The sequence below is a fragment of the Bacillus sp. JZ34 genome, from assembly GCF_053903205.1.
Genome location: NZ_CP096403.1, coordinates 1,498,709 through 1,555,941, shown reverse-complemented (window position 1 = coordinate 1,555,941; position 57,233 = coordinate 1,498,709). Strand labels below are relative to the sequence as shown.

Sequence of the window (57,233 nt, the reverse complement as noted above, 5' to 3'; positions counted from 1 at the left end):
CGATTAAGTAATCCAGTCAATTCAACGATTACCTTTTGTTTTTGATCGAAATGCGTTATGACCCGATTACCGCATACAAAATACAAACGAAATTTTTTTCTCTGTCTTTCCCAATTCAATACTTTAATTGCTCCGACTTCCCCTGTAGCGCTAGGGTGTGTTCCGCCGCATCCGTTGTAATCAAATTCATCAATCATGACAAGACGAATATTTTCTTTTACAGATGGGAGTTTACGAATCGGATAATTTACTAAGTCATCATATTCTACCCACTTTGCGACGATGGACCTATTTTCCGTTATGATCTCGTTTGCAAGCTTCTCTGCTTTGCCTGCCATTTCCTCTGTTAATTCTGATACATCAAGGTCAATGGTAACCGTATCATTTCCAAGATGGAATCCAACTGTATGAATATCGTATAACTGCGCGAATGCCGCCGACAAAATATGCTGCCCGGTGTGCTGTTGCATGTGATCAAAACGCCGTTCCCAATCAATAACCCCAACAACCTGATCATCTAAATTCGGTAAAGTCCTTTCTACATAATGACGAATTTCTCCATCGACCTCTTCAACGTTTAAAACCTTGACACCGTTCAATGTTCCTATATCATGGGGCTGGCCCCCGCCTGTTGGATAAAAGGCTGTTTCCTCTAGGGTAATATAAAAATCACCTTTTTTGTCCTGTTGCTGTTTCAAGATTTTCGTTTCGAACGTTTTAAGATAGGGATCTTTGTAAAAAAGTTTGTGATGATTCGGATTCATGCCATCTCCCCTTATTTTTTAAATTATTGAAGTCTTCCTCTAGCTTCAATATTTAATTCATCTACAACCTCTCCATTATCGACTAGATAGGCTTTATCGTGCAAGTTGCATACTGGGCAGATATGATTTGGAATAATTCGCACCTTATCTCCAATGCTTACTTTTTTGTTGAATTCTTCATGATAAATAATAGCATGTTCGTCGAATACGCCATGAATATAAACGTCCTCGTATTCTTTGATACGGCCAAGCCCTTTGGTTGCAGTAAGCCCTTCGCTTCGTGTTTGGGCGGTAATTCCCTTGGCCCCTACGTCTGTAATGACTCGTTCTTTTGTTGGTTTACTAATCACGGTTGTGAGTACAGAAGCAGCACAGCGATCATACGTACCAATTACATTTGCTTGTGAGGCGTCCATAAAAATGTAAGTGCCAGGTCTAATTTCTGTCACCCCTTCTGGAATATCAAACTTAAACATGAAGGGAGGAGTAGAGCCAATACTAACCACTTTTGTCTTTAGATCCATTTCTTCCGCAATTCGGGCAAAATGTAATGTTCGTTCTACACTTTCTTTATAGAGTTCTTTACAATGTGCTACACTTTTCGCTTTATAAGAATGTCCGTCATGTGAGAAGATTCCTTTTAGCTCGACATTTTGACACGTTTTGATTAATTCTAATAAAGTACAAAAATCATCTTCTTCAATAATTCCGGAGCGTTGTTCTCCTACTTCAATTTCCACTAACACTTGGGCTTTCTTTGAAGCTCCTTCAAATACTTCTTCAATTTCACGTACTTGATACGCACTATCGATTCCAAAAGAGATATCAATCGTTTCAGATAGTTTTCTAATACGTTCAAGCTTTGATTTCCCAACAATTTCATTTGCGATAAAGATATCTTTTAAGCCATTTCTCGCCATCACTTCAGCTTCTCCTACTTTCGCTACAGCGATTCCTGTAGCTCCCATTTCTTCTTGTAGCTTAGCTAATTTAGGCATTTTATGTGTTTTTGTATGAGGTCGTAAGTTTACTTTCTGTTCATTAGCGTAATTTTGCATATCCTTCATATTGCTTAACATCACGTCTTTATCGATTAAAAGAGCTGGTGTATCTAATTGTAAATCATTCATTGTACCTCCTCCTTTATCGCTGCAATGGCTTCAACTTCAACAAGACACCCGGCATATAAATGATTTGATGGAACAACTACTCTTGCCGGTTTATGATTGCCGAAGAAATGAGCATAGACCTCATTGATATCCGGCCAATACTTTACATCTGGGGTATAAAGTCTGCATAATATCACATCTTCGTTGGCTAATCCCCGTTCCTTGAGGACCAGCTCCATATTTGCCAACGCCTGTTTTGCTTCTTCTTTGATGCCCCCAGCCGGAATTTTCCCCGTTTCCGGATTCATCGACAACTGCCCTGAAATATAGATAACACCATTATGTTCCATTGCTGGCACGTAATGGCCTCCATCACGTGTTGAATATTTCGTGTGTACAGGCTTCAAAATAATTTCCCCCTATTATTCCTAATATTTAAAGCTAGCCTCATCAATCTTCTGTCCAGCAGCCAGCAAAACAGCGAGTTTGATTCTTGCTTTCTTACTGTCATAGCAGCCGCCTAGTATGATTCCGGCATCTGCATATGTTGAAGCACTTCCTTTGAATCCATATACTCCCTTAACTTCACCTTCATCAGCACTTGTTGTCAGAACGACAGGAATCCCTTTCTCTACGGCTTTCTTTGCACTTTCTAATATTGCTGGAGCCGTATGCCCTCTTCCCGGCGCCTCAATAATGATTCCTGCACTTCCGCACTTAACTGCATAATCTATAAACTTTCCGTCTGATCCAAGTGAACACTTAATAAGTTCTACATTTGGCAATGCTTGAATTAGTTGATACGTCTCACGCTTGATTAATCTTTGATGAATTGCGATCTCATCTTGATCAGCCGTTCCCAAATAACCGAATCCCGGAGAGAAAAAACCATCCACATTTGACGCATGCTGTTTTTTCACATATCGAGCAGCAAAGACCCTCTCATTAAACAACACTGTTACCCCTAAGCCTCGCGCATCAGGATGTGCCGCTAATAAGAAAGCTTGTCTTAGGTTCACAAATGCATCTGTACCTTCAAGTGTCGGTCCTCTTTGTGACCCCGTTAACACGACCGGCCTTTCATCAGATATAACCAGATCAAGGAAATACGAAGTCTCTTCAAGGGTATCTGTTCCATGCGATATCACAATTCCGGCAACATCCTCATTCCGGAAGAAACTCTCTATATTTTGCTTCAGAATGTCAAGGTGATGAAAAGTCATATGACTGCTTGACATTTGAAAGACTGACTTGATTTCAATCTCTATATGAGAAGGCAGTCGACACATTTCAGAAAGCTCTTCACCTGTCATAGCACCTGCTTCTAATAGACCTGTTTCAGGATCAGGCTTACTTGCAATTGTACCGCCGGTACTCAGCAAAATGATTTTCTTGTTTTCCATGCTAACTCCCCATTTTCATATTAAATGTTTCTCTCTTCGTTCCTAATTAGATTTAATCCCAGCCCCGCATAATGGAATCACGATTTTTTCATCAGAAGAATGATCGTATTTTAAATATCCTGCATAGTTAGCCGCTGTTGTTGGCTCAACATAAAAGCCTTTACTTGCTAATGCTGTACGAGCTTTTAGAATCTCTTCCTCTTTGGTTGTAATGATGTGTCCTTTTGTAGCACGGATGGCTTCTAATATTTGAGCAGATCTTGCCGGTTTGGCAATCGAAATGCCCTCTGCAAGTGTTCCGCTGCTTTTGACGGATTCAGCAGCTTGTTGATTGTTGATAAATGCCTTTGCCAACGGCGCACAATTCTCTGCCTGTATCGCAACAAGCCTTGGCATTTTGTCTATACATTTGCTCTCTAGTAATTCTTTAAATCCATAGTAAACTCCAAGTAATAACGTACCATTGCCAACTGGAATAATAAGCGTATCCGGCGCTCCATTCATTTGTTCCCAAATCTCAAAGGCATACGTTTTTGTTCCTTCATAGAAATATGGATTAAAAACGTGACTGGCATAGAATTTTTTCTCTATATTCACAGCCTTTTGCGCTGCTTCAGCCACATCTTCTCTTGTTCCTTCAATTTCGCGAACGTTGGCTCCATGCGCTTTCACCTGCGCGATTTTCTTAGGCGATGTACCCTTCCGAAGAAAGATGTCACATGCGATGTCAGCCCGCTTGGCGTAAGCTGCAATAGATGTCCCCGCATTTCCGCTGCTGTCAGCTATTACATGCTTCACTCCCAGCTCCTTTGCCTTAGCTATTAATACAGCAGCACCGCGATCTTTAAAAGACAAAGTAGGCATCATATAGTCCACTTTCACAAAAGTATTCGGCTCCCCGCTGTCTAACACGATTAAAGGCGTGTATCCCTCCCCCATCGTGATGCCGCTCCATATGGCGGAGTCGCGATCAAATGGCATAGCATCAATATATCTCCACATAGAAGGAATATCTTTGAGCACTTTTGAATCGGACCATTCTACTTTTTCTTTTACAAGGTCTAACACTCCGCCACACTGGCATTTCCACACCTGTTCAGATACATTGTATTTCGTACGGCAGGAATGACATTGATACTGTTCCATTATTTTTAGACCTCCTATTATATATTTTTTTATATGCTTTAGGCAAAAAAATATATTACAGACTGGCGCTTGCTTCAATTTCAACCTGAAAACCGTAATGCAGCTCGTTCGTCGGAACAACTGACCGTGCTGGGCGATAATCGCGAAAAAAATCCTGACAGACATTGTCAACACGGTCTAATAAATTGATATCGTGTAGATATAGGGTCATCTTTACAATTTTGCCTTTATGACTGCCGGCTTTTTTTAAGATATACTCTATATTTGACAATGCCTGTAAAGTCTCTTCTTCAATGGTACCAAATTTCTTTTCCTGCGTGATTGGGTCAATGGCAAATTGCCCTGATACATAGACCGTGTTTTGATGAATTACAGCTAATGCATAATGACCGTTCGATTTTAAATTCCCTGCTTCGAAAATACTCTCCACTCCGCTCACTCCGATTGTCTTTTTTTCACTTCATCCAAATAGCTATAGACGGTTACCTTTGAAATGCCTAGTTGTTCTGCTACTTTATCAATGGCACCTTTCATGAGGAATATTCCCTTTTCATCCATAAATCTGATCAGCTCGATTTTTTCCCGGCGTTTCATCAGGGAATGTTTGCGATTCGCCACAATTTGTTCAATTAACTGGTTCGTGATCTCTTCTACATTCTGAATCGAAGCTTCCTGCTCCGCCGTATTCGAAGTTTGTATTTGATTTTTCTTTTCAACACCGGGCATAAATGCATCTAACATTTCTTTCATTTGAATCATTACATTCATGTCGTAATTGATGCAAAAAGCCCCAATCACCTGCTGCTGGCCATCTCTAATGAGGGTAGTCGATGATTTTATTGTTCTCCCATCATCTGTTTGAATTTCATATCCAGCTAAGTAATCCTCTTTAAATTCATTGGATAAAAGAACCTTTTTCACCAAGTGGTCAAAGGATTGGCCAACCTCTCTTCCCGTCACATGGTTGTTCATTGTAAAAATGACGGAAGACTGGGGGGTTGTCAAATCATGAATGACAACCTCACAATTTGCACCAAACATTTCCCCTATCGTTTTTGCAAATGGTATGTAACTTTTTAAAACCTGTTTTGCTTCAGTCAAAACCTGAACACCTAACTTTCATTTACCTGCATTCATCTACAAGTGATTTAACTCTTGAATTCATTATATAATTTTTTATACAAAAACGGAATAAAAATATATTTTTTTATATAATAGATTGATTATTCATCACACTTATTTGCATCTTTTTTATTTTGGCCACAAAGATGGGCAATATTTTTAACCATAAATAAACCACTGAATAATTGTTTGCGTATATCGAAACCATCCAAATCCAGCTTACAAAAGCAAAAAAATCCCATCGGCAACCTCAGGCGAGAGAAAAAGAATTAATCGTCGCCCGCTCCGGACTTGATTTGAAGAAAGAAAAAACACAGCGGGAAATTGCAAAGGAATTTACCGGAGTAGTGTCCGAACCTGAGAAGCGGGCGCTGATGAAGATGTGAGTTTTACCGGGCGAAGAAGGAGAAGCGGAAGAAGGCGAAGGGGGAAGTGATTGTCAGAGGCTAAGGTTAAAAATCCGCCCCTTTTTTTAGATTGAAATGACCATTTTTTCAATTTATTGACCATAAACTCAGATCCTCTAAATAGAGAGGATCTGATAAAAATGTTTATTCAACTCTTGATCGATTCAAAGTTCAAAATATTTGAAAGCATGTTCAATGCTTAAATCTCTGCTTGATTTTGATAATATCTTACAACCAAAAGAGTCGATCCTTGAGAACTTCAAAGTTGGTTCGAAATAAAAAATGTCCTACACATCAACGTCTAGGGGTTTTAATCCTATTGTTTCAAGATCTAGTCCTTTTTTATTGTAACTAAATATGCAGATGTTGTGCATCATCACAGTCCAAAGGAAGTCCCCCTTTAAAAATGATATGATGTTTCTTCATGTTAGGCGGCACATGGTAATGCAGTTTGTAAGGTCCTTCTGTTTTAACCGGACAATAATCCAATCTAAAAATTGGCTTTCCACTAGATTTAAAACGAACCTGAAATAATTATGCCACCGCCAACAGAACCATCAATCGTATATTTGCTTGGAACTTTCAAACATTTCTTTGTATGCACACTTTTTTCTTTCCCAACTATACCCTCTTACCTATGACTTGATGGTGTTCACTGACATCCCGTGCTTTTCAAGCCCCTTGTATTTCATTCCTTTAACATAATCTCTTGGTGTTTGTATGTGCTTTTAAGTTATCTACATTCACACGCTATCTCTTTCTGAGTTGTGTTACTTTGAACCCGCTTTACAGAGAACATAAAAAGCACTCCGAAAAGTGCTAAACTTTTGAAATAATTTTATTAACTAACTCATCGTAAGAAGCACTACACTCTTTAATGTATCTGTGATGATCTCCAATTATTCCATCTTTACTAGTAAGTTCAAAAATTGGTTTAAGTGCAGTTTGTGCTAAAGGTATCAATGAATTGTAATTTTTCACTTGACCTATTTTTAACTCCTCTTCAACCTTTTCGATGTCTAAGGGCAAATCTTTCTTCGCTAAAGGAGCTCGGGATTTCGCGGAGCAACATGCCCCGGATTGAAAAGCGCGCGTTAATGAAGATATTTCATGGTTTTTTCCGGGCGGAGAAGGAAGAAAGCCTAGAGAAAGTGATCTCGCAGAAGCCGGCCTAACAATCCGGCGTCTATTTCATTAAGCTTTCAATTAAAGCGAAACTTATGCAGCTAAGGTATTGAAACATCTATTTTTCAACAAAAAAAGCCTATGAAGCGATAAGACATTTCATAAGCTTTTTCCATTTTAGAATTATGATATAAACGGTTCTTCATTTTTAAGAATGGCGTCTATGGCATTTAAGACACCTTCCTCGTTATTGGATTGTGTTATATATCGGGAAGCATCTTTAATCATTTTCTGGGCATTCTCCATTGCGATTCCATACTGAACAGTGGAAATCATCTCCAGGTCGTTTCCGCTGTCTCCAAATGCAGCTGACTCATAATTACGAATGCCCCACCGCTTTTGAAGGATTTTAATCCCGCTTGCTTTATGAAGGCCGGGTATAATCAAATCGATGTCGCCGTGTCCGCTTGATACGGGAGTAACGAGAGAACCGATTGACTTTTTCAAGCCGCGTAAAAGTCCTGAAACATCCTTCGTGGAAAAGCTTGTGGCGAACTTGAATATTTTATCATTCAGATTTTCGAAATGAGGCACTTTTTGCAGTTTATGATAATATTTACGAGCATGCTTATATGCATCGTCGCGAACATCTTCATGTATATAAGCACTTTTTTTTCCGCAAACAATTAGATTTGTGTATTCATACTTTTCTATAACATCAATAACTTTTTTTATCGTTTCTTTAGACATTTCGCCTGAGAATATTTCTTTTCCCGAATCTATTACGTAAGCACCGTTCTCAGCAACGAAAGCTATTTCATTTTTAATTGATGGAAAAAAGGATTTAAGCTGATCATATTGATTGCCGCTTGCAACCACAAATTTTATTCCCCGTGCTTTTAATTCATGATATTGTTTCATAAAACGATCATTGTTATATTTCATGTCATCGTCCAAAAATGTTCCATCCATATCAACCGCTATTAGTTTTATGCTCACTTTTTCCTCCTTATCAGCTGAACATAAAGTGAACGCCCAATTTAACCAACTGCTCCCCCCTTATGCTTCTATTTTTTTAAAAAACCTTGGCAAATGCTCTTTATGCGCTTCAAGCATTTCATCTAAAATTGCTTTGCCGATTTTATCAGAAGGGACAAGCGGATTGATCGTCATCGCCAGCAAAGCTGTATCATAGCTTCCTGTTACAGCGGCTTCGGCGCCTACTCGTTCAAATGACTTGATTTGCTGAACGAGTCCCCGGACTGCAACTGGCAGATCACCATGAACGATTGGCCTTGGACCTTCCTTTGTAATCACACAGCTTACTTCAACCGCAGAGTCATCCGGAATACTTGCAATCGCTCCATTGTTGATTGTGTTAACCGGCTGAATATCACGTTTATCGTTATAGATAGACGAAATGAGACGAACGGCTGCGTCGCTGTAATACGCACCGCCGCGCTCCTCTAATTGAGGCGGTTTAACGGCCAGGTCGGGATCTTTGTACAGCTCGAATAATTCCTCTTCAAGCTTCTGAACGACTTCAGCTCTCGTTGTTCCCTTTTTAAAGTTCTCCAATTCTTTTTGCAGCATTTCATCTGTCTTATAATAGTACATATGATATGGACAGGTTAATACATTTAAGGCCCGAATAAATTCCGGCTCCCAGCCTTGCCCTTCGATGTTTTTTACAAAACTGCTGTTCTCCGGATCTGATAACAGCTCCATCACTTTCTCTTTTACACTGACTCCGTCGACGTATACATCCAATCCATATACCATATGATTGAGACCGGCGAAATCAATGCGAACCCGTGAATGATCAACATCCAAAAGCTTGGCGATCCCCATCTCAATTCCGATTGGAACATTGCACAAGCCGACGATTTTCTTATGGTCAGTGTAGCGAAGGACAGCTTCGGTCACCATTCCGGCAGGATTTGTAAAGTTGATTAACCAGGCATCCGGACATAACTCTTTCATATCTTTTACAATATCCAATATAACCGGAATGGTACGCAGTCCCTTAAACAATCCGCCCGGTCCGTTTGTTTCTTGGCCTAAAACCCCGTGACTTAAAGGTATTCTTTCATCCTTTGCACGGGCATCAAGCAGCCCTACGCGAAACTGAGTCGTAACAAAATCGGCATTGTGTAAAGCTGATCTCCTGTCAAGCGTTAAATGAATTTCAATTGGAAGACCGGCTTTTTCAATCATTCTTTTCGCAAGGTTTCCGACGATTTCTAATTTTTCTTTTCCCGCTTCAATATCTACCAGCCATAATTCTCGAACCGGCAATTCATCGTACCGTTTGATAAACCCTTCTACTAATTCAGGAGTATAACTCGATCCCCCGCCTATCGTGACAATTTTAATTCCTTGTGTCATCCTCTTTACACCTCCGGGTAATTTAGCAAAAGTACTTATGGATCAATTGTATCTGCAGATGAGCAAGCCGGTAAATAAGCCGGTAACATGTTGTTTTTAATCACACAAGAAGTCATTTGTTGCACATATGTAACACTATGTTTCTTAGGAAGCAGGTATGCTAAGATGAAGTTAGCAAAAAGGGTCAAGGGAAGGAGAGCCCCGCATACATGTTTACCCATGAGATCATCGCTTCGTTTAATGAACTGGAAACTTCTTTATATAATTACATTTGTCAAAATGGCGAGAAAGTCGTCTATATGCGAATCCGCGAATTGGCAGATGAAACGCACGTATCAACAGCCTCCATTCTGCGTTTCTGTAAAAAACTAAATTGTGAGGGTTTTTCGGAATTTAAAGTAAAGCTTAAAATGCAGTTAGAAAAAGATAAAAAGACGGTATTGAAGAGTTCCCAACATTCAATAGCCGAGTTTTTTGAGAGAACGTTAAAAGGAGACATTGAAGAAAAGATTGCGGAGGCCGCGCTTCTAATTACCAAAGCGGAGAGTGTCATTTTTATCGGCGTAGGAAGCTCAGGTATTCTTGCTGAGTACGGAGCAAGGTACTTCTCATGTTTAGGCAAATTTTCAATGTATATTAAAGATCCTTACTTTCCGACACATTCCCAATTCCGCCGCAATAGCATCACGATTGCTTTATCCGTCTCAGGTGAAGGCCATTCTACAGTCACTCATCTTCATCAGCTCAAGCAAGAAGGAAGTAAAGTGATCAGTATTACAAATCATAAGCACTCCACCATTGCCAGAATATCCGACATTAATATCTCGTATTACGTGACGGAAGAGTGGTTTGAAAATGCTAATATTACTACGCAAATCCCCGTTATGTATATTTTGGAATCAATGGCTCGTGAAATACATAGGCTTAGTAATAAACAATCGAATTGATACCTTTGGCCTGATCTAGTATCTACTTGTGATCGACCTTAAACATTCCTTAAGTTACAGTAGATATTTCATTAGCTTTACCAGGCGGAGAAGCGGAAGAAGGGGAAATGAAGAAGAAGCCGGTCCATAAGTTCCGGCTTCCCTTTTATTTCACCAGGCCCTCAACCTAGCTATTGCAATTGATTTGACTTACACCAATTCAATTTATTTTTATTTATTCTGGGCAGTTCATGAGCTCTTTCAGCAAGAGCTTTGCTGAAACAGAGCCCTTTATACCGTTTGATTTTTTGACGCGCCCAGACCGAATATGAACAGCAGAATGCTGACCATAAGCAACAGTAATATTGGGAGGTTCCATCTTGCCGTGACATCATGGAGCAATCCAAACAAGGTCGGTCCTGTTGCAGCCAGCAAATATCCGACAGATTGGGACATACCAGATAAAGAAGCCGCATCGGTGGCATCTTTCGTCCGCAAGCTTAAAAAGATCATAGCCAAACTGAACGCACATCCCCCAGCAATTCCGAGTAAAATTGTCCATAACAAAATAAGTGCATTATCGCCGAAATAAAGGCCACCTAATGAAACAAAAAACAGGATAGTCATGATGACAACCAGCAAACGCTGGTTCTTCATGCGTCCCGCAACGATTGGTACGATGAATGATACGGGAAGCGAAGCGAATTGAAACAACGATAGCATCCAGCCAGCGCTGTCTTCATTCAAGCCCCGGCTTGTCATGACTTCAGGTAACCAAGCGATCAATACATAGAAAAGCAAAGACTGCAATCCCATAAAAAGTGTAATTATCCATGCCAACGGTGAACGCCACAGACTTCGCCGCGTCGACGCACCGCTAGTTGTTATTCCGGCTGACGCGTGACTCGCCCGCGCTTTAGGAAACCAGAATAGTGCGGCTATCAGAGCGAGCAGACCCCAGATTCCAAGTGCGCCATTCCAGCCAAAACCGAGATTGCGGGCAAGCGGGACGCTTACACCGGAGGCTATCGCCCCGCATAAATTCATCGATACTGAATACAGTCCTGTCATCAAACCGACATTATGAGAAAAATCCCGTTTAACCAGACCTGGAATTAGCACGTTGCACACCGCAATCGCAAGCCCAAGCAAAACAGTGCCTGCAAACAAAGGAACTGTTGCGGACAGAGAGCGGACAGCGATACCTATCATGAGCAGAACCAATGCATAAAGTATGATCCGTTCCATCCCGAAGCGGCGCGCCAAGATAGGTGCGAAGGGGGAAAGAAGCGAGAAAGCAAGCAACGGCAATGTCGTGAGCAAGCCTGCCGCAGTATTTGATAATCCAAGGGACTCGCGAATCGAACCTACCAGTGGGCCTACCGATGTCAGCGGTGACCGCATCGTCAGTGAAATAAGGACAATGCCTATGATGATCGGCAAACTCAATGAGAACGAAAGCTTTGCCTCAGTTGGCTTTGTACCACTTTGTACGCTCATAGCCGCTCCCCCTCTTCACCGGCAATAACATCCTTCGATTCCCCGATATAGCGATGAACTGCTTCCACGGCACGAGCAGCGTTTTGACCAACAATCGCTTCGACCAGTTGACGGTGCATTTCCAAGAAATCCGCATCTACTTCATAACGGGTCAGGCTTGTGATCGAATCTTGTAACGCTTCGGCGATATGGCTGTATATTTCAATCAATATTTCATTATGAGATGCCTTGACAATATTTTGATGCAGATCAATATCGGCCGCTACAAAGCTATCAATGTCACCGAGTTCTGCCGCTGCCTCGCAGCGTTCCAGCAGAAGAAGAAGGTCGCGCGCCTCGTCATCGGTTCTGCGTTGTGCAGCAAGATGAGCTCCCTCTCGTTCGAGTGCATATCGAACTTCTAATGTTTGCAGCGTATCTGATCGCAAAATGCGTTTTTTCAACACGGCTCCCAAGGCACTTGAAGAGCAGACATAAGTTCCGTCACCTTGTTTCGTCTTCAAGAGTCCCGCATGTATCAATGCCCGAATTGCTTCCCTTAATGTATTGCGGCTAACATTCAACTCGTTCATCAACTCCGGCTCGGCAGGAATGCGCATCCCGACACCCCACTTACCAGATTCGATCATACTTTCTATTTGTAGTGCGACTTGCTCAACCAGCGTCTGCCGGTTTGTTTTCTGAAGCATGTGTCTATCCTCCTGTAATGCATTTATCAAACATAGGATGTTTGGTTATTTGGAATTTTATCATGCCTATGAAATTAAGACAACAAAAGCAACTTAATAATAGGATTAATGAAGATGAATTTTAACTTGCAATTTTCCCAAAACAAAAACAGATAGTCTGCAAATGGAAATTTAAATACCTTTTGGAGGGTAAAATGAATTGAACCTTAGAAATATAAAAAGACCGCAAAGCCTTCTTAAAGAGAAGCGTTGCAGTCTTTTGGTCTCTTTTTTGCTTCGTATAAGTCAATGGAGTTCCAGCGGAGGCCGCTGCAGATGCATTCATTGATTGGATTCCTCTACTCTATGCAGAGAAACCTGAATGTTTCAATCAGTTTTGGGATAAAAAACGTGTTGACGCTCCTCTGCTTGACTATTTAATATTCGATAGCTGGCCCCTCCAATATGAAGCGGAACATCCAATTTCTCTAAATTCGGCATACCATTTTTTAAGAAAAGCTCTTGATCTTGATATCTCTGTAAAACTTCCCCCGCAATCCACTCTTGATCTCCCAAAGTGGAAATACTGTGTACTTTACACTCATAAGCGAAATACGCATCAGTTAAAATCGGTATCTCAGCTTTTAGTCCTTCTTCGTATTGAATATGAAATGCTTCAAACTTATTTAAATCTCTGCCGCTATGGGTGCCTAATGCTTGAATGAGTTCCGAATATCTCCCCGGAAGAAAATTCACACCGAAAACGCCGCTTTTCTCAATCAATTTGTAAGTATATGTCTCTTTATTTATCGATATCCCATACATTCCGGGAGAAGATCCAATATAGGTATGCCACCCGGAGGCCATGGCGTTTTTTTCGCCTTTATATTGGGCCGTAACGACAGCTACCATTCCAGGGTAAGCGTACCAAATGGGTTCATCTATCGGTGCTCTCATCTCCATCGCTCCTTTTGTTTTAGATTCATTAAATTTGAGAGGCACACATCTAAGTCGCCAGGTACTTCTTCAGATGAACCATTCGTTTAGAATTTAATAAATGGGCTTCCAGCAGGCTTTTTGGCATGAGTAACTGAAGCGTCTTATTTTCTGCCATTTTTATACATCCTCCCTTTCGAATATTCATCAGAACGATGCATAAATCATAAACCCTATAGCAACTATAGGGTCAAGGGAATTGTTATTTTTTCCGCACTCTAAATTCTGTGAGGAAGTCTTCTTCTTTTAATGAGTTATAGCTGTTTGGAAAAGAAACTTGATATACTTTTCCATCCGTTTGAATACCATGTGATTCAATAAAATGGTACAGTTTTTGATAGTATGAAAAATAATTTGTTGCCGTGCAATCAAATGAAATACATATATATTCGCCGGATGGGATTGTATCTATCCTCATGTTTTGTTCCCCTGTATCTATCTTTACTCCATCATAAATCGTCGTATAAACGCTGTTGCAATAAATGTCACCGGAATCTTTATAAGGCTTTAAATCATAAATCAGTCCATAATAGTTATCAACGATATCTCCTCTTTCTTCAAGAACTTCAGCCAATTTTCGGTAATACAAATCTGATTGGTCATGAGGATTCACTTGAGGTGCCCCTGCTTTTAAAATGGTTTGGCTTCCTATATGTCGAACATAAACCAGACCTTCTTCTTTTTTAGTGCGGATCTCCAATTGTTCATTAAGCTGGTTCTTTCTTCTTTGAAGCAATTGCCTGGATCGTTCGAGTTTTTCCATCTCACGCTCAATCACGCTTTCTTGCTCCTCAAGAAAGGCTTGCATCATTTCGGGGGTACATGTATGTGAAATCATGCGCTTAATTTCTCCCAACGGCGTTTTAATAGATTTGAGATATTTTATAATATCTAAATAAAAGAACTGTTTAACATGGTAATATCGATAGCCGTTATCCCGGTCTGTACATTGAGGCTTGAAAATTCCGATCTTATCATAATAGCGTAATGTTTGAATGGAAATGTTATTTAGACGGGCTGTTTCCCCGATTGAAAAATATTCCTTCATCAATTTCATCCTTTCTTTTTTGCTAGTTCCAAGAATTCTTTCTTCGACTATACTATGACCTTCAACTGAACGATCTTGAGAAAAACCTGTTTAAGACGATCTTCTTTTTTCGTTCTTTGTTCAACATATCCACCAAGAAATGATCTTTCCTGTCTCATAACGATTGCTCGTTAAGCAGGCACAAAAGAGAACAGCCATATCCTAATAAGGATGTGGCTGTTTTCATCGTTGGTGCTGGCTGGTTTAGTTGTATCTTATTAAGTAAGTGATGTATCTAGATGAACGGCTAAAAAAAGGTTAAATTTTTTAAAAATATGTATATTTTCTTGGGATTATCATTTCATGTGGCACAATTGACTCACACAAATAAAAATAAAGGGGGGAAATTTGGCTTTATATTATGTGCTCTATTTCTTTTGTCTAAAAACAGAGTCCCAAAACCAATAAATTAAAGCCAAAAGAAAACTAAAAAGGTATAGTTTATACGAAACAAAAGCAGTCAGAGCGTAATTAGTCAATAAGGCTAAAATTCCACAAACGACAAGAGAGACTATAAAGTAAGTTAGCAAATACCATCCATGATATTTTTTGGGTTTGCGATTTAGAAAGATTTGTATTGGTGTAGCAAAGATTAAATAAGCAACAAACATAAACAAACTTATCGCTCTAAAAGACGAAAAACCAAACCCTTCTAAAAACATCAACGTGTAGACAATTGCCGCTGATACAACCGAAAAGGCAACTGTACATAAATAACGAATAATCCCACCAAAAATCCGCATTAGTTAAAACTCCTTTTCTTTTGTAAACAATTTTTCAAAGATCGGTGGAATTCCCGTCAGAAAGTTTTTTGTTCTACCCTTCTTGTAATTCTGTTTCTTTGTTTACGTTCAATGCCTAGAGGTTATGCGAAAGAGATACCTGATATTGAAACAAAAGTAAAAAATGGACATGTTACATTAAAGGTAAACGAAAACGGAGACGAATACAAGTTTTTCAAAAATGGAGTACCAGTTTATGAAGGTGATTTTAATGAATACAGTGATGATGTGTCAACAATTGGAGATAAATATAAAATAGGGATCTTTCAAAAGGAAGAGTTAAAGAAGGTGGTTACTCTAAACGTCACCAATGGCTTAGGAGAAAAAGCTTTAAATTCATCTGAAGAATCATATGCTGAAGATTTAATGGCTTATCAAATTCAAAACGGTCACTTAAATGTTATAGCTGATGCTGCGTTCAGCTTTCATGGGATGAACTTCCTACAAAGACGGAGTATATGAAGTTTATAAGGTTTGGACTTAATTTCAAAAAAGAAAAACACAAAAAGAAATTGCAAAGGAACTGGGGATCTCACGCAATTATGTTTCCAGGATTGAAAAACGCGATTTAATGAAGATGTTCCATGAGTTTTATCGAGAAGAAAAGGAAAGGGTTAAGAAAGAAAAACAAGCAGAAAAGAATTTAGCCCTTCAATCATGAAGGGCTAATCATCTTAAAAAGTTGTTTTGGCTACATCTTTGCTTGCCATATAATCATTATTCGATGACTCATAGTCATCTTTTTCACCTTCGATAATCCAGCTTTTTTTCTCTTCATCGTATTGTAATGTTACGATTTCTTCATCGAAATTTTCTTCAAGCTCTGAATCCATAAATTCATAAACCTCTCTCGATTTCAGATGAAATTCCACAGGAATATGGATCAACTGTTTTCCCCCGCTGCCGTTTTCGTAAGTCACCTTAGAAAAGTCAATGCGAGTACCCAAAGCTTTTCCTTCATAGTAATTTTCTTTGTCATAATTCTTAATCACATCTATGTAGCTTTTCTTCAAACTGTCTGAAACATCTTTGAGCTTATTTGCATCTTTTTTCACTTTAGCTTCATTTCTATCCTTAGCAAAATCATTGATCTGCGATTTTAATTTTTCTCTCATATCATCGTTGACTATTGGATTAGGTGTAAGGTTATATTCTTCCGTAATGTCTGATTGAACTGTGACTGCCTCGCTTTTTCCTTCTCCCCATGGAAATTCAGCTACTCCTTGGAGCTTAATTCCGTCTTTTACGGGGCCAAACTCCGTATTTTCGGAAATAGACTCTCCTGATTCTTTCCCATCAACAAGTACCTTTGTATTCGGAATGTCAGAGTTTACAGAAACCGTATCACCGCTAAAATTAAGGCTGGCGGTTTTCTCAAATTTATCAGGATCAAAAAGCGTCACTTCCGTTTTATCATCAACCGTTGTATAATCATACTTTTTGCTGCCTTTAATGGTATATACCCCTGGTCCAAAAACACCTAGCTCCTTGGAATCCTTACCTTGCATATCAATTGTTTCACCGTTAAAAGTAACATTAGCTCCTTTAGCTGCATGTACTTCTAATTTATAACCACGGGCCTTTAAAACGTATTTTTCGCCCCCAAAAATCCCTTTCTCCTTTGTGATATAAAAAGGACCAATATTAGATATACTTTCCCCAGGATATTGCTGTGAAATTAAATTATTGGCTTTTCCATCTGACTCATAGTAACTGGCCTGTGCATTCAATAGCATGATTTGATCTTTATAATCAGACTCATCATCTTTTAAATACTTGATTATACTTTCGGCTTCCCTTTCTTCCCACTTCGTTCCATTGTCAACTTTAACAAGTTTCAATAATCCCTTAGCATCTTCTTGTTTAATTTTTTCTTCAAATTCTTTTGCGAGATCTGAAGGTTCAGGGGATCTCCCTAAAATAAATAAAATGATTGCAAGGATTGCCACAATTGGCACTCCAATAAATAAAAATTTCTTTTTCATAAAATCCTCCTTGTTTATGCTATTACATACTATTCTATCATTAAAAAAAGGTAATTTACCCTTTTTTCCTCCAAAAAATCCTTTAATTCTATAAACACAAAGGCCCAGCTTTTTAAGCTGGGCTACACAACATCCTATAAGCTCTTTTTTATTCCACACCTTCTACATTCACGTAAAAACACTCCGTTTTAAAATAAATTTATGATTATTAAAACAAGAACACAAGTCAACAAATATTAATAAAATAAAATAGATGAAAACAATTGTTATTCACCAATAAAAAATAACTCCTTTTTAGGGAGTTGTTTTACTCTCTCTCCTTTAGCTAATATCTTAAGCTTTTGTCTTATCAAAACGATAAAGTACAGGTTGCAAAATATATAAACAAAACACAATCCAAATAAAAAGAGAGAACCACTTTACTATTGAATTCCATCCGCTCCAAAAAGACATAAAATAAAGTATTGGCAAAATAAAAATTAAACCAAAAAGCAATTTTGAAGCTGTTGTTTCCTTTAGTGGACTTTTACATTTGGGGCAAGTTGGCGTTTTTGTTCTAATAAGCTTATATTTTTCTCTAAAAGTAAACGGTTTCCTGCATATCGGACATTTGCTCATTTTCCCGCTCCTTAACAGGGCTTACTTTGTAAAAACCAGCTTGAGCTTTGTTGTTTACTTTGTTTTTTCTTATAGTACCAAGTGGACTTATGCTTATATTTATATTGTTTGTAACACATGCTTCCATCTTTCACAGGCTTCGAAGTTCTATATTGCTTGATTTTTACCTTTATTAATTTATCAAGTGTCTCTCCTAGAGCCAATGAAGTTAGGGTTAAAACTGTTTGTTTTACTCTGCTTGCAGGAACCCTGCTCCATATACTTGTCAAAGAAATTGCCGCTCCAACTAAAGTACCTGCCGGAACGTTATTTGTTACAGTCCCCATGTATACTTCTTTGTATGCTGACAAGCCCATTTCAAATTCTTTCTTTGATTCTAATATTACACCGTTTAATAAGGTCATGCCCGTTGCAGGGTTATATTGAATATGAGTCGTATGTTTATTTTCCGTAACGATGGCTTCAACGATTCCATTTTCATGGTATGTTGTTTCCAGTGTAAAGTGCATCTGCCCAGCTTTTACAATTTCCCTTGTCTTTTTCCCTGAGTAATATAGATCGTCAATGGCAGTTTTATGTTCTACAAACCCTTTAGCCGAGACAAAGTCATATGGAGTCACAAAAGAACCACCTGCAAAAAGGGAGTACTATTGAAACATACATTTTCTTTTTCACACTTCTCCCCCTTGAAAATCCAAATAATTACTTTAGATTTTATAAAAAGGGGTTATTTTGCACAACACTTTTGTCAATACCAATTTCCTAAAGTCGATAAAACGCTTTTTGTATACCAGAGGAATGTATCGACATCTTGGACGGAAAAAAGTCATCGTCGGCCGTTTCGGCCATGATCGGAAGACAGAGAAAACGCGAAGAAGCGGGGCTGTGGAAATGTTTCAAAGATTTGATCGGACGGAGAAGGAAAAGCGGAAATAATATCAGTCAGAGGCCGGGAGTAAGACAATATCGGCCTCTTGACTCTTTATTCCATGCGCTTGAGCAGAAATTTTCTTTCATTAAAATCCGCTGCAAGGGGTTGAAATGGCAAGACCGTCTTTCTGCCATTGGACAATGCCGCCGCTCAAACTCAAAACTTGTTTGAAACCGCCGTTAGCTTGCAGGATGCTGGCCCCTATTGCAGATCGGGCTCCGGAATGGCATTGCACAAGGATCGGACAGTCTTTTCTAATGTCATCCAGACGTTCTTGAAGCGTTCCCAACATGATGTGTTGTGCATTCGGAATATGACCTTCCTGCCATTCAGTCAGATTGCGAACATCAAGCACGTGCACGAATCCGTCATCGACTAATTTTGCGATTTCAGGTGGTGTAATCTCCGCGTACGATTCAAGTGAAAAAGCACCGCTTGCCAGGATTTTGTCCCGATCTATAAACCCTGCCGCATTGTCAATGCCCACAGAGCGCAGCGCTTCCAGGAGTTCGTTCACTTCGGCCGGATTCGTTATGAAGTATACAGGACGAGTGTAGTCGATGAGCCAGCCAGCCCAGTTCGTAAACGCCTTGTTGAATGGAATGTTGATTGTGCCTTTGATATGCCCTTCAGCAAATTCTCGGGAAGAGCGGGTATCCACAATTTGCTCTTTTCCCTGCAAATCTTTCACTTGTTCAATCGAAGTAATCTCTAAAACAGCAGAAAGATCTTTGAGCAATGCAGGACCTTCTTTATTTACTCGTTTCATCACAGCGAAATACTTTGGCGGTTCAGGTTGCCCGTCAAGCAAGGCTTTAACAAATTCTTCTTCATCGGTGTATGCCATTGCCCAGTTAAACATCTTTTCGTAGCCGACAGTCGTAGTTGGAATGGCTCCCAATGCCTTGCCGCAAGCGCTGCCTGCGCCATGAGCCGGCCAAACCTGCAAGTAATCCGGGAGTTGTTTAAACGTTCCGAGGGACTTGAACATCTCTCTTGCTCCCGATTCTGACGTTCCTTTGATTCCCGCCGCTTTTTCGAGCAAATCGGGTCTGCCGATGTCGCCCACAAAGACGAAATCTCCTGTAAAGATGCCGATAGGACGATCCGCATTTCCTCCGCCGTCCGTCAACAGGAAGGAAATGCTTTCCGGGGTATGGCCGGGAGTATGCATAACCTCAAACATCAGGTTTCCGATGGAAAAGCGATCGCCGTCTTTTACAAGTTGATGGTTCAATTCATCGACATATTGGTATTTCCAGTCTGCGTCTCCTTCATCGGAAAGATACAGCTTCGCTTGATGTGTAGCACCGAGTTCGCGAGCGCCGGAAACAAAGTCGGCGTGAATATGGGTTTCTGCGGCCGCTGTGATGTTTAGCCCTTCATCTTCGGCTGCTTGCAAATATGGTTTCAGATTGCGGCCGGGATCAATGACAATTGCCTCCCCTGTTTTTTGGCAGCCAACCAGATAGGATGCATGGGCCAGTTTTTCATCGTAAAAATAGCGCAATAACATGTTGTATTCCCCCTCTTGAAACATTTATCGAAATATATCCTTTTTTGAGTTCGCATCACATCAGTCCTTTTAACATGCCATTCCAATACATGATGGGAAGCAATCTTCTTTTTAACAGGTACATGCTGAATCGTTCCTTGGACTGATCAAATGGAAACGTTTCTTGCGGCACCTTATGATAGTCAAACTCGGCCAGCACGAGTTTGTTGTACCCTGTAACCAAGGGGCACGAGGTATATCCATCGTACTTTGCATCTAATGAAGATCCTTTGATCAAGGACAACAGATTTCGCACCACAACCGGAGCCTGTTTACGAACTGCAGCTCCTGTTTTGGACGTCGGCAGGTTGGCACAGTCACCAATTCCGAAAACATTGGCAAACTTTTTGTGCTGCAGAGTGTACGGATCAACATCGACCCAGCCGCCGGCATCCGCCAATGCGCTTTCTTTGATGAATAGAGGCGCTTTCATCGGCGGCGTCACATGAAGAAGATCATATGCTAATACTTCCTGCTCTCCCGTATCCAAGTTTTCGAACAAGGCTTCTTTTGAATCAGGCCGAATTTCGATTAGATTTCTCTTGTACATCGTTTGGATATCCTTGCGCCGGACGACTTTTTCGAGCGCATTTGCGTATTTGGTGACATCAAAAATGGTTGATTTCGCCGATGCAAAAATCATGTCCGATTGATTGCGAACATTTGACTTGCGAAAATAGTCGTCTGCTAAATACATAATTTTTTGCGGAGCTCCCCCGCATTTCACGGGAGAATCAGGATGAGTGAAAATGGCGGTTCCGCCTTTGAAATTGCGGATATTTTCCCAAGTGCTGTCTACCGTATGATATGAATAGTTGCTGCAAACCCCGTTTTTTCCAACCGCATCTTTCAAGCCTTTGACCCCGTCCCAATCGATTTGCAAACCGGCTGCTGCCACGAGATAATCATAGGAAACGATCGTTCCTTGTTTTGTAAGAAGTGTGTTCTGATTCGGGCGAAACTCTGTTACAGCATCGCCGATCAAGTCTACCCCGGCAGGAATCAGGGAAGCTAAATCGCGCTCGGACTCTTCCTTCTTCGCTGCGCCGCCTCCGACTAATGTCCACAAAGGCTGGTAGTAGTGCTTTGTTTGCGGGTCAATGATGGCAATTTGTCCTTTGAGTTTTTTAGAAGCCCGGACGAGACGGGCGGCGACAGAGATGCCAGCAGTCCCTGCTCCTACAATGACAATGGTATAACGAGCTTGTCTTGCCATAGTCAACCACCTTTTGTTTTAAAAAGTTGCTGTTTGTCTTAAAGATGTGTCTCTCGTTTTTTAAGTTACCATCCATCTTCCTTTTTTTGTATAGGGGAACTCCCCTACTTTTATTTGAGCCCCGTCTTCCCAAGCTGACAAGGTTAAGAGGTAGTATGTTAGAACGTCAGATCGAGATATTTGTTTTTGATCGCATATTGGATTAATTCGTGTTTCGAGTCCAGTTTTAATTTCTGCATCATATTCGTTTTGTGGTTTTCGACGGTTTTGACGCTGATTGAGAGTTTATCGGCAATCTCCTTATTGGCATAACCCAGAACGATGAATCTGAGAATCTCCTTTTCGCGGACAGTTAATACAGAGGGCGGCTTTTTGGACTCTGAATTGAGCCATTGATCAATGATGTCTTGCGATACAGATGTCTTGTAAAAGAGATTGCCCCTGTACACTTCGACAATCGCCTGATAAAGCAACCGATAATGGCTGTTTTTCAAGACGTATCCATGAGCCCCTGCCTCTATCGCTTTTTGGACAAAAATTTCCTCATCATGCATTGTCAAAATCACGATTTTAACAGAAGGATTCAACTTTCGGATTTCACTGCTCGCTGTGAATCCGTCCAACCCGTTCGGCATCGACAAATCCATCAGCACGACATCCGGTTTCAACTGTCCGGTGCTAAGAACGGCTTCGTTGCCATTATTGCTTTCTCCCGCAATCTCAATTCCAGAAAAGCCTTCCAAAAGGACACGGATGCCCTTGCGAATCATCATATGGTCATCGACCAGCAATACCCTGATCACTCTCCCTTCCCCTCCTTGTCCTGTACTTTCACTTTAATCGTCGTGCCTCTCTGAAGTGCAGAGTGAATTCGAAGGCTTCCTTCCATCTGATCGACTCTTTCTTTCATATGTTTGAACCCCAGGCCTTCCTCTGTCAGCCCGCGTTCAAAACCAATGCCATCGTCCTGAATGATCAAAACGAGCTCGCCGTCTTCTTTGTGCAGTATGACTTCAATAAGTGTCGCCTGCGAATATTTCAGGGCATTATGCAGCGCCTCCTGAATAATTCGGTACAAATTGATTTCAAAAATCGGCAGCAAGCGATTGCTGACATTGCTTGAGGCAAACGTAATAGAAACATCCTGATGAGTCTTGTTTAAGCTGGACACAAGGTGCTCGACAGCAGGAATCAGCCCCAGCTGATCGAGACTGTGCGGCCGCAGCTGGAGAGCGTAGAGCTTGACGTCTTGGATCGCCTTTTCCAATTCATCGATGATTTCCTGCATGTACTCTCTAAATGTTTCTTCCTGCTCCATGCGCGATTGAATCGCTTGAATACCTACTGAAACCGAATAAAGCGATTGCCCTACGCCATCGTGCAGTTCCTGGGCCAGCCGCTTGTGTTCGTTTTCCTGAGTTTCTAGCGTTTTTTGCAGAACAAGCTTGGAGATCCGCGCTTCCTCTTCCTTTTTCTTTATCGTTAAATCTTTCAGAACCAAAAGAACTTCCATTTGATCGCCGTTTTCAGAAATGACAGCCGTACTCATCTCCATGTCGACGAATCGTCCTTCATAGGTGGGCATCGAAGAAAGAAAATAAGGAACTTCCCGCTTGGCCAGCAAATAACAACGCGCTTCTCCCGCTTCCAATTTTCTCGTTTGGCAGTAGGAACAATACGGAACCTTGTCCCCTAATTTCCATCCCGTCATCTTCTCTGCGGACGGGTTCATCACCAGAATTCGGCGTTCCTGATCCATCATGATGATTCCATCCTGCAAATGGTCAAAGATCTGCCTTAAATAGCCGCTTTCCATTGACTTTCCTTCTTCTTTAGACCGTTCAAAAAAAGTCGGTTTTTGACACATCATGGCCCCTCCCTCAGCTATCTATTCCTCGTACAACTGATAGACTCTTTTTAGCTTCTGTTCAAGCTGCTCAAAATGAACAAAACGCGCTTCTCTTAGACATTCGGTTCCCTCAATAAACAAAAGAAGCACAGGAACTGTGAAGACTGAAAACCTGCCGGCAACCTCCTCCACTCTATCAGCGTTGATATGCCCTAATTTAATCTTTGGAAAGCGAGTCAACAGTACTCTAAGCTGCGGCAGAACAGCGTGACATACTGTACATTGAGGCCTTGATATATATATAAAACTTAATTTATGACCGGTTATAAACTTCTCAATTGCCACCATTGAAGTCAGCTCTGTAATCTCTTTCATCCAATCCCTCCTTCAAAACGGATCATACAGAAATCCTTAAATACGGAAGATATCAACCCAAATTTTCACTGTTGTAAGCAAAATAACGAATATCAAAATACCTTGAAGAACTTTGACATTCATTTTCTTGCCAATGAAAACACCGATCGGGGATGCAATTAGACTGGCAGCCATTACAATCAAAGCCGGCAAAATGGGCACCTGTCCGAATATAAGCTTTGTGGCTGTTGTTCCAACCGATGAAATAAATGTAACTGCGAGCGATGTTGCGATTGTGATTCGTGTAGGTATTTTTAAAACGACTAACATGAGCGGAACAAGCAGAAAAGCTCCGCCCGCACCGACTATGCCCGAAGTCAAACCGACTGCAAAAGTCATGATTGAGGTTAATATCTTTGGAAAGCGAACGTGATCACTTTGATGAGCTTCTGTTCCTGTCTTTGGAATAAACATCATGATGGCAGCGATAATCGCCAATAATCCGTAAACCAGGTTTATGGCGTCTTCAGAGAAAAAATGTGACCCATAACCACCGATCAGACTGCCGATCAAAATACTTAATCCCATGATGGAGATCAGTTCTTTATTTAAGTAACCGTCTTTCCGGTAAGCCCATACACCGGAAAATGTTGCAACAAAAACCTGGGCTGCGACAATACCTGAAACCTGGTGAGCATTAAAACCTGTAAACCCTAATAACACAGGAATATATAATAATAGAGGGTAATTAATTATTGCCCCGCCGACACCAAGCATTCCGGACATAAAAGAGCCAACAAATCCGATGAAAAATATGAGAAGAATAAAAGAGATGTCCACCGGCTTTCCCCCTTTTCTTCAATAAAAAGGGGAATAGTCCCCCCTTTTATCACCTTAACCTTTTTTAAGCCAAAACTTTAGTACACCATCTTCCTCAGTACCTTGAAGCAACTCATGACCGCCTGACTTCGCCCATGCTGTCAGATCACTTTTTGCCCCTTTATCAGTGGCATGTACTTCTAACACTTCTCCGGATTGCAATTCATCCATCGCTTTTTTTGTTTTCACAATTGGCATCGGGCACGCGAATCCTTTAGCATCTATGACTTTATCTGATTTCATGTTTTATCTCTCCCTATCTTCAAATCTATATTCATCCATGAACCGCACAACGGTTTGGTCCAATTTCCATCTCACTTTGTCTGTCAGCATCCGGCATTATTCTGCCCATGTTGGTTTGCCGAATTTCCCGATAGGCATTTGGCTGTGGCGGCAGGTTTTCTGATACAGCACGTCTGAACTCATTTTCATCCAGATTTAAACCGGCATTCTTTTTATATACATCACTCAGCTTAGCTTGAACCTGCCCTTGATCGCCTAATTCACTGACTGTCGAAAAGTGAGCTGGAAGAACAATCAAGTCACCTGATATTTGTTTGTATTTTTCATGCAACGTGTTACGTAAATCCTCTGCCCAGTCCCCGGCTTTTCCAGCCAAGTCTGGCCGGCCGATTGATTCAACAAATAAAATATCTCCTGTTAACAAATAGTGATTATCAACAATTAAAGATGTGCTTCCGATCGTATGGCCCGGTGAGTAGATAGGCTCCACTTTCATGCTTGTGTTTCCTATCGAAACATCATGACCTTCAATTAACGATTCATGCGAAAATCGCACTTCCTCTGCATCTTTTGGCGGCAGGTAGTATGCGGCTCCTGTACGCTCACGCAGTAAACGTGCGCCAGAAATATGATCCGCATGTAAATGTGTATCGACCACATGTTTAATTGTAACGTTTCTCTCTTTTGCAAAATCTATATATGCGTCTACAGTACGAGCAGGGTCCACTACCATTGCTTCTCCGTCAGTCTCAATAAAATAGGATAAACAGCCTTTCCCCATTCTTACGAATTGATAGATCGAGCCTCCTTCTTTCAAGTTTCCGATTTTTACAGGATGTAAAAATTCGCTCCACGCCTTCATGCCGCCTTCAAGCGCAAAAACTCTTTCAAAACCGGCATCCACTAAATGCTGTGCAACCATCTCTGAAGACCCTTGTTTGGCACAAACCACTAAAACATCTTGATCTTTAGGAACTTGGCCTGCAATCTTATCTACACCATCAATTAAATCAAAATACGGAACATTTAAATGCTCAACCCGGCTGCCCTCGATTTTCCAATCACTAAAGGCATCTTTATTTCGTACGTCTAAAATAAAAAACGATTCTTTTCTTAATAGCTTTTCGGTTACTTCTTTTGGTGAAATGATTGTAAAGTCCACTTCTAAACCTCCTTAGATTGTTAGCATCTCATTGGCATCATGTTGCAATGGTCGCAACTTTTGCAGCCGTTCAATTTATTGATCCTTTTTCAATAGGCCCTGACCACTCCTCCATTCCCCGCACCACATTTTCAACGTCTTTAAAGCCGTTAGCTGCAAGCTGTTTAGCTGCCAGATCGCTTCTATTACCTGTACGGCAAACAACGTACATTTTCCCGTCTCTATTCAGTTCATTTGCTCTTTTTTCAAGTTCACCTAATGGGATTGAAATCGCTCCTGGAATATGGCCGAGACGGTATTCTGCAGGTTCCCGAACATCAACGACTGTTATCCGTTCTCCCGCCTCTACCTTTTTTTGAAGTTCTTCATTTTGAATCACATAAGGAAACGTTTTTTCTTTCTTTATTTCCGAGTGACCTGCTTTACGAAGAAAATGCTTTAATATATCTCCGTCTTCTGTCGTCCCGAGATACTGGTGGCCGCTTCCTTTTGCCCATGCCTGTATATCAGCAAGAGACCCTTTATCAGTAGCATGCACTTCAATTACCTGCCCCGGTTCTAACTCATTAATGGCCTTTTTCGTTTTTACAACGGGCATTGGACAAGCAAGCCCCTTTGCATCTAACACGCGGTCAGATTTGATGTTCATCAATCATCCCTCCATACTCATTTTCTGTATCACGGTTCCATTTGATCGCTCCGGCAACCATATTCCTTAAAGCACCGTTTAATTTGGAGACCGTTATATAAATAAATTCACTTTTGCTTCGTTGGCATCCCCGAGATATGCGGCAACTCCTGCATAATCAATACCATCGATAAGTTCTTCTTTTTGCAAGCCTAACAAGTCCATTGTCATTGTACAGGCAACAAGCTTAACTCCTTGTTCTTGGGCCATTTCAATCAGCTGAGGCAGAGACAGCACGCCGTGCTTTTTCATGACATGTTTGATCATTTTAGGCCCGATACCGGCAAAATTCATTTTAGATAATCCGAATTTCTTTGGACCCCGGGGCATTATGAAGCCGAACGCTTTTTCAAGCGGCCCTTTCTTTACTGGCACCGGTTCATCTTTTCTTAAAGCGTTAAGGCCCCAAAATGTATGAAAAATTGTTACCTCATGATCATAAGCAGCGGCGCCATTTGCAATAATAAAAGCGGCAATCGCCTTATCTAAGTCACCGCTAAATAAAACAATGGTCGTTTTTTCTTTTTGGTCTGACATAGATCAACCCTCCTATTTTTATATACTCATACCCGTATGGGTATGTAAAAAATAAAAAAATATAAGCTTCAGCTCTTTATACCCTTAAGGGATTTTATTTTAACCAGGGGGGGTGTACAGAGGCTGTATTATCAACAGCCATCTTAACACTATCTGCTTTTAACCAATAAATTAACGGCTTCTTGAATGAGGTCTTCGGTATCTTCTCCTCTTTCGATTTGAAGGCGAACGCATTTCTCCAAGTTGCTGCTGACAACAACACCAATGGCGCGATCTAATGCGGAACGAACCGCTGACATTTGGCTTACGAGCTCTTTACACTCTTTTCCTTCATCCATCATTTTTAATATCCCTCGAACTTGACCCTCAACTCGTTTGATCCTATTTTTTAATTGATCATCGTATTCCATCAGATTACCTCCCATTTTCTTATGATGATAGCATATCATTTTTATCAACAGTTTCGCGAAACCGTTACTATGCGGATATGAACTGTCCTGCATTTCTGTCATATTCGTTAAGAATCCAGCCTGTGATGACTTTTTGTACAAAACAGCCTATTCTACTGGAATATCACCCGCGCAATACACATACCCCTATGTGTATAATATACTGAACTAATGAGGATAAATCAAATTTTAGGCTCCTGTAAAGAAAGGGAAGTATAATAAGCGATCCTTTAAAACTTGTTATCTATCGAAACCATGATTCGATTTATTTCGCTAAGATTTCTCCTTGAATCTCAATTTTGACACCAGCTTTTTTCAGCAAATTCCCAATGGCGCATCCTTTATCAGCCATTGCAAATAGGCGGTTTGCTGTTTGAATTTGTTCTTCTGTCTTATTCCCGGATAAAACGAAACGAGGGTGATGAATGATTTTAAATTCATCTTCAGAGTTAAGCCCTTCGGAATCAACCGCCACATCAATGACAGGAAGATCCCTTGATTCGATCATAGAGATAAGAACAGATGTAAAACAAGCTGTTGCAGATGCTACAAGAATTTCTTTGGGAGAGGCTCCATTTCCACTACCGCCGAATTCAGCAGGAATCAATGTTTGTATTTAGGAATTCTGTTTTAAGAGAACCGTTCCCATTGACACCATTCTTCCAATCAATCTTAACATTTGTTTTCACAACAAACACTCCTTTTAGTTGACATCGATATATAAAAGAAGCCCCTTAAAAAAGGAGTCTTCTAATAAAAAAGATAAGAAAAAGTTTTACTGTACTTTATATTAAGCATTACCGCTAAGCTGACGGAGAATATCATGCACATCCACATGAGATCTATGCTCAATAATTTTACCGTTAACAATACGTAACAACATCATAAGAGAGAATTTAACGTTTTTTCCCGTTGCAGGAACTCCAGCAAATGGGATACCTGTGTGCTTACCTTCAAATATAAAATAAACGGCTACTAAGTCTCCTTCAGCTACCATCGCTTGAATTGGCATTTTGAAACCTGGGAAAGCATCAAAATTTTTCTTTTCTGATTCAATTAAACCCTCTACACCCGGAAACGGTGTATCTAATTGCGGATAGAATACAAAGTCCTTATGGCAAAAGTCTTTCAAGTCCTCATACTTTTCTTGTTCAATTATTTCAAAGTAACGACGAACCAATTCTTTATTATTTTCAATGGACATCATGAATGCTCGTCTCCTTCATTTAAATATTTCTCTGTTTGAATTTAAAATGAGTATGATTCGCCATCTTCAGGTACTAAAACATGAGAAGAGATTCCTTTTTCATGAATAAAGGATTTTAATTCTTCTTTGGATAATCCCCAATGGTTGACAGCTTCCATGTGGCTCACGATAATTTTTGCATTTGGGGCAGCCTTATGCGTTTCATAGATATCTTCTTTACCCATGATAAGCGAACCGCCTTCATAGAATTGATTATCTCCGCCGTTTACGACAATGATTTCAGGTTGATGTGTATCAATTTCTTCCTGAACCCCCTCATACCATACGGTATCTCCGGCTACATATAACGTTTTCTCGCTTTCGTGTTTGAACACTACGCCGCATACAAGTCCTGCAAGTTTTAAAACCTCTCCTCTTCCGTGTTCGCCTTTGGTTTTGATTAAGTGAATGCCTTCAAAGACTGTATCTTTTGTTAAAACTTCAACATTTTCGAATCCGGCATTTCGTATTTCTTTTGCATCATCTTCATTTTGGGAGAACAACTTGATATCTTTCGGCAATACCTCTTTAGCAGCTTCATCCCAGTGGTCATAATGTAAATGAGTAACAATGACAGCATCAATCTTATTGATAATATTGTCGACAGACGTTGGCAATTCAACTAAAGGGTTGTTTTGATCTTGCCTTGGCGCATTTGGGAATGGAGGATAAGCACCTTTTTCAGCCAACATTGGGTCTATTAAAAACTTTTTGCCTGCATATTCGACAATAAGTGTGGCATTACGAATTTGTTGAATGTTCATGTGTAAAACTCCTTTTCTTTGATATACCTATAGTTTACCTACACTCAATTATCAAATACATGGATTAAATCAAGTCTTTTGGCCGTTTGACTTGAATTTTGAAAGAATGTATTCATGGATGCAAAGCAAGCTTAAATATAGCCTGAATTTTGGGATAATGTTTTTAAATTCTGAACGCGGACAAAAGCGCTAGTGTTAATAGAATTTTTTTAGAACAGTCGTATTGCGATTGGAGAAAGGGACAAGCAGCTGCCTCTAGCGTTGCCAAATTAGAAAAATCGGAGTGGTTAAAGATAATGATTAAATGAAGCAAGTTCAACAGGGGATTTTGTATATGCTTTAATTCATCTATGTACGAAAACGCTTATCATGAGCCCTCTCATATATCAATTCACAAGAGAAAAGCTGTTGTTTTTCTTGGTGGATTTCTGGAGAGTAAACGAGTAGATCACTCTATAATTGCCGATTGTTATTGATCAATAGGCCATAATTTATCTTTTTTCTTCTTATATAGAATCACTGTTTTAAATGAGAAGTGGTAAGGAGCAGCCAGGCGCCGCTATCATGTCGGCTTCAAATTTATTGTTTTCATGAAAAAAGAAACCAAGCCATTGCTTGATCTCTTTAGTTACTCTAATTTATTTATAAAAAAATTATGATGTATGTTGGACAAGTGTCCTCGCCATTGCAATTGAATATTCAGTAGCTTTTTCCGCACCAATCAATGTGGTCATAGAAGTGGTTCCTTCAAGGAGTAGTGTAAATTGGTAAGCTAAATCCTGCTCATTTGTTTTCCCTTTTCTCTGAGCTAATTTTTGAAAGTATTGAAGCAATTTGTGTTTATGTCCTCTCGCAATTTTCTCAATGTCATTATCGGTTCCTGCGTAATCTTCTATCGCTCTTAAAAACATATCTCCTTTATAAGAGTGTTCTTTTAACCAGCGACAATGGGCTTCAACAGCAAGGATAAAAGGAGAATCCGAATCCAATTCAACGTGCGAATCCAAATAAGACCAATAGCGTTCCTCACGCTGCCGAAGTACTTCTTCAACCAAATTGTCCTTGGAGGGGAAATGATTATAAAGCGTCATTGTGGCTACATTCGCTTCACTGATGATTTGTTTCAGTCCTACTCCGCGAAATCCGTGCTCATAAAATAATCGCTCAGCCACTTGAAGTAATTTATCTTTTTTTGCAGATCGACTCATTTAATCAACTTCTCCTTTAGTTAGATCGAACAACTTTTTATCTCCAGATTACCAATTGACTGCTTCTGTAGTCAAACACTTCATCGAATTGCATTAATTTTGGAATGGTATTCATTATGTGTACTTTTTCACAATAAAAATGGATGAATCATAGAGTCATTAAAAGAATTCCGGGCCCCTAAGGTTGATTACCTCAATCATGTTATGTTAAAAATAGAAAGGACGTTCTATATATTTTGATTCTTTAAAAAGGAGGGTTTTTTTTATAAAGGGAACATTATCAACTTATAAAATAGCTATATATCAGTTTGCTTACAGAAAATTTCAGCATAATACAAATTTTGGAAAGGTGATTTTTTGTGAAAAAAGTAACTAGTGTTTTCTGGATTTCTTTATTCATTTCTGTCATTTTTGTCATTTGGGGAGCATGGGCTCCTCAGAACCTTGCCCTCATTTCATCTAACATTCAGTCATTTTTAACTGACAAGTTTGGCTGGTTATACATTTTATCTGTATCTGTATTCCTTATTTATTCGATTTATTTAATATTTAGTCCATATGGAAGAATGAAGCTGGGGAAGCCAGATGACAAGCCTGAGTACAACCGTTTAACTTGGTTTGCTATGTTGTTTAGTGCCGGAATGGGAATTGGAATCATTTTTTGGGGAGCTGCAGAACCTCTCGTCCATTTTTCTGCTCCTCCCCGGGCAGAGCCTGAAACGGTGGAAGCTGCGACAAAAGCGCTAAGGTATTCTGTATTTCATTGGGGGCTTCATACATGGGGTATTTATACGATCATTGCTCTAGCTATTGCCTATTTCAAATTTAGAAGAGAAGTTCCTGGAGTGATCAGTTCCACGCTTCAACCGCTGTTGGGTAATAAAGTAAATGGAGTCATTGGTCAACTCATTGATATCATAGCTGTTTTTGCCACAATATTCGGCGTAGCGACTTCCCTTGGAATGGGTGCGTCCCAAATTGGCGGCGGTCTTGCATTTATTACAGACATTGAAAATACGATGACAACGAAGTTCATCATTATTATTATCGTGACTGTGCTATTTATGATATCCGCTTGGACCGGGATTAGCCGAGGCATTAAATATTTGAGTAACATCAACATTTTTTTAGCTGTTGTTTTGCTGTTATTAACAATTATAATTGGACCAACAGGCTATATTTTAGAGAAACTTTCATCAACGACTTTTTCGTACTTGAAGCATCTGCCCGAAGACAGCTTTGCGGTTGCCCCTTTTGATCCAGAGTATAAACAATGGATCAAAGATTGGACCGTGTTCTATTGGGCGTGGTTTATTGCATGGTCTCCATTTGTCGGCACATTCATCGCGAGGGTTTCTAAAGGCCGTACGATTCGAGAATTCGTTATAGGAGTCCTTTTTATCCCTACTTTGTTTTGTATTCTGTGGTTTGCTGTATTTGGAGGGGGAAGCCTGTTCCAAGAACTTGAAGGTATAAACACGGGTTTGACGGAATTAGCGAATGAGGAAGCTTTGTTTGGGATGTTCTCCTCGCTTCCGTTCGGTACCGCGGCTTCAGTCCTGGCGGTATTTGTCATCAGCACCTTTTTTATTACGTCAGCTGATTCAGCCACCTTCGTATTGGGGATGCAGTCTACTAACGGCAGTCTCAATCCCCCCAATATGGTAAAACTAGTCTGGGGTGTGATCCAAGCAGCTACAGCCTCTGTCCTTCTGGCTTCTGGAGGACTTGGAGCTTTGCAGACTGCATCGATTGTATCGGCATTCCCTTTCATATTTATTTTATTGATGATGATTGTTTCACTAAATAAAGCAATGAAGGAAGATTTCCATGAGCGTAACAATTAATGTAAAAAGAAGGGGTGTTCTGCATAAGCATCCCTTCTAACTACTTCATTTCCATGAAAACCGAAGATATCATCAAGCGCGAACTCCGTGGGACATTTCCGGGTAATTAAGTGAACTTGAGTGATTTTAAAATATATTATATTTTGCCTGGTCAAGGTTTTAAGTGTTCGCCGTTTTGATCTTTTGACCGTTTGACTTGTTTTGGAAAGACCGTATATTATATATAAAAATAAGCTTAAAAAACTCTTTTAAATGGAGTGTAATGACAATAAAAAAGGCATCAATTGCTCGATGACACACTTTGAGATAAACCTCTCTCGGTTAGTGAGGTGATTTCGCCGGCGCCGAAATTACGCTGAAGTGGTGATCCGCTTTGGAAGATCCTCTTGATGCGTCCCTACCCACTTATGGCCACCTCGCCGCCGGCCTCCTCAACGGGCGACTCGGACATGCCGCCAGAAGGTTGCTCATTGCCTGAAGGGATGCCCCCATAATAGTTGGAGTGTTAATCTTGAAGTTCCAGTCGAACTGAGTATGAGAACCGTTCATGAGACACATCTCTTTTTCTTTTATCTCCGTATAGTTTACAATGTCACTCATTGACGAGAATGCATAGAATCAATCACTCTTTTTTGCCGATTAACTTGATTTTTGAAAGGATTTGAATGCTATGTTAGATCAAACGGATATGCAGATCTTGGAGGAACTGTCTAAAAACAGCCGAATTACGATGAAAGAGCTGGGTGGAAAAGTCCATTTGACAGGACAAGCAGCTGCCGCCAGGGTCGCAAAATTAGAAGATAACGGAGTGATTGAGGGGTATACAATTAAAGTAAATGAAAAAAAGATGGGTTATACTGTTCACGCGATGCTCAATATCTATACCAAAAGTACACATCATCAATCCTATTTATCCTTTATCAAAACACAAGATGAATATGTCATCAACAATTATAAAATCAGCGGAGACGGCTGTTATCTCCTGGAATGCAAATTCCCATCCAATGAATCATTAGATCAGTTTTTGATCAACTTAAACAGACATGTTAATTATAAATTAACTGTCATTATTAATAAGCTCTAGTTCATCATTAAAAGTGACGATTCCTGTTTTTTGATAGGCCAAGATTGAAATCCGACTTTATTGAAGAAATCGCCTCACATTTAAAGTCCCTTGAATCGAAATCAAGGGCTTTTTGAAAATCTCCTAACCCGAGCATGATATTTCGTTTTCGTATATCATCTCTATTAATAGCTTTATTGTTTAAGTTTAAAACCGCTCACTTCTTTTTCGCTCAGGAAACGGATAAATTCTAGTAGTAAACGAAATTTCGCTCATCGAGGTTCTCTGGATCGGAGAACGCCATTGACACTATCCAGCTCAGGCACAGAGCTTAAAAAAACGAACACCCTGGACGGCAGAGAAAAAGAAGTCATCGCCGGCCCTTTCGGCCTTATTTGAAGAAATAGAAAGCAGAAAAAGCCGGATCGTTTTCCGGCTTCCGCTATTTCTTTTCAAAAAACAAGAAATCACTTTATGCTGCTAGATATAAACATTGAGGCATCTTGATTCATAAAAATACGATGGCCGTGATAGAATGTCTTCATTTCAGTTGATTTAAATCCAACATCGGATAATCTTTTTTTCAATTCTTCGTGCGAAAAACCGCTGTGAACTTTCGGATGTTGAATTTTATCGTTTTGGTCAAAATCAATAATCAAGAGCTTTCCGCCATTATTTAAAACACCGAACAATTCTTGTAAAATTTTATTCGTATTCGGAATATGAAGAAGGACTAGTGACATTAAAACGATGTCTGCCTTCAGTTCAGGAGTTTCTTGGATAAAATCTGAATAAAGCACTTTTGCGTTGGCGATTCCTTTGCGAGAAATTTTAGCTTTTGCCACCTCCAGCATTTGTTTTGATGAATCGACCAACAAAATAGAATGTACTAAATCTGATAATTCTAAACTAATGAGACCCGTACCGCTCCCATAGTCGATTAAAGATTTTGATTGACTATTTCTCAATTCCTGTCTTACTTCATTCACGATCACTTTTGCTAATTCAATTCTTTCTTCTGTATCATATCGGTTTGCCATCTGTTCAAAAACGTTATCTTCCATGTTCCACTCCCTATTTATTTTTAGAAATTTCACTGCAGACTGTGCTAACATCTTACATATTTCCGTTTGAAACCAAGGCGGCCTTTCTCAACATCCATTTGAATATTTTTGGAAGCGTTCAGGATACTGCTTTTTTTCTTGTCCCGCCGAAGTTCGACCGGGCCTACTGCTTTTGCGGTTTCAACCGCCTTTTCATGAAGCGGCAAATATGAAATCCCGACTGTGTAGATAAAGTTATTCATAGCCGATTTTGTTCGATCCGGAGAATCGTGAATCGCATGTTCCACCTGATCAAGCATACCGGCAATTTTGGTCACATTAAATTCATCGTCCGATCGATTACCTAAAAGCCAGCAGTAACAGCTCCAGCCTGCCGACATTCTGAGTTCTTCACCGCTTGAAATCCATTTATCTGCGACAGCCTGCGCAAAATCGGTTTCTGCCAAAGTTACGGCAACAACATAATCAGAAAGCATATAAAAATACGCCGCATCGATCCAGCGCTCGAAATCAGCTTCAGTCATTGTGATTGGGTCAGCAATAATGCCGGCAAAATACATGGCATCGTAGTTCCCGGTAGCGTAAAGCTGCTCCGCCAAAGGCTGATTTTTCTTGATTTTCTTTGCGAGTGGCTTCATTTTGCCTGTCGCCACACCAAAAAGCGGTTCGTGTGCACCATTCGTTATGTATCTTTTTTTCATATTTTCCGTACCCAGCGCTTCAAGTTCCTTCATAACCGTTTCAAGATCCATGCTTTCACTTCCTTCTTTAAATTAAATTCGTTTCTTTTATTCCATTATCATGCTCTTACACTTCATCTAATCATTACAAATCAACTTTATTTGTTTTAATGCCCTCCATAACCAGTACATCAGCATGAAAAGATCAGTTGCCATGTATGATCCTCATCTTTTTTAGCGGCTGGTTTGTTTCCTAAGTCTGATTAAAAACTACATTTCCTCTGCACTTCATTCATATCATTTATGTTTATTATATGAAACATTCTAAAAAGCAGAAAGGGGTCTATTTTTGACCGCCCTTCCTCTTCATGCGTCAAATTCGGATGCCACCGATATTTGCAAAAAGAAGACTCTTAAAAAAAGAGTCTCCTAACTTGATAAATAAAACGAGCCAAATCAGCTGATCACTACTTTTGTTTTTTCAGGTATGTTTTCATAAATCCATTTTGCATCTGGAATCGCAAGCCTGATGCATCCATGGGAAGCTTTTTTCCCTAATTTTTTTGCTTCTTTTTCAATGACTTTTTTATCTTTGTTGAATGGTACGCTATGAAATAAGAATTCACCATGATTTTTCCATGAAACCCAATACTCTGCACCTTCCTGATATTTTGGGGAGAAAAACCACTCACCTCGTTCAGGCTCTACATAATATGTACCCTTTGGTGTTGAATCATCCTCTGTTTGATCGAGACCTGACGAAATATTCATCGTATAGATTGTTTTACTTCCATCTTTTATGTAGGCCTCCTGTTTTTTTGTAGACACATCAATCCAGATGGAATCATTATTTTTAATGTCAGGGTATTTTCCGTCTGAAGGTTTTGTCCAGTCGATTTCTTTTTTCTCCGTTTTTGTTTTTACATTCTTCGATGTTTCTGTTGATGACGTATCAGCAGGCTGGTTTACTTTAGCGTTCACCTGCTCCATTTCAGCTTTTGACTTTGAACAAGCTGCCATTGTGCCAACCAGAGATACAGAAGCTACTATCAATAATCCAATTCGCCGTTTATGCTTCATAAGAAGTCTTTCCCCCTATATAAATCTTAAACATTACGATTTGGATTGTAGCTTAGTTCATCCTTTTTTGTCAAAGCACAAGGCCATTCAAAAAGCTCAGGCTTCATTCAAACTCGGAGCATCTTCATTTCCATGCTTCTCTAAAACTCGTTTTAATCCCAGCACTGCCGGCACTTCAGTCAATTGTTGTCGTGGTCATTTTTAAACGTTAGCTAAAATCTTTCTTTTTCCGCATCCTTATGATTGAAATTCCCTTTTTAGCAACGAAAATATAAGCTGGTCAGCAGGCTTTCCCTGAAATTCTCCGCTTTCTCGCAAACAGCCCTCATAAGAGAAACGAAGTCTCTGAGGTACAGCGAGGCTTCGTTTATTTTGGCTGATCATTTTTATTTCTAAGCGATTTAGCCCTCGCGTCTGAAAGGCAAAAGCAGCCAGCTGTTTTACAGCTTGTGTCACGAGTCCTCTTCCCTCAAAATCCGCACCTATATAGTAGCCAATAGAGGCTGTTTTGATTCTGTCATTGATTTGATATAAGCACACTTTCCCTGCCAAACGGCCTTTTTCAAAAATGCCGAGATGCAGCGAAGATCCGGATTCCGCTTCTTCTTGTGCAAACGTAATGAACCCTTGACTGTCTTTCACACTTTTTACCCCGTCAACCCAAGGAAGCCATTCTATCAAATGATTTCTGGATCGATCAATCAACTCAAACAGGCTCTCAGCATCTTCTGTCTTGAATTCTCTTAACATAACGGTCTCACTGACTTGTATGGTTTTCATATTGCCTCCGATTTATTTGGTTAACGCTGAAAGCGATATTTTCGCCCAGTGCATTCAGCAAACTTACCAAATGCTTTGCGGTCGGCGAAGACGCGTGCTGTGAAAAGATGGTATGGCTTGCCGGCAGTTCTACAGGGGTGGGGACGAGCCAGCATCCGTTTCGTGCAAGAATTGCTGAAAGATGCGCTACCGTATTGGCCGCTGAATTTCCGGCTGCCACCCCTATAACACCCGCCCATTTTCCCTGCAGATAATCCGGCCCGAGAAAATCAATCATATTTTTGGCAAAAGCAGAATAGCTTCCGCTGTATTCCGGAGACGCGATGACAATTGCATCCGCTTCCCGCACTTTTTCCCTCAACAAAGCCACCCCTTCCACATATGTATCCTCTTCATCGCGTCCGTCACAAAATTCAAGCGGCGTGATCCTGCCATCAAATATACTTGTGGTACAACCTCTGCGCTCTGCGGCCTTCAGGCATATCCTTAAAGCTTCTTCTGTTTTTGACGGATAGCGGAGACTTCCGAGAAGTCCCAGCACATTAGCGGACATGACATTCATCCTTTCTTTCATGACTTGGAATAGGAGACGGCACTTTTAATATCGGATGGCGTTTTGTTTCCATGTTTGCGGGGTCAAGGCTGATCTGATGCATATGCAGCCGGAGTTGATTTGCAGAGCTGTAATCATGAACGATCCAGCTGATTTGCGTCAGCAGCCATTCCAGATGGACAAGAGGGAGGTGATGTTCTGAAAAGGGAGCCGTTTGCGCTGCCTTCCATAAAGAATCAGTGACATCGGGAAAATATGCTGCCGCTAATAGCCGCTTCCTTAAATCTTCAAATTGAAGATAAGGACCAAGCAATGGACCTACTCTGGCAATACGTCCGTCGAAATAAAGCGGCAGCCAATGCAGCTGGTTTTCTTGGGCATCATCACTGAATCTTTGAAAAGAATCGCAATTGAAAAATCCGCTGAATACAATGTGAATCCCCTTTTGGTTTGTCGACGATATAAAAAATCCGGATTGTTCAAATTTCGCCTCAAGCTTTTTTGAAAAAGAATCGTCAGTAACCATATGAATAGAGGGAGATATGAATTCCTCTCTTTGAGAAATTTCATTCATGACATGGATCAGTTCTGTCTCTTCATCCGGCAATTGAATCGAAGCGCCAGGTTTTAAACGTCCCCAGTACATGTTAGAACGTTCATTCAGAAATCCTACTTTCATGATTTCTCCTTCTTCATTCATCAAATAGGCTTGTTGATCGGAACCTAGAAACGGAATCATATGATGAGGAAATATATAGTGTGTCATCAGATCACCCTTTTTTCTATCATCTTAAATAAAATTCGCTGTCAAAGCTGTGTTTCTCCATACCATTCTGTCGTCATTGATCTGACAGAAATACGTTGCCAATTGAAAGAAAATAAAGATGAGATCAAGCATGCATGCAATCTCAAAAATTTTTCAAAGAGGTGGAGAAAAATGAGCAAACAAGTTTCAGAAGCCAGCAAAACGTTATTGGAAGTTTTAGATGAAGGCAGAACATTTGCTGTAGATCCACACCATCATGCACTGGTTCACAATCCTTTCGTTTGGGAAGAAGAAAAAGACAACGAAGAAAATTAATAAAAGATAAAAAAAGCTGCCGTCAATTTGAAGTTGACGCAGCTTTTTTTTTATCTTTAGAACGGCTCTGCAGCAGAAAAGAACAGCGGCTTTAATATGATCCAGCGATTTTTCCCGTTTTGCTGATAGACAACCTGATTTTTATCAATCATTTTGGTTAACAATTTGGTAATGGTCGGCCTTGTTGAATTTACAGCGGATGCAAGCTCTTCATGTGTGATAGGCACTGCTATTAAATAATGCTCTTTTTTGATTTCCTTTCCAAAATGTCTTTTTAGAAATTGAAGAAAAAAATACAGCCTATGCTCTACATATTTTTCCCTGTGGATCGCTGCAAGCTCTTCTGACATAAATGTTTGTTTTCTCAATGCATGGAGTATATTCATTTGATTATCAATCGCTTCAAGAAATGTAATTTGCAGAAAGGACGTTTTTTTGATTTGCATTTCATATGAGGCATGGACAAAGTTATGAATTTGAATGGCCGAATTTCCGTCAAGGATATTCACCAAAACTTGACGTCCGTCAAGATGTGTTTCCCATATAAAAACAAGGCCTGATTGAACAATGTAAATCCGGCTGTTTTCCAAAGGAACGATTTGATTTCGCGCATAGGTTCTGACAGGGGCGGTCTCACATAAAAAAGGCAATGAAAAACACCTCTTTTTATAAAGGTCAATATCATCCCTCTTCATGATTAGCTGTGAGGAATGGGCTTCAAATTGATATGATGCTCGTCCAGCACATGTTCTGACCACCCTATGCGGTACGGCACTTCATACAGACGTTTAGGCGCAAGGTATGGAAAGGCTGCCGGTGCATTAGGCACAAGCCCGGGAGCGATCACTCGTGTTACTGTGAAACCGGCAGTTCTGACATCTTCAGTCGTCACATCTGCATAAAAACACTCGATTTGATGTTTTGCCAGAGCCTCTGCAATATCTGATGAAGTAAGAGACTGCTTTTCCGGAAGCATTCCCTTTTCTTCTGCATCAAAGATATGGCGAATATCCTGATGTGAGTCAGGATCTAAATAATACTGGCTATTATGCAAAAGATCAATCATATCATGGTAATCCGATTTAAATGACTGAACATATTTCCTGTCTTTTCGATAGGAATGCAGTGCAGCCTGATGCAGTATTCCTGTATGAACCGCGTCCCATAACGGGCTATCCGGATCCAGTAAATCCAATGATAAATGATAGGATTGAACCGTTTCTGCAGCAGCCTTCAGCAAGGCTTTTTTCGGATCGGGCCTGCTCGAAAAACCCATACATGCAATTTGACGAACAGGGTCATACAGCATCGCCCCAATGACTGGAATATTTATATCTGTTGTTAAAGGAAGAAAAGTATAGCGTATTTCACTTTCTTCTCTTGCTTCCAAACTGTTAAGAAGATCGGGATGATCATTTATGTCAATGGCATCAATCTGGCCCCTGCATCCCCACCAGATTGCGGTTGCGTCCCTCTCTATCAGTTCCAAAAGGCCTGATTTAAGTGCAAATTCCAAGGTCGGCCCGCTGGCAATGCCGGCATAATTCACAAAATGAACAGGCGGCTCATTGGCAAATATCCCTTCATAATAGTTAATATAAACAAGCGAGGCGGGCAGCAGCACCTCTTCTTTACATGTAAGAGAAAAACCTTGTACCCAATTCACTTTTAAATCCTTTGTAAACGGGATAAAAGGAAAACCTTTTTCAGCATACTGCCAAGTAGAATAAAGAGGAATCCGGTCAGGGTCCAGCAGCTTGTAGCCCTTTCTTTTCAACTCCTGATAGGAGCCTCGAATAAAGGGCCCTCCTTTATAATTTCCGGAATATCGCTCAATCGCTTCCCCGATTGCTGCATTCCTTGCTTGATCATTGGAAAAATGAGTGCCCCCCGCAATGCGATCTGACGGAATATTAGCAAGGATCCTTCCATTGGTGACTTGCGCTCTCCATGAGACGGCTTTCCTCGGTAAAACAGGTTCAATATCCACTTTTTGCAAACCATTAATAATACCGGTTCTTTTATCAATGAGCAGTTGGCCATCCAGGGGTAAACTCATATGAACACCTCTCTAACAATGAATTTTCTATTGGTATTTTGAGATGTGACAGCATGTGTTCAGAATGCCAAATCGTCTGTTCAGCAATTTGGGGTGAAGACTGAAGGTGTTGATCTCCATTTCGATTAAGGTGCCTGGCGTATTTCGGAAATGAACTGCTCGATATCGAAAGACGAATCCGGCGGCCATTTTTTATTTTGTGGCATCTCGGTTCCATCGATATCGTCACGTCTTGCGGTCTGATACCTCCTTTCTCATCGCCTGTTCTTATATGGCCATGTGTTAAATATACTGACGTTCCATCCGGATAAACTTCAGTTATCACAACAATAAAATCGGTTGAAGGAGCGGTAGAGCTGACCCATAATTTTACGGCCGGAGCACCGGACAAAATGATGTCACGAACAAAGGGGGTTGAGGTAAATACTAATACATCTGCCCTTTTTTCAATTTCATTTCTTTTAGAAGGATATTCTTGGGAAGGAACAGGCTGTAAAGGATCGTAAGTGTAAGAGGAACTTGTGTTTTCTCCCCCTGCCGGCATATCAGTCGACAACCGGCATTCGCGTAAATATAAAGTGAAATCCATTGTACCGGCTGGCGGCCATTCCTCTGGTGCTATCCATTGATCAGCTCCTGTCACATACAGCAGGATTTCAGGAAATGGATACAGCTTGTCAGACCATATACTCTCAAGCCATGCATGTTCAAGCGAGCCAAGAGGAATCACGGCATGTTTTTGATCATGTAAGATTTCAAAGGCTGGAATCCGGTTCACTTCATGGCTCCACGGGCCAATCACCAGCGCCTGACGCTTCTCTTTTTTTCTTAAGGTTTTAAAATTATGAATGGTGTGGGATACAAATGGATCGTACCATCCTCCAATATGTAAACAAGGCTGATGGACAGACTCCAAGTTTAACGATTCTTCATTGTGCTCATTCTCTAAAATCCGGCGCCAGTTGGCAAGCTGCATGGGAAAGACTGTTGGAATGTCAATCACCGGCAATGTGAAAACAGCGGAAGAATGCTTGTTCAATACGGCTGAAAACAGATGCTCTATATTTTCTCGTGAAGAACCGAATGAGGCATCCCACCAAAGCCGGTCGCCGAGATAAAAAACGCGATCAGAAGTGAATGCAGTTTTTTTCAGTCCCATTGCAGGCACGAGTGTAATTAAAGCTGACGGCGTTTGCCTGCCAATTTCCGATTGAGCAGCTAAAAAAGCTGTAAACGCTCCATAAGATTCACCCATTAATGCAATATGTCCGTTGCACCACGAAGCCCTCTTCAACGCTTTAAGCGTTGCTGCACCATCCTTTGCTTCTGCAGAATACGGTATCCATCTTCCGCCTGACTGATAGCGCCCTCTTACATCTTGCGCTACAAACGCGACACCTAATTCACACCACGCTTTAGCTGTCTCGGAAAATGCTGATTTGCCATAGGGAGTTCTCGTGAGTATAACTGGAAATGCACCGGTTTCAGCCGGTACATAAGCTTCTGCGCAAAGCATGGCTCCATCCTCTGCAGCCACCTCCCATCGAAAAGAAATCATTTTCGCCCTCCTTTCCATTTGTCATTCATCCAACAATCAAATCGAAATGGTTACGATTTGAAACTCATCATAATTTTTATTCCTTTATATGTCAAGAATTTTTATTTTTTCCATACTTGCCAACGTTGTAAAATGTTATTAAACTTATAAATAGTAACAATTACGATTTGAAAGGGGCATCCATATGAAGAAAGCCATTTTCTTGATTGCCATGTTCATCGTTATCCTTTCTTCCTGCTCAAGCCAGCCGGAGAACAGTGATACTAGCCATAACAAAGGCAGTCAAAAGAAAGAAATGTCGTATACAGATGACACGGGCCATAAAATTTCTTTCTCGAAAACACCTAAAAAGATTATTTGTTTAACAGAAATTTGCAGTGATACATTGCATGAATTAGGTTTGAAGCCTGAAGCTGTGCTCGAAGACGGACTTGTCAGCCAAGACGAATTTTATGGAAAAGACCATCAAATTCCATTAATCGGCGGCACGTTTTATGAACCTAACCTTCAGAACATTTATCAATATGAACCGGATTTGGTGATTGGGCTTGGCGGTGTTCATGATAATTTAAGAGACGGCCTGGGCGATAAAGCTCCTCTCTTCTTAGTCAATCCCAATCATTATCAAGACTCGCTTTCTTTCGTTGAAACATTTGGTTCGATGCTTGGTGAAGAAAAGAAAGCAAAACAGCTGACAAATGACTTTAAAAAGAAATTGGAGCAAGTTAAAAAGATGTCGCCGAAAAATAAAAAGGCTTTAGTTATGTACGGGTCTGATATTAACTTCGGCATTGATACACAAAGTTCCATTGTCGGTTCTATTTTAAATGAAATAACTGATTACCCGTGGAAAGTCAAAGGAAAGCAAGAAGGACACAATGCCGGTGGAACCAAATACTCGCTGGAAGAAATCTTAAAGGAAAATCCCGATGTCATCTTTGTCGAAACCTTCAATTTCGGAAATAATAAAGGCCCTTCATTATCAGAGCAGCTTGCTAATAACCGCATTTGGAAACGATTGAAAGCCGTGAAAAATGACAACGTCCATGAAGTCCGGACTTCGATTTGGGCAAATGGTCGGGGTGTCGGTTCGTTAACAATTATTCTCCGTGAAGCAATGGAACAATTATATCCAACGATTGATGTTGAAAAGGAATAAAATAAATGGGCGTGAAGCATAAACGATTATTGATTTTATATCTCGTCCTTGCTTTATCATGTATATACCTATTCTATCTTTCCCTTTCAGCAGGTTCTCCTTCCGCTTCTTTCAGCAGTGTGTTTCGCATATTGACAAAGGGCGGAGAGAGTGACCCGCTGCTTTACGTTTCCATCATGGAGATTCGGATGCCGCGGGCAATGATCGCCTTTTTCATAGGAATGATGTTCGCGCTGAGCGGAACTATCCTGCAGGATACTTTCCATAATGGTCTGGCTGGTCCTGAACTATTAGGTGTTAGTGCGGGCGCTTCACTCACAATGGCAGTGTTGACTGTTCTGCATTTGCCTGTAGCGTTTTATCTCCATCCGTTTATAAGCCTGGCTGGAGGACTGGCTGGAGGGATCGTTGTTATTTTATGCACGATGGGAAAAGCCAATAAACAAAATATGATTTTAATCGGCGCTGCAGTCAGTGCCTTTTTCCAAAGTTTAATCATTATCACCATCAGTATCGGCAGTCAAAATGATATCGGTTTGCTATTTTTTTATTTGATAGGCAGTCTTGCCAACAGAAATTGGGATCACGTGATAGAAATCGCCCCCTGGTTTCTTGTTTGTGTACCGGCGGCTTTGGCCATGGCAAAGCCGTTGAATGTTCTTAGACTCGGAGATGAAGCGGCCCAAGGCAGAGGCGTTTCAGTCGTGAAAATGCGTACTTTTCTTTTATTTCTCAGTGTTTCGCTTTCAGCCGCCGGCGTTGCCGTATGCGGCCCTGTTGGATACATAGCATTTATTGCGCCTCACTTAGCGAGACGCATAATGGGAACCAGCAATGCTTTTGTCATTTTACCGCTGTCAGGGTTGATCGGAAGCTGCACGTTAATGGGAACCGATTTGAGTGCAAGAATGTTGTTTTATCCGCAAGAACTGCCGGTCGGATTGTTTACCGTAATGTTTGGCGGTTTATTGCTCTTGTTCTTTTTAAATAAAAGGAGGAAGAGCACATGAACTCTAGAAACCGATTTGTCATGCTGCTTTTTTTGAACGTATTCTTTTTAATCGTGTTTTTTTCGCTTTCCATGATCCTGGAGAACAACGCATCCCCCCTGTCTGTCATTTCTGACATGATCAATGGAACTGCTCCTGCTTACCGGTATGAAGTGATCCAAGATCTGAAAATTCCGAGGGGATTAACTGCGATATTGGCAGGCGGAATGCTTGGGCTTGCAGGCGCTATGATTCAATCCTTATCGAGAAATCCATTGGCTGAACCGGGGCTGATAGGTGTTACAGCTGGCGGAGTTTGCGCTGCTGTTTTATGGATTACATTTGGTCCTGCTCATTTGCAGCTTTCATTTTTTCTGCCATTCTTTGCATGCTTCGGCGGAATTTTGGCGGCCTTTTTCGTTTATGTATTAAGCTCTTATACCAAGAAGATGTCGTCTGTCTTTTTGTTAAACGGCATTTTAATTTCAGCGGTATTGCAAGCTGTGACTTCATTTATTTTGCTAAGACACCAAGAAGCGCTTGGAAGCATTTTATTGTGGACAATCGGATCATTGAATGGAAGGGTTTGGACTCACTTGAATCTTTTATGGCCAATTGCTGTTCCTGCGCTCATTGCGGGATTGTTGACAGCGGGAATAGCAAATGCCTGGAGGCTGGGAACAGAATCTGCTGTGCTCCTGGGCCTTTCTTTAAAGAAAACAAACGCTCTTTTATTTTTCATCTCTGCCCTTTTAACAGCAGGAGCGGTTTCGATTGTTGGCGCAATTGGCTTTATCGGTTTAATCGGCCCTCACATTGCCAAACGGATCGTTGGCGAGGATGCGAGAAAAAGCTTTCCTATCAGTATGCTGCTATCTTCTCTTTTGCTGTTAACAGCCGATTTAATTGCACAGTATATATTTTCATTCTTGCCTTTTTCTTTCATCAGCCAAAACATCCAGCTTCCCGCAGGAGCCGTAACCGTCATTATGGGCGTGCCTTTTTTTCTTTATTTATTAAGAAAACAAACATGATAAAAGCGAGGTGCTATCAATCATACCATGGATGCCATTACGATCGAAAACCTGTCTGTATCAATCTCAAATAACAACATTATTCGCAATCTGTCTGTGAACATCCCCAACAATGAAATAACCGGGATACTTGGCACAAATGGTTCGGGGAAGTCCACCCTTCTCCAAACGATATCCAAATTGCTGAAACCCGATTCTGGACGAATTTCTATTCACGGAAAGCCGCTTACCAGCTATTCGGCAAAGCAGCTGGCACAGACTGTTTCCATGCTGCCTCAATCGTATGACAGCGACCTTGACATGACCGTTTATGAACTTGTAGAACAAGGAAGGTTTCCGCATGCGGGAGCGATTAAAATGCTCAAAAAACAGGACCATGAAGCAATTAAATTAGCGCTCGAGCTGACGAAACTGGTGAATTATCAAGATCGCAAGCTGTCTCATTTGTCAGGGGGAGAAAGGCAGCGGGCATGGATAGCTCTTTCCATTGCTCAGGAGAGTCCTATTCTTTTATTGGATGAGCCTACCACTTTTCTTGACGTACAGCATCAACTCGCAGTATTGGATTTAATTCAGTCCTTAAATAAGCAACAAAGGAAGACGGTTGTCATGGTACTTCATGACATAAATCAGGCCATAAAATATTGTGACCAGATGATGATTATGAAGGACGGGCGGCTCTACACACAGGGGCGTCCTGAAAACGTGATAACAGAGAAAACTTTACATGATGTATTCGGTGTAGAAGCTCACTTTTTCAATGAGCCAGAGACTGACCGGCAAATCTGTTTCCCTTTCCGGTACATTTAAAAAGAAAAGGATGATCATCGTGGCAAACGCAGAAATCATTATTTTATCTGGATTCCTAGGTTCCGGAAAAACAACCTTGCTTCAAAAAATTCTAGAAAAAGAAAGAAGAACAGCAGCTGTTGTAATGAATGAAATGGGTCAAGTCTCCATCGATTCAGATTCGGTTCCCAGCGAAACACCTTTAAAGGAATTGCTAAATGGATGTGTGTGCTGCACACTGTCTGATCAGCTCGAAGTTCAATTATCCGAACTGTTAAATCAATATGATCCTGATGTCATTTATATTGAAACAACGGGGGTTGCCCATCCTGTTGAAGTGTTGGACGCCTGTTTATCTCCCCGTTTAGCTGAGAAAGTAAGAATTGGTTCTATCATTACTCTTTTGGACGCTGCCTGTTGGATGGAACGCAAAAAGTTAAAGATTCCTCTCCAAAAGCTGATTGTTGAGCAAGTAAAGCATGCAGATATGATCGTCATGAATAAGATTGACTGTATATCAAAGCAAAGCCAAAAGAGAATCGAAGAGGAATTACATCGTATAAATCCAGCGGGAAAGCTGATTCCGGCTGAATTCGCTGACATCGATATTCCAACCATGACGAATCTTAAAAAGAAAGAAAGAGCCGAACATGAGAAAGTACACGCTATTCAGCATCTTCATATGAAAACTTATGTTCATACTTTCTTACATCCGATCAGCGAGAGGCTATTTGAAGATTTCTTAAAAACAATGCCTGATACGATCTACCGTATTAAAGGCTATATCCGTTTTACAGGAAATCCGGATACACTGCTTTTTCAATACGCTTACGGCATGCCTTTGCAAACAAAATCAAGATTGAAGATGAACAATACACTCGTTTTTATTGGTGATGATTTAGATCATCATACACTGCAAAAGACACTGTGCAATCTAGAGAAAACCAGCTTGTTAGAAGCTGACTAGTCTCTTTGCGATAAAAAACCATGAGGAACAACAAAATAATAAAACGGTTTAAAGCATAAAAAGCTGAGATGACCGGGTGTATTGCTAAAACATACACCCGGTCATCTTTATGTATCCTTTTCTATTTACTGCCCTGAATGTGCAGGAATTCTTCAGGAAAGCGTTCAACTTCCCCTGCCTGCCCTGCGATCGAAAAGAGTTAAATCCTGTTTAATTTGAATCCCCTCCACTTTTTTTATCTGTTTTGCTTGGAACAGGATCAAAGCCTCCGGGATGAAGAGGATGGCATTTCAATAATCGTTTGATGAGCAAATAACTGCCTTTGATAAACCCAAACCTTTGAATAGCTTCAAGCCCATAGTTGGAGCATGTTGGATAAAATCTGCAAGTTGGCGGGAAAAGAGGTGATATCGCCTTTTGATAGAATCGAATGAATACGATCGCGGCCCGTTTCACGACCTATCATCCTCCCGAAGAAATTTTGCTATATCCTTTGCAAAATATGTAACAATTAGATCTGCACCGGCCCTCTTCATCGCAAGCATGCTTTCCAACACTGTATTTTTTTCATCTATCCAGCCGTTTTGCGATGCAGCTTTTATTTGGGCATATTCACCGCTTACTTGATATGAAACCAGCGGAATCTGGAGAGAATTTCGCATATCCCTGATGATGTCTAAATAAGGCAAACCAGGTTTAATGATCATAAAATCCGCTCCCTCTTCAATATCGGACTGAGCCTCACGAAAAGCCTCCAAACGGTTTGCCGGGTCCATCTGATAGGTGCGGCGGTCACCGAAAGCCGGCGAATTATCCGCGGCATCACGGAATGGTCCATAATAGCTTGAAGCATATTTAATACCGTACGACATGATCGGTATATCTTTATAACCCGATTCATCCAGCGCATGTCGTATATGCGTCACAAATCCGTCCATCATACTTGAGGGCGCCAGAATATCGGCACCTGCCTCCGCCTGAGATACGGCGACTTTTACATGTATATCTAAAGACATGTCATTATCGATCCTGCCGTTTACAGGTATGCCGCAATGGCCTTCTGTTTGATAGTGACATATACATGTGTCTGTAATGATGACCAAATCATAATCTAAAGCCTTGATTTGCCTAACCGCTCGTTGAACAATTCCATCTGACACATAAGCAGACGTTGCCAAATCATCTTTCCAACTTGGAATTCCGAAGAGAAGAATCGCTTTAATTCCGAGTATTCTTAACTCATGAATTTCCTCTTCTAATAAATCTAATGTCAGTTGATAAACGCCCGGCATGGAAGGTAATTCTGTTTTTAACCCCCTACCCTCTTGGACAAATAGAGGATATATGAAATCGTTAGCGGAAAGCCGATTTTCTCTTACCAAATCCCGGATACCCGGCGTTGAGCGCAGTCTGCGATGCCGTGAGAATGCGAATGATTGATTCAATGTTATTGCACCACTTTTCTACTTGAGTTATTTTTAAATCGTAATTGTTACGATTTATACTTTTAAGTATAGACAATCACATTTATAATTTCAATGTACTCTTCTTATCTTATTATATTTCTTTATTTTTAAAAGACAGCTTTATTTAATGACTTTTGACGAGGATACAGCCGAAACAAGCGGAGTAAATGTTCGGCTACTTTCACTTTATTCAGCATTCTAGTTGGAATGACAGTCGCTGTGATTATACCAACAATCGGAGTTTTGCTTGTATCGGCATTATTAGTGCTTCCAGCGGCATTTGCCATTCGGCTGTTCAAAGGCTTTACAGCTGTTTTTTCGGTTTCTATCATCATTGCTCTTTTAAGTATTCTCTCTGGTCTTACCTCTTCTTATAAGTGGGGTACACCTCCGGGAGCAACCATCACATTGCTGCTAGTCGTATTTTTAATAGCGGGATTTATGATACAGAAGGCCGCTTTGCTGGTTAAAAGAACTCGACATTAATGCACCTTGCTTCTTGATCTGATTATAATTCCGATTGATTAGTCTTCAAAAAGCCGCCAATCAAAACATAGCGGCTTTTTTGGGTCTGAAAACGAAATGTCACCGCCGGCCGCTGATGAAGACGTTTCGTTGACTCCCGTTTCTTCACACATGCCTTGCCTGATGGCCTCCTGCGATATTCGTAAGGGACGAGAAAATTCCAGCCGTTGACGTTTTCCAAAGAATGCCCTACAATGAGATCGTAACTTTAACTTTTCAGGAGGATTATTAAAAAATGACACACTCAATGAGACTGCGTTTCCCAACTTTGAACCAGTAATTAAATACGTTCAAAGGCTCTGTTTGTGTATGCAGAGTAAACGGGATCAGTCTGTCCTTTTTTAATAATCTTCAATTTGCATATAAAATTTGTAACTTGTAGAAAGGCGGATCGTTCTGCCTTTCTTTTTTGTTTAATCCTTTTTTCTAACGGCTGAGAAAGGCTTATTTGGTTATGGAAATACCGCGGATTCATCCTTAAAGGATGGCTCTTCCCTTTACTCTGAATCACAGGCAGACCGCCTGTGATTTTTTATGATGAGAGGAAGAGGAAACATGAAGAAAAAAAATCATAAGTACAGAGGAAAAAAGTTAAACCGCGGGGAATATCCGAATTTTTCCGGACAGCATTTGATGCATAGTAAAAAATTAATTGAAGAAATTGTGGATCGGGCAAATATTAGCATAGACGATACGGTTTTAGAGTTAGGAGCGGGAAAAGGTGCTTTGACAACTGTGCTAAGTCAAAAAGCCGGTAAGGTATTGGCAGTGGAAAACGATTCTAAATTCGTTGCTATACTCACACGTAAAACAGCACAGCATCCAAATACGAAAATTATTCATCAAGATATCATGAAGATTCATTTACCAAAAGAAAAGTTTGTGGTGGTCTCTAATATTCCCTATGCCATCACAACTCCCATCATGAAAATGCTCTTGAACAATCCTGCAAGCGGATTTCAAAAAGGGATCATCGTAATGGAAAAAGGGGCTGCTAAACGTTTCACATCAAAATTCATTAAAAATTCCTATGTTTTAGCTTGGAGAATGTGGTTTGATATTGGCATTGTCAGAGAAATATCGAAAGAGCATTTTTCTCCCCCTCCAAAAGTGGACTCGGCAATGGTCAGAATAACACGAAAAAAAGACGCGCCTCTATCACATAAACATTACATTGCGTTTCGGGGACTTGCCGAATATGCGCTAAAGGAGCCGCAAGCCCCTTTCTGTGTTGCTTTACGCGGAATTTTTACTCCACGTCAAATGAAACACTTAAGAAAAAGTCTAAAAATCAACAATGAAAAAACGGTTGGAACGCTCACCGAAAACCAATGGGCGGTTATTTTTAACACGATGACTCAATATGTGATGCACCACAAATGGCCAAGAGCAAATAAGCGAAAACCCGGAGAAATATAAAGAAAAAAAGCTGCTGACGTCTCGTCAGCAGCTTAAGCTTTTCTGGAGGGATTCAGATGTCCCTGTCAACATTCCTTTTGCCCGCTTACAGCTTTCCAGTTAAAAACTGCGCCTCGCCGAGGCCGAAACTCCAATCGGCATCTCCATTTTCTGTGATGGACACCATGACATCTTCAGGTGAAATGCCGCATTCCGCTTCAAGCTTTTCAGCAAGTAAAGCGTACAATTTCTCTTTTTGACTTTCTGTTCTTGTTTTACTGGTGATGCTGATCACAACCAGATCCTTTGATCTATTCAATCCCAAGCCTGTATCTTGGATAATAAGCTCATTCGCCGGATGCTGATGGACAATTTGATAGCGGTCTTTCTCTGGAACGTTAAACGCTTCTACCATCGCATCGTGTGCGGTATCTAATAATTTTTTTAATGCTTGTTCATCACGGCCTTCTATTAGATCGAAACGTAGTAATGGCATTTGTTTATCCCCTTTTTGATCATTTTAAATTTCGTTAGCAAAATAACAAGAAATGATGTCTGTTAACTTGATAAAAACATAACACATAACCAAAATATATTCAACAATTGATAATCTTTTCATCTGCTTTATCAGTATCGAAGATATAAGGTCTGTATTATTAAAAATTAGTTGACACCCGTTCTTTAGGAGATGAGTATGTACATAATAGTTCATCAAAACATGACAATAATATGATCAGAAAACACTTTTTTTGTCTTCCAGTCAAATGAAATCGAATGCGGTTAAGGCGGAAATTACGAAGACCGCCTCCTTCTTTATCAACACTCTACTTATTTCTTAAAAAAAGGGACAAGCTTTCTCAACACGAATATGATGAAAATAATAAAAACAAATAAAGGGATAAACCCAACCAAGCTAAAACTTGTAAGCATAATAAGCTCCTTTCTTCATATATCCATTTAGTCCCTGCTCCAGTTTACGTTATCCACATTTTAAAAATATAATATAGATGTAAATGATATATTAAAAACAGATTTGTATACAAAAAAATCACCATCCAAGATTACGGATGGCGATTTTCTATTATTCAAGGTTGGCATGATTTCCATACATGTTATGAGTATTCAGCCCTTTAATTTCCATGATTCGCAATATGATAGCGTCATAATACAATAAAAGAGTCTGTTCAAAAAGCGAGCCCATCGGTTGTATCGTCTGTTTATTGCCTGTCGTTTGATCTTTTGGGGAGCCGGGCAGCTGCAGTATCAGGTCAGATATTTCAGCTATCGGCGAATCTGGAGAGATCGTTACTGTTGCTACAGTGCCTCCGATATCTTTTGCCTTTTCCGCCATATGAAGCAAACTTTCTGTTTTCCCAGATCCCGTGCCCACGATAAGCAAGTCTTTTTCGGTAAATACCGGTGTTACGGTTTCCCCTGTTACAAACGCATTGATCCCCATGTGCATTAATCGCATAGCAAATGATTTCCCCATTAAACCGGAGCGGCCTGCACCGGAAACAAACACTTTTTCAGAAGACATGATAGTGGATATTAAGTCTTCTATACCTTCCGCTTGATTTTGAGACGTTGCATGATCAAGCTCTGCGATGATCGCTTTTACATAATCATAAGTCTTCATGTTTATTGGATCATCTGCTTCATTTTTGCGGCTGCCGCAGCTTTATCGTCTTGATTTGCAATACCGCCCCCGACAATAACCAAATCAGGTTTTAATTTAACGACTTCGGGCAGTGTGTCTAATTTAATTCCGCCTGCAATAGCCGTTTTAGCGTTTTTCACAACATTTTTAATCGTCATTAAGTCTTCAAATGAATTTTGGCCAATGGCTTGAAGGTCATAACCGGTATGGACACAAATATAATCGACACCAAGCTCATCCAATTCCTTAGCACGCGATTTGATGTCTTTAATCCCAATCATATCCACCAGGATTTTGTTCCCTTGCGCTTTCGCCTCTTCTACAGCGCCTTTAATAGACATATCTTCAGCAGCCCCTAAAATGGTGATGATGTCGGCTCCCGCTTCTGATGCTTTCATCACTTCATACCCCGCCGCATCCATAATTTTAAGGTCTGCCAGCACTTTCAAATTCGGGAAAGCGGCTTTCATCTCTTTCACTGCACGGAGTCCTTCATTTATCACAACCGGCGTACCGATTTCTACAATATCAATGTATTCTTCTACTTCTTTTACTACTTCGATGGCTTCCGGTATATTGACTAAATCTAATGCTAACTGTAATTCCACTTACAATCACTCCTGTTTGAATTAAGAATTCCGCGGATTATTCTTTTCATATTTTGTTACATCAAGAGTATAACAAGGGGAAAATTCCATTAATAGTACGCACTTTTTTTTTACATACTATACTTTTCCTCATATGGTATAGAAAAAGATACTGTCTCCAAAACAGTATCTTAAAGTCAACCATTCTATTCATCATCTTTTGAAAAGTTCGTTTCTATATAATTTTTACCCCATTCATACATCGCCTCTAATATAGGCATTAAACTTTCTCCTTGTTTCGTTAGGGAATATTCAACTTTTGGGGGGACAACCGGATATACTTCCCTATGTACAATATGATCCTCTTCTAATTCACGCAGCTGATTCACCAGCATTCTTTGCGTAATGCCGGGCATCAAAGCTTTTAATTCTCCGAACCTTTTCGTACCTTCTTTTCCTAAAAACCACAAAATCAGCATTTTCCACTTACCGCCGATAATGTTGAGCGTCAGCTCCTTCTCACAATTAAATGTTTTATTTTCCATTCGTGACATATGAATTCTCCCCTTATGAAATGACTAAACAATGAACATCTATCACATCATTGTAAAAGAACTTTGTTTAACTAATCAATCATCGCGTTTTTGCAGATTCCATTATTCACCATATCATCATGCGGATTTGCCCATCATGACATTGTCAATCTTCTTATCCATTCGGATGAAGGAAACATGACAAGTGTCATGTTTGAAGCATGATGTGTGCTACTACAAAGACATCTCTCTGTACCGTAAACTTAACTTAAGACCCATTTATGAGAGGATAACTTTACTATGACTGAACAAACCACCACACACAAACAAAAACAGTTAACAAAACAGGTTGCTGCATTTGCCCAGCCTGATACCAAAAACAGTCTGATTCAGCTCTTCAATACGTTTATTCCTTTCTTCGGACTGTGGTTTCTTGCCTACCTCAGCCTCGATGTCTCCTACCTCCTTACATTAGGAATAACGGTGATTGCCGCAGGGTTTTTGACGAGAATTTTCATTATTTTTCACGACTGCTGCCATCTTTCCTTTTTTAAACAAAAACGCCTTAACCACATTCTCGGCTTTTTGACAGGCGTTCTGACATTATTTCCTTATCTTCAATGGCAGCACAGCCATTCGATTCATCATGCGACAAGCAGCAACCTGGATAAACGCGGAACAGGCGATATCTGGCTGCTGACGGTAAACGAATATAAAGCCGCACCTCTACGCACAAAAATCGCATACAGACTTTACAGAAATCCGTTTATCATGTTTATTCTCGGACCGATTTATGTCTTTCTGATCACAAACCGCTTTAACAAAAAAGGTGCAAGACGGAAGGAACGTGTGAACACATACCTTACCAACCTTGCAATCGCGGCATTGGCTGCTGTTTGCTGCCTGATCTTTGGCTGGCAATCGTTCTTGCTCGTACAGGGTCCGATCTTTCTGATCTCAGGTTCGATCGGCGTTTGGCTGTTTTATGTTCAGCATACATTTGAAGATTCTTATTTTGAAGCGGATGAAAACTGGAGCTACGTTCAGGCGGCTGTGGAAGGAAGTTCATTTTATAAACTACCGAAACTGCTTCAATGGCTTACTGGCAATATCGGGTACCACCACGTTCACCATCTGAGCCCAAAGGTGCCTAACTATAAACTTGAAATCGCACATGAGCAGCACGAACCACTAAAAAACGTCCCGACCATCACTTTAAAAACAAGCCTGCAATCACTCGCGTTCCGGCTTTGGGATGAAGAAAAAAAGCAGTTTGTAACCTTTCGGGACATGAAACAAACATCTTCCCCTCTTCCGCAGGATTCAACGGAAAAACAGAAGCTGCGAAAGAACGCCTGACGATGAGGAGGTCTTCTTATATCAACAAGAAGGCTTCCTTATTTATTGTCGGATGATGCAATCCGGCTCAGGCAATGGTAAAGTTACTCTAAAGATGAAAAGCTGAAAACGAGGTTATATCATGTTCAAAAAGCATTTTGCATTTCAAAAACTTAACGGGATCTCGCCGTATATATGGACGATATTTTTCATCCTGCCCTTCTACTTTATCATGCAATCATCATCTACCCTTGTCATCGTCGTCGGCATCATTTTGACACTTTTATTTTTTGCGGTATACAGATTTGCTTTTGTTTCAAAAGGCTGGGACATTTATTTGTGGGCGTTTATATTAATCGGCATTTCAACCGCCTCGATTATGCTGTTCAGCTATATTTATTTTGCTTTTTTTATCGCGTATTTCATAGGGAACATAAAAAAACGAGCCCCTTTTCACATTTTATATTACGTTCATTTAATAAGCGCAGCCGTCGCTGCCAACTTCAGTCTCGTGTTAAAAAAAGAATTTTTTCTGACACAAATTCCTTTTGTGGTCATCACTCTCATCAGCGCGATTTTATTGCCGTTCAGTATCAGAAACCGCAAGGAGCGCGAACGCCTCGAAGAAAAACTCGAGTATGCTAATGAACGGATTGCCAATTTGGTAAAATTAGAAGAGCGGCAGCGGATTGCCCGCGACCTTCACGATACACTTGGACAAAAGCTGTCTCTGATCGGTTTAAAAAGCGACTTGGCGAGAAAATTAATTTACAAAGATCCCGATCAAGCCGCGCGTGAACTGAAAAGCGTTCAGCAAACTGCGAGAACTTCTTTAAATGAAGTCAGAAAAATTGTATCCTCCATGAAAGGCATCCGGCTCAAGGATGAAATTGTCAACATCAAACAAATTCTTGAAGCAGCCGACATTGCGTTCATCTATGAAGAAGAAAAATTGCCGGAAAATATCTCATTGCTTAATGAAAACATATTGAGCATGTGCTTAAAGGAAGCTGTCACTAATGTCGTCAAACACAGTCAGGCTAAAACCTGCCGCATTGACATCCAGCAGCTCTGGAAGGAAGTTGTCATTACAGTGACTGACGATGGAACGTTTCAAAGTGAAGAGAAGTACTTTTCAAAAGGACACGGCTTGCTTGGCATGAGAGAACGGCTTGAATTTGCAAACGGAAGCCTTCACATTGATACAAAAAACGGCACCAAGCTTACCATGTCAATTCCTAATAACTCAAAATAAACAAAAAAGGATGGCTTGCATGATTAGTATATTTATTGCGGAAGATCAACAGATGCTCTTGGGCGCTTTAGGATCACTACTGAATTTAGAAGATGATATGGAAGTCGTCGGCAAAGGCACAACCGGACAGGATGCCGTTGATTTCACAAAAAAACATCGGCCTGATGTATGCATTATGGACATTGAAATGCCGGGAAAAACGGGGCTTGAAGCTGCTGAGGAACTAAAGGATACAGGCTGCAACATTATTATCTTAACCACTTTTGCCCGCCCCGGTTACTTTCAGCGGGCCATTAAAGCAGGTGTTAAAGGCTATTTGTTAAAGGACAGCCCAAGCGAAGAGCTTGTGAGCGCCATCCGCAGCGTCATGAAAGGAAAGCGGATCTATGCGCCTGAATTGATGGAAGACATGTACAGTGAGGCCAATCCCCTCACAGATAGAGAAAAAGAAGTGCTCGAACTTGTGGCTGACGGAAAAAACACAAAAGAAATCGCCCAAGAACTCAGCATCAAAAGCGGAACCGTGCGAAATTATATCTCAATGATTCTTGAAAAGCTTGAGGTCAAAAATCGGATCGAAGCCATTACCCGTTCAAAGGAAAAAGGCTGGTTTAAATAAAAAGAGAATCTTGGCATATCTCCAAGATCCCCTCGACGAATC

Annotated in this window: 62 protein-coding genes and 3 pseudogenes (1 of these 65 cut by a window edge); 18 read left to right on the top strand and 47 right to left on the bottom strand. The window is 40.5% G+C overall.

Going from position 1 to position 57,233, the window contains the following annotated elements; genetic code table 11:
• From M1D90_RS07855 to M1D90_RS07825, 7 genes are all read right to left on the bottom strand, one after another.
• Positions 1-764 carry the 5' portion of an alanyl-tRNA editing protein gene (locus tag M1D90_RS07855; protein ID WP_456283322.1) on the bottom strand. The gene continues 478 nt to the left of window position 1, outside the view, so 764 of the gene's 1,242 nt are visible here — the first part of the coding sequence; the start codon lies at positions 762-764; its stop codon lies beyond the left edge, outside the window.
• Between the two features lie 23 nt (positions 765-787).
• Positions 788-1,894, bottom strand: a complete 1,107-nt coding sequence (locus M1D90_RS07850) for a D-TA family PLP-dependent enzyme (protein ID WP_026579252.1) — start codon at positions 1,892-1,894, stop codon at positions 788-790.
• Positions 1,891-2,223 (bottom strand): RidA family protein, encoded by a 333-nt coding sequence (locus tag M1D90_RS07845; RefSeq protein ID WP_234026579.1) that lies wholly within the window; start codon positions 2,221-2,223, stop codon positions 1,891-1,893. Before M1D90_RS07845 ends, M1D90_RS07850 begins: the two co-directional genes overlap by 4 nt.
• 78 nt (positions 2,224-2,301) lie before the next feature.
• On the bottom strand, positions 2,302-3,276 hold the full coding sequence (locus M1D90_RS07840; protein ID WP_128822605.1) for an asparaginase: 975 nt from the start codon (positions 3,274-3,276) through the stop codon (positions 2,302-2,304).
• Between the two features lie 42 nt (positions 3,277-3,318).
• Complete coding sequence (locus M1D90_RS07835; protein WP_128822607.1) at positions 3,319-4,422, bottom strand: threonine synthase; 1,104 nt, start codon at positions 4,420-4,422, stop codon at positions 3,319-3,321.
• Between the two features lie 55 nt (positions 4,423-4,477).
• A complete protein-coding gene (locus M1D90_RS07830) occupies positions 4,478-4,852 on the bottom strand; it encodes a RidA family protein (RefSeq protein WP_128822609.1) in 375 nt (124 codons plus the stop codon).
• A 5-nt stretch (positions 4,853-4,857) separates the two neighbouring features.
• Positions 4,858-5,523 carry a helix-turn-helix transcriptional regulator gene (locus M1D90_RS07825; RefSeq protein ID WP_026579249.1) on the bottom strand — a complete coding sequence of 222 codons (666 nt, stop codon included), beginning with the start codon at positions 5,521-5,523 and terminating at the stop codon, positions 4,858-4,860.
• Between the two features lie 218 nt (positions 5,524-5,741).
• On the opposite strand from M1D90_RS07825, the pseudogene M1D90_RS07820 reads away from it, so the two are divergent.
• Positions 5,742-5,994 (top strand): annotated as a pseudogene (locus tag M1D90_RS07820) (hypothetical protein); the annotation flags it as partial.
• Between the two features lie 121 nt (positions 5,995-6,115).
• Here the strand turns inward: M1D90_RS07820 and M1D90_RS07815 are convergent.
• The 3 genes from M1D90_RS07815 to M1D90_RS07805 all read right to left on the bottom strand — a co-directional run bounded on the left by M1D90_RS07815 (position 6,116) and on the right by M1D90_RS07805 (position 9,464).
• Positions 6,116-6,214: a DUF3986 family protein gene (locus tag M1D90_RS07815; protein WP_229128970.1), complete on the bottom strand. Its 99-nt coding sequence runs from the start codon at positions 6,212-6,214 to the stop codon at positions 6,116-6,118.
• Between the two features lie 1,045 nt (positions 6,215-7,259).
• Positions 7,260-8,075 carry a Cof-type HAD-IIB family hydrolase gene (locus tag M1D90_RS07810; protein WP_026579247.1) on the bottom strand — a complete coding sequence of 272 codons (816 nt, stop codon included), beginning with the start codon at positions 8,073-8,075 and terminating at the stop codon, positions 7,260-7,262.
• 60 nt (positions 8,076-8,135) lie between these two features.
• Positions 8,136-9,464, bottom strand: coding sequence for a 6-phospho-beta-glucosidase (locus M1D90_RS07805; RefSeq protein ID WP_020452298.1), 1,329 nt, complete (start codon positions 9,462-9,464; stop codon positions 8,136-8,138).
• 209 nt (positions 9,465-9,673) lie between these two features.
• Between M1D90_RS07805 and M1D90_RS07800 the strand changes: the two genes are divergently transcribed.
• Positions 9,674-10,411, top strand: coding sequence for a MurR/RpiR family transcriptional regulator (locus M1D90_RS07800; RefSeq protein WP_035338395.1), 738 nt, complete (start codon positions 9,674-9,676; stop codon positions 10,409-10,411).
• Between the two features lie 270 nt (positions 10,412-10,681).
• Here M1D90_RS07800 and M1D90_RS07795 read toward each other — a convergent pair whose 3' ends face one another.
• From M1D90_RS07795 to M1D90_RS07775, 5 genes are all read right to left on the bottom strand, one after another.
• Entirely contained in the window at positions 10,682-11,890 is a 1,209-nt protein-coding gene (locus M1D90_RS07795) for a CynX/NimT family MFS transporter (RefSeq protein WP_145624106.1), read from the bottom strand.
• Entirely contained in the window at positions 11,887-12,579 is a 693-nt protein-coding gene (locus M1D90_RS07790; protein WP_101561114.1) for a FadR/GntR family transcriptional regulator, read from the bottom strand. The genes M1D90_RS07795 and M1D90_RS07790 overlap by 4 nt, the downstream gene beginning before the upstream one ends.
• A 366-nt stretch (positions 12,580-12,945) precedes the next feature.
• Complete coding sequence (locus tag M1D90_RS07785) at positions 12,946-13,515, bottom strand: flavin reductase family protein (RefSeq protein WP_145624108.1); 570 nt, start codon at positions 13,513-13,515, stop codon at positions 12,946-12,948.
• A gap of 241 nt (positions 13,516-13,756) precedes the next feature.
• On the bottom strand, positions 13,757-14,602 hold the full coding sequence (locus M1D90_RS07780; protein ID WP_456283318.1) for a MerR family transcriptional regulator: 846 nt from the start codon (positions 14,600-14,602) through the stop codon (positions 13,757-13,759).
• Between the two features lie 407 nt (positions 14,603-15,009).
• A complete protein-coding gene (locus M1D90_RS07775) occupies positions 15,010-15,384 on the bottom strand; it encodes a UPF0715 family protein (RefSeq protein ID WP_026579237.1) in 375 nt (124 codons plus the stop codon).
• A 111-nt stretch (positions 15,385-15,495) separates the two neighbouring features.
• Between M1D90_RS07775 and M1D90_RS07770 the strand changes: the two genes are divergently transcribed.
• Together M1D90_RS07770 and M1D90_RS07765 are read left to right on the top strand one after the other, a co-directional pair.
• Positions 15,496-15,885 (top strand): hypothetical protein, encoded by a 390-nt coding sequence (locus M1D90_RS07770; protein WP_026579236.1) that lies wholly within the window; start codon positions 15,496-15,498, stop codon positions 15,883-15,885.
• Positions 15,886-15,893: 8 nt separating this feature from the next.
• Positions 15,894-16,084: pseudogene (locus M1D90_RS07765) on the top strand (sigma factor-like helix-turn-helix DNA-binding protein); the annotation flags it as partial.
• 13 nt (positions 16,085-16,097) lie between these two features.
• On the opposite strand, the gene M1D90_RS07760 reads toward M1D90_RS07765, so the two are convergent.
• The 17 genes from M1D90_RS07760 to M1D90_RS07680 form a co-directional block, all read right to left on the bottom strand.
• On the bottom strand, positions 16,098-17,567 hold the full coding sequence (locus M1D90_RS07760) for a TcaA 3rd/4th domain-containing protein (protein WP_456283316.1): 1,470 nt from the start codon (positions 17,565-17,567) through the stop codon (positions 16,098-16,100).
• A gap of 470 nt (positions 17,568-18,037) precedes the next feature.
• Positions 18,038-18,646: a hypothetical protein gene (locus tag M1D90_RS07755; protein WP_456283314.1), complete on the bottom strand. Its 609-nt coding sequence runs from the start codon at positions 18,644-18,646 to the stop codon at positions 18,038-18,040.
• Positions 18,647-19,042: 396 nt separating this feature from the next.
• Positions 19,043-20,473, bottom strand: coding sequence for an MBL fold metallo-hydrolase (locus M1D90_RS07750; RefSeq protein ID WP_214485444.1), 1,431 nt, complete (start codon positions 20,471-20,473; stop codon positions 19,043-19,045).
• A 55-nt stretch (positions 20,474-20,528) separates the two neighbouring features.
• Entirely contained in the window at positions 20,529-21,728 is a 1,200-nt protein-coding gene (locus tag M1D90_RS07745; RefSeq protein WP_456283312.1) for an FAD-dependent oxidoreductase, read from the bottom strand.
• 158 nt (positions 21,729-21,886) lie between these two features.
• Positions 21,887-22,531 (bottom strand): response regulator, encoded by a 645-nt coding sequence (locus M1D90_RS07740; RefSeq protein ID WP_105981101.1) that lies wholly within the window; start codon positions 22,529-22,531, stop codon positions 21,887-21,889.
• A complete protein-coding gene (locus tag M1D90_RS07735) occupies positions 22,528-23,595 on the bottom strand; it encodes a PAS domain-containing sensor histidine kinase (protein ID WP_456283310.1) in 1,068 nt (355 codons plus the stop codon). The genes M1D90_RS07740 and M1D90_RS07735 overlap by 4 nt, the downstream gene beginning before the upstream one ends.
• 21 nt (positions 23,596-23,616) lie before the next feature.
• On the bottom strand, positions 23,617-23,952 hold the full coding sequence (locus M1D90_RS07730) for a thioredoxin family protein (protein WP_212110679.1): 336 nt from the start codon (positions 23,950-23,952) through the stop codon (positions 23,617-23,619).
• A 36-nt stretch (positions 23,953-23,988) separates the two neighbouring features.
• Positions 23,989-24,771, bottom strand: coding sequence for a sulfite exporter TauE/SafE family protein (locus tag M1D90_RS07725; protein ID WP_023855296.1), 783 nt, complete (start codon positions 24,769-24,771; stop codon positions 23,989-23,991).
• A 54-nt stretch (positions 24,772-24,825) separates the two neighbouring features.
• Positions 24,826-25,053 (bottom strand): sulfurtransferase TusA family protein, encoded by a 228-nt coding sequence (locus tag M1D90_RS07720; protein WP_023855297.1) that lies wholly within the window; start codon positions 25,051-25,053, stop codon positions 24,826-24,828.
• Between the two features lie 31 nt (positions 25,054-25,084).
• Entirely contained in the window at positions 25,085-26,215 is a 1,131-nt protein-coding gene (locus tag M1D90_RS07715) for an MBL fold metallo-hydrolase (protein ID WP_271725481.1), read from the bottom strand.
• A 70-nt stretch (positions 26,216-26,285) separates the two neighbouring features.
• On the bottom strand, positions 26,286-26,864 hold the full coding sequence (locus tag M1D90_RS07710; protein WP_075213049.1) for a sulfurtransferase TusA family protein: 579 nt from the start codon (positions 26,862-26,864) through the stop codon (positions 26,286-26,288).
• 93 nt (positions 26,865-26,957) lie between these two features.
• The gene (locus M1D90_RS07705; protein WP_101561122.1) at positions 26,958-27,440 is read right to left on the bottom strand and encodes a DsrE/DsrF/DrsH-like family protein; all 483 of its coding nucleotides are present in this window, start codon (positions 27,438-27,440) and stop codon (positions 26,958-26,960) included.
• A gap of 149 nt (positions 27,441-27,589) precedes the next feature.
• Entirely contained in the window at positions 27,590-27,850 is a 261-nt protein-coding gene (locus M1D90_RS07700; protein ID WP_009327831.1) for a metal-sensitive transcriptional regulator, read from the bottom strand.
• Positions 27,851-28,154: 304 nt separating this feature from the next.
• Positions 28,155-28,496, bottom strand: coding sequence for an OsmC family protein (locus M1D90_RS07695; RefSeq protein WP_456283307.1), 342 nt, complete (start codon positions 28,494-28,496; stop codon positions 28,155-28,157).
• 183 nt (positions 28,497-28,679) lie between these two features.
• The gene (locus tag M1D90_RS07690) at positions 28,680-29,096 is read right to left on the bottom strand and encodes an ester cyclase (RefSeq protein ID WP_026579231.1); all 417 of its coding nucleotides are present in this window, start codon (positions 29,094-29,096) and stop codon (positions 28,680-28,682) included.
• A gap of 41 nt (positions 29,097-29,137) precedes the next feature.
• Positions 29,138-29,899, bottom strand: a complete 762-nt coding sequence (locus M1D90_RS07685) for an MBL fold metallo-hydrolase (protein WP_456283305.1) — start codon at positions 29,897-29,899, stop codon at positions 29,138-29,140.
• 653 nt (positions 29,900-30,552) lie between these two features.
• Positions 30,553-31,107: a TetR/AcrR family transcriptional regulator gene (locus tag M1D90_RS07680; RefSeq protein ID WP_023855301.1), complete on the bottom strand. Its 555-nt coding sequence runs from the start codon at positions 31,105-31,107 to the stop codon at positions 30,553-30,555.
• 359 nt (positions 31,108-31,466) lie between these two features.
• Here M1D90_RS07680 and M1D90_RS07675 point away from each other — a divergent pair, with 359 nt between their 5' ends.
• Both M1D90_RS07675 and M1D90_RS07670 read left to right on the top strand, forming a co-directional pair.
• Positions 31,467-32,954 (top strand): glycine betaine uptake BCCT transporter, encoded by a 1,488-nt coding sequence (locus tag M1D90_RS07675; protein WP_026579230.1) that lies wholly within the window; start codon positions 31,467-31,469, stop codon positions 32,952-32,954.
• A gap of 670 nt (positions 32,955-33,624) precedes the next feature.
• Positions 33,625-34,038 (top strand): Lrp/AsnC family transcriptional regulator, encoded by a 414-nt coding sequence (locus M1D90_RS07670; RefSeq protein ID WP_023855303.1) that lies wholly within the window; start codon positions 33,625-33,627, stop codon positions 34,036-34,038.
• Positions 34,039-34,484: 446 nt separating this feature from the next.
• On the opposite strand, the gene M1D90_RS07665 is transcribed toward M1D90_RS07670, so the two are convergent.
• The 6 genes from M1D90_RS07665 to M1D90_RS07640 form a co-directional block, all read right to left on the bottom strand.
• Positions 34,485-35,081: a class I SAM-dependent methyltransferase gene (locus M1D90_RS07665; RefSeq protein ID WP_456283303.1), complete on the bottom strand. Its 597-nt coding sequence runs from the start codon at positions 35,079-35,081 to the stop codon at positions 34,485-34,487.
• A gap of 44 nt (positions 35,082-35,125) precedes the next feature.
• Positions 35,126-35,833 carry a DNA alkylation repair protein gene (locus M1D90_RS07660; protein ID WP_023855306.1) on the bottom strand — a complete coding sequence of 236 codons (708 nt, stop codon included), beginning with the start codon at positions 35,831-35,833 and terminating at the stop codon, positions 35,126-35,128.
• A gap of 384 nt (positions 35,834-36,217) precedes the next feature.
• A complete protein-coding gene (locus tag M1D90_RS07655; RefSeq protein ID WP_456283301.1) occupies positions 36,218-36,841 on the bottom strand; it encodes a L,D-transpeptidase in 624 nt (207 codons plus the stop codon).
• Positions 36,842-37,078: 237 nt separating this feature from the next.
• Positions 37,079-37,621, bottom strand: a complete 543-nt coding sequence (locus tag M1D90_RS07650; RefSeq protein WP_456283299.1) for a GNAT family N-acetyltransferase — start codon at positions 37,619-37,621, stop codon at positions 37,079-37,081.
• A complete protein-coding gene (locus M1D90_RS07645) occupies positions 37,599-38,174 on the bottom strand; it encodes an NADPH-dependent FMN reductase (protein WP_049936996.1) in 576 nt (191 codons plus the stop codon). The genes M1D90_RS07650 and M1D90_RS07645 overlap by 23 nt, the downstream gene beginning before the upstream one ends.
• Positions 38,164-38,940, bottom strand: coding sequence for a hypothetical protein (locus M1D90_RS07640; protein ID WP_023855310.1), 777 nt, complete (start codon positions 38,938-38,940; stop codon positions 38,164-38,166). The genes M1D90_RS07645 and M1D90_RS07640 overlap by 11 nt, the downstream gene beginning before the upstream one ends.
• Before the next feature lie 171 nt (positions 38,941-39,111).
• Here M1D90_RS07640 and M1D90_RS07635 point away from each other — a divergent pair, with 171 nt between their 5' ends.
• A complete protein-coding gene (locus M1D90_RS07635; RefSeq protein ID WP_161513139.1) occupies positions 39,112-39,255 on the top strand; it encodes a hypothetical protein in 144 nt (47 codons plus the stop codon).
• A 56-nt stretch (positions 39,256-39,311) separates the two neighbouring features.
• On the opposite strand, the gene M1D90_RS07630 is transcribed toward M1D90_RS07635, so the two are convergent.
• The 3 genes from M1D90_RS07630 to M1D90_RS07620 are packed head-to-tail and all read right to left on the bottom strand — an operon-like array spanning position 39,312 to position 42,872.
• Complete coding sequence (locus M1D90_RS07630) at positions 39,312-39,905, bottom strand: Crp/Fnr family transcriptional regulator (RefSeq protein ID WP_023855312.1); 594 nt, start codon at positions 39,903-39,905, stop codon at positions 39,312-39,314.
• A 47-nt stretch (positions 39,906-39,952) separates the two neighbouring features.
• Entirely contained in the window at positions 39,953-41,314 is a 1,362-nt protein-coding gene (locus M1D90_RS07625) for a YcaO-like family protein (protein ID WP_023855313.1), read from the bottom strand.
• Entirely contained in the window at positions 41,280-42,872 is a 1,593-nt protein-coding gene (locus M1D90_RS07620; RefSeq protein ID WP_456283296.1) for a CocE/NonD family hydrolase, read from the bottom strand. The genes M1D90_RS07625 and M1D90_RS07620 overlap by 35 nt, the downstream gene beginning before the upstream one ends.
• A gap of 184 nt (positions 42,873-43,056) precedes the next feature.
• On the opposite strand from M1D90_RS07620, the gene M1D90_RS07615 reads away from it, so the two are divergent.
• From M1D90_RS07615 to M1D90_RS07595, 5 genes are read left to right on the top strand one after another with little or no spacing between them, the layout of a single operon-like run.
• Complete coding sequence (locus tag M1D90_RS07615; RefSeq protein ID WP_051303762.1) at positions 43,057-44,031, top strand: ABC transporter substrate-binding protein; 975 nt, start codon at positions 43,057-43,059, stop codon at positions 44,029-44,031.
• A gap of 5 nt (positions 44,032-44,036) precedes the next feature.
• Positions 44,037-45,041 (top strand): FecCD family ABC transporter permease, encoded by a 1,005-nt coding sequence (locus M1D90_RS07610; protein WP_023855316.1) that lies wholly within the window; start codon positions 44,037-44,039, stop codon positions 45,039-45,041.
• Positions 45,038-46,054: a FecCD family ABC transporter permease gene (locus M1D90_RS07605; RefSeq protein WP_051303761.1), complete on the top strand. Its 1,017-nt coding sequence runs from the start codon at positions 45,038-45,040 to the stop codon at positions 46,052-46,054. Before M1D90_RS07610 ends, M1D90_RS07605 begins: the two co-directional genes overlap by 4 nt.
• 27 nt (positions 46,055-46,081) lie before the next feature.
• Positions 46,082-46,864 (top strand): ABC transporter ATP-binding protein, encoded by a 783-nt coding sequence (locus tag M1D90_RS07600; protein ID WP_023855318.1) that lies wholly within the window; start codon positions 46,082-46,084, stop codon positions 46,862-46,864.
• A gap of 19 nt (positions 46,865-46,883) precedes the next feature.
• Positions 46,884-47,810 carry a CobW family GTP-binding protein gene (locus tag M1D90_RS07595; protein WP_023855319.1) on the top strand — a complete coding sequence of 309 codons (927 nt, stop codon included), beginning with the start codon at positions 46,884-46,886 and terminating at the stop codon, positions 47,808-47,810.
• A gap of 210 nt (positions 47,811-48,020) precedes the next feature.
• On the opposite strand, the gene yidD is transcribed toward M1D90_RS07595, so the two are convergent.
• Positions 48,021-48,266, bottom strand: a complete 246-nt coding sequence (yidD, locus tag M1D90_RS07590) for a membrane protein insertion efficiency factor YidD (protein ID WP_023855320.1) — start codon at positions 48,264-48,266, stop codon at positions 48,021-48,023.
• A complete protein-coding gene (hemB, locus tag M1D90_RS07585) occupies positions 48,263-49,255 on the bottom strand; it encodes a porphobilinogen synthase (protein ID WP_023855321.1) in 993 nt (330 codons plus the stop codon). Before hemB ends, yidD begins: the two co-directional genes overlap by 4 nt.
• 97 nt (positions 49,256-49,352) lie before the next feature.
• Here hemB and M1D90_RS07580 point away from each other — a divergent pair.
• The 3 genes and pseudogenes from M1D90_RS07580 to erm all read left to right on the top strand — a co-directional run.
• Positions 49,353-49,762 (top strand): annotated as a pseudogene (locus M1D90_RS07580) (metal ABC transporter permease); the annotation flags it as partial.
• 274 nt (positions 49,763-50,036) lie between these two features.
• Positions 50,037-50,081 (top strand): erythromycin resistance leader peptide, encoded by a 45-nt coding sequence (locus tag M1D90_RS07575; protein ID WP_105980607.1) that lies wholly within the window; start codon positions 50,037-50,039, stop codon positions 50,079-50,081.
• Positions 50,082-50,356: 275 nt separating this feature from the next.
• Complete coding sequence (gene erm, locus M1D90_RS07570) at positions 50,357-51,220, top strand: 23S ribosomal RNA methyltransferase Erm (RefSeq protein ID WP_023855325.1); 864 nt, start codon at positions 50,357-50,359, stop codon at positions 51,218-51,220.
• Between the two features lie 85 nt (positions 51,221-51,305).
• Here erm and M1D90_RS07565 read toward each other — a convergent pair whose 3' ends face one another.
• The 4 genes from M1D90_RS07565 to M1D90_RS07550 all read right to left on the bottom strand — a co-directional run bounded on the left by M1D90_RS07565 (position 51,306) and on the right by M1D90_RS07550 (position 54,000).
• The gene (locus tag M1D90_RS07565) at positions 51,306-51,695 is read right to left on the bottom strand and encodes a tautomerase family protein (RefSeq protein ID WP_003183782.1); all 390 of its coding nucleotides are present in this window, start codon (positions 51,693-51,695) and stop codon (positions 51,306-51,308) included.
• A gap of 585 nt (positions 51,696-52,280) precedes the next feature.
• A complete protein-coding gene (gene hxlB, locus M1D90_RS07560; RefSeq protein WP_128822657.1) occupies positions 52,281-52,838 on the bottom strand; it encodes a 6-phospho-3-hexuloisomerase in 558 nt (185 codons plus the stop codon).
• A 2-nt stretch (positions 52,839-52,840) separates the two neighbouring features.
• Positions 52,841-53,467, bottom strand: a complete 627-nt coding sequence (gene hxlA / locus M1D90_RS07555; RefSeq protein ID WP_003183787.1) for a 3-hexulose-6-phosphate synthase — start codon at positions 53,465-53,467, stop codon at positions 52,841-52,843.
• Between the two features lie 185 nt (positions 53,468-53,652).
• Positions 53,653-54,000 (bottom strand): winged helix-turn-helix transcriptional regulator, encoded by a 348-nt coding sequence (locus M1D90_RS07550; protein ID WP_003183789.1) that lies wholly within the window; start codon positions 53,998-54,000, stop codon positions 53,653-53,655.
• 279 nt (positions 54,001-54,279) lie between these two features.
• Here M1D90_RS07550 and desE point away from each other — a divergent pair, with 279 nt between their 5' ends.
• From desE to desR, 3 genes are all read left to right on the top strand, one after another.
• Positions 54,280-55,338, top strand: a complete 1,059-nt coding sequence (desE, locus tag M1D90_RS07545) for a fatty acid desaturase DesE (RefSeq protein WP_021837601.1) — start codon at positions 54,280-54,282, stop codon at positions 55,336-55,338.
• 121 nt (positions 55,339-55,459) lie between these two features.
• Positions 55,460-56,572, top strand: a complete 1,113-nt coding sequence (locus tag M1D90_RS07540; RefSeq protein WP_456283292.1) for a sensor histidine kinase — start codon at positions 55,460-55,462, stop codon at positions 56,570-56,572.
• A 19-nt stretch (positions 56,573-56,591) separates the two neighbouring features.
• The gene (desR, locus tag M1D90_RS07535; protein ID WP_020452333.1) at positions 56,592-57,191 is read left to right on the top strand and encodes a two-component system response regulator DesR; all 600 of its coding nucleotides are present in this window, start codon (positions 56,592-56,594) and stop codon (positions 57,189-57,191) included.
• The last annotated feature ends 42 nt before the right edge of the window (positions 57,192-57,233 follow it).

Excerpts from the sequence above, each read along its gene's own strand:
- M1D90_RS07850 (WP_026579252.1), bottom strand. The coding sequence starts at position 1,894 with ATGAATGATTTACAATTAGATACACCAGCTCTTTTAATCGATAAAGAC.
- M1D90_RS07845 (WP_234026579.1), bottom strand. The coding sequence starts at position 2,223 with ATGGAACATAATGGTGTTATCTATATTTCAGGGCAGTTGTCGATGAAT.
- M1D90_RS07840 (WP_128822605.1), bottom strand. The coding sequence starts at position 3,276 with ATGGAAAACAAGAAAATCATTTTGCTGAGTACCGGCGGTACAATTGCA.
- M1D90_RS07835 (WP_128822607.1), bottom strand. The coding sequence starts at position 4,422 with ATGGAACAGTATCAATGTCATTCCTGCCGTACGAAATACAATGTATCT.
- M1D90_RS07805 (WP_020452298.1), bottom strand. The coding sequence starts at position 9,464 with ATGACACAAGGAATTAAAATTGTCACGATAGGCGGGGGATCGAGTTAT.
- M1D90_RS07800 (WP_035338395.1), top strand. The coding sequence starts at position 9,674 with ATGTTTACCCATGAGATCATCGCTTCGTTTAATGAACTGGAAACTTCT.
- M1D90_RS07795 (WP_145624106.1), bottom strand. The coding sequence starts at position 11,890 with ATGAGCGTACAAAGTGGTACAAAGCCAACTGAGGCAAAGCTTTCGTTC.
- M1D90_RS07790 (WP_101561114.1), bottom strand. The coding sequence starts at position 12,579 with ATGCTTCAGAAAACAAACCGGCAGACGCTGGTTGAGCAAGTCGCACTA.
- M1D90_RS07785 (WP_145624108.1), bottom strand. The coding sequence starts at position 13,515 with ATGAGAGCACCGATAGATGAACCCATTTGGTACGCTTACCCTGGAATG.
- M1D90_RS07780 (WP_456283318.1), bottom strand. The coding sequence starts at position 14,602 with ATGAAGGAATATTTTTCAATCGGGGAAACAGCCCGTCTAAATAACATT.
- M1D90_RS07775 (WP_026579237.1), bottom strand. The coding sequence starts at position 15,384 with ATGCGGATTTTTGGTGGGATTATTCGTTATTTATGTACAGTTGCCTTT.
- M1D90_RS07770 (WP_026579236.1), top strand. The coding sequence starts at position 15,496 with ATGCCTAGAGGTTATGCGAAAGAGATACCTGATATTGAAACAAAAGTA.
- M1D90_RS07750 (WP_214485444.1), bottom strand. The coding sequence starts at position 20,473 with ATGTTATTGCGCTATTTTTACGATGAAAAACTGGCCCATGCATCCTAT.
- M1D90_RS07745 (WP_456283312.1), bottom strand. The coding sequence starts at position 21,728 with ATGGCAAGACAAGCTCGTTATACCATTGTCATTGTAGGAGCAGGGACT.
- M1D90_RS07735 (WP_456283310.1), bottom strand. The coding sequence starts at position 23,595 with ATGTGTCAAAAACCGACTTTTTTTGAACGGTCTAAAGAAGAAGGAAAG.
- M1D90_RS07730 (WP_212110679.1), bottom strand. The coding sequence starts at position 23,952 with ATGAAAGAGATTACAGAGCTGACTTCAATGGTGGCAATTGAGAAGTTT.
- M1D90_RS07720 (WP_023855297.1), bottom strand. The coding sequence starts at position 25,053 with ATGAAATCAGATAAAGTCATAGATGCTAAAGGATTCGCGTGCCCGATG.
- M1D90_RS07710 (WP_075213049.1), bottom strand. The coding sequence starts at position 26,864 with ATGAACATCAAATCTGACCGCGTGTTAGATGCAAAGGGGCTTGCTTGT.
- M1D90_RS07705 (WP_101561122.1), bottom strand. The coding sequence starts at position 27,440 with ATGTCAGACCAAAAAGAAAAAACGACCATTGTTTTATTTAGCGGTGAC.
- M1D90_RS07700 (WP_009327831.1), bottom strand. The coding sequence starts at position 27,850 with ATGGAATACGATGATCAATTAAAAAATAGGATCAAACGAGTTGAGGGT.
- M1D90_RS07690 (WP_026579231.1), bottom strand. The coding sequence starts at position 29,096 with ATGATGTCCATTGAAAATAATAAAGAATTGGTTCGTCGTTACTTTGAA.
- M1D90_RS07685 (WP_456283305.1), bottom strand. The coding sequence starts at position 29,899 with ATGAACATTCAACAAATTCGTAATGCCACACTTATTGTCGAATATGCA.
- M1D90_RS07680 (WP_023855301.1), bottom strand. The coding sequence starts at position 31,107 with ATGAGTCGATCTGCAAAAAAAGATAAATTACTTCAAGTGGCTGAGCGA.
- M1D90_RS07670 (WP_023855303.1), top strand. The coding sequence starts at position 33,625 with ATGTTAGATCAAACGGATATGCAGATCTTGGAGGAACTGTCTAAAAAC.
- M1D90_RS07665 (WP_456283303.1), bottom strand. The coding sequence starts at position 35,081 with ATGGAAGATAACGTTTTTGAACAGATGGCAAACCGATATGATACAGAA.
- M1D90_RS07660 (WP_023855306.1), bottom strand. The coding sequence starts at position 35,833 with ATGGATCTTGAAACGGTTATGAAGGAACTTGAAGCGCTGGGTACGGAA.
- M1D90_RS07655 (WP_456283301.1), bottom strand. The coding sequence starts at position 36,841 with ATGAAGCATAAACGGCGAATTGGATTATTGATAGTAGCTTCTGTATCT.
- M1D90_RS07650 (WP_456283299.1), bottom strand. The coding sequence starts at position 37,621 with ATGAAAACCATACAAGTCAGTGAGACCGTTATGTTAAGAGAATTCAAG.
- M1D90_RS07645 (WP_049936996.1), bottom strand. The coding sequence starts at position 38,174 with ATGTCCGCTAATGTGCTGGGACTTCTCGGAAGTCTCCGCTATCCGTCA.
- M1D90_RS07640 (WP_023855310.1), bottom strand. The coding sequence starts at position 38,940 with ATGACACACTATATATTTCCTCATCATATGATTCCGTTTCTAGGTTCC.
- M1D90_RS07635 (WP_161513139.1), top strand. The coding sequence starts at position 39,112 with ATGAGCAAACAAGTTTCAGAAGCCAGCAAAACGTTATTGGAAGTTTTA.
- M1D90_RS07625 (WP_023855313.1), bottom strand. The coding sequence starts at position 41,314 with ATGAGTTTACCCCTGGATGGCCAACTGCTCATTGATAAAAGAACCGGT.
- M1D90_RS07620 (WP_456283296.1), bottom strand. The coding sequence starts at position 42,872 with ATGATTTCTTTTCGATGGGAGGTGGCTGCAGAGGATGGAGCCATGCTT.
- M1D90_RS07615 (WP_051303762.1), top strand. The coding sequence starts at position 43,057 with ATGAAGAAAGCCATTTTCTTGATTGCCATGTTCATCGTTATCCTTTCT.
- M1D90_RS07610 (WP_023855316.1), top strand. The coding sequence starts at position 44,037 with ATGGGCGTGAAGCATAAACGATTATTGATTTTATATCTCGTCCTTGCT.
- M1D90_RS07605 (WP_051303761.1), top strand. The coding sequence starts at position 45,038 with ATGAACTCTAGAAACCGATTTGTCATGCTGCTTTTTTTGAACGTATTC.
- M1D90_RS07600 (WP_023855318.1), top strand. The coding sequence starts at position 46,082 with ATGGATGCCATTACGATCGAAAACCTGTCTGTATCAATCTCAAATAAC.
- erm (WP_023855325.1), top strand. The coding sequence starts at position 50,357 with ATGAAGAAAAAAAATCATAAGTACAGAGGAAAAAAGTTAAACCGCGGG.
- M1D90_RS07565 (WP_003183782.1), bottom strand. The coding sequence starts at position 51,695 with ATGCCATTACTACGTTTCGATCTAATAGAAGGCCGTGATGAACAAGCA.
- hxlB (WP_128822657.1), bottom strand. The coding sequence starts at position 52,838 with ATGAAGACTTATGATTATGTAAAAGCGATCATCGCAGAGCTTGATCAT.
- M1D90_RS07550 (WP_003183789.1), bottom strand. The coding sequence starts at position 54,000 with ATGTCACGAATGGAAAATAAAACATTTAATTGTGAGAAGGAGCTGACG.
- desE (WP_021837601.1), top strand. The coding sequence starts at position 54,280 with ATGACTGAACAAACCACCACACACAAACAAAAACAGTTAACAAAACAG.
- M1D90_RS07540 (WP_456283292.1), top strand. The coding sequence starts at position 55,460 with ATGTTCAAAAAGCATTTTGCATTTCAAAAACTTAACGGGATCTCGCCG.
- desR (WP_020452333.1), top strand. The coding sequence starts at position 56,592 with ATGATTAGTATATTTATTGCGGAAGATCAACAGATGCTCTTGGGCGCT.